The sequence below is a fragment of the Streptomyces sp. NPDC051109 genome (genome assembly GCF_044455885.1).
In the GTDB taxonomy this organism is placed as follows: Bacteria; Actinomycetota; Actinomycetes; order Streptomycetales; family Streptomycetaceae; genus Streptomyces.
The window spans coordinates 136,972-191,663 of record NZ_JBITFF010000002.1; the positions used below are offsets into that span (position 1 = coordinate 136,972).

General features: G+C 73.3%; 54 protein-coding genes and 1 pseudogene (2 of these 55 only partly in view). 26 read left to right on the forward strand and 29 right to left on the reverse strand.

Features of this window, described 5'->3' with window-relative positions; genetic code table 11:
* Both ACIBAD_RS03580 and ACIBAD_RS03585 read right to left on the reverse strand, forming a co-directional pair.
* On the reverse strand, window positions 1–239 hold the 5' end (the start) of the coding sequence (locus tag ACIBAD_RS03580) for a hypothetical protein (RefSeq protein WP_398904163.1). Its footprint begins 490 nt before the window's first position; 239 of the gene's 729 nt are visible here — the first part of the coding sequence; it begins with the start codon at window positions 237–239; its stop codon lies off the left edge, out of view.
* A gap of 266 nt (window positions 240–505) precedes the next feature.
* Window positions 506–1,342: a class I SAM-dependent methyltransferase gene (locus ACIBAD_RS03585; RefSeq protein WP_398904165.1), complete on the reverse strand. Its 837-nt coding sequence runs from the start codon at window positions 1,340–1,342 to the stop codon at window positions 506–508.
* A gap of 107 nt (window positions 1,343–1,449) precedes the next feature.
* On the opposite strand from ACIBAD_RS03585, the gene ACIBAD_RS03590 reads away from it, so the two are divergent.
* Window positions 1,450–1,800, forward strand: a complete 351-nt coding sequence (locus ACIBAD_RS03590; RefSeq protein WP_398904167.1) for a transposase — start codon at window positions 1,450–1,452, stop codon at window positions 1,798–1,800.
* An 84-nt stretch (window positions 1,801–1,884) separates the two neighbouring features.
* Window positions 1,885–2,412: a hypothetical protein gene (locus ACIBAD_RS03595; protein WP_398904169.1), complete on the forward strand. Its 528-nt coding sequence runs from the start codon at window positions 1,885–1,887 to the stop codon at window positions 2,410–2,412.
* A 212-nt stretch (window positions 2,413–2,624) separates the two neighbouring features.
* On the opposite strand, the gene ACIBAD_RS03600 is transcribed toward ACIBAD_RS03595, so the two are convergent.
* Window positions 2,625–3,029 (reverse strand): DUF6193 family natural product biosynthesis protein, encoded by a 405-nt coding sequence (locus tag ACIBAD_RS03600; RefSeq protein WP_398904171.1) that lies wholly within the window; start codon window positions 3,027–3,029, stop codon window positions 2,625–2,627.
* Window positions 3,030–3,331: 302 nt separating this feature from the next.
* On the opposite strand from ACIBAD_RS03600, the gene ACIBAD_RS03605 reads away from it, so the two are divergent.
* Window positions 3,332–4,378 (forward strand): LacI family DNA-binding transcriptional regulator, encoded by a 1,047-nt coding sequence (locus ACIBAD_RS03605; protein ID WP_398904173.1) that lies wholly within the window; start codon window positions 3,332–3,334, stop codon window positions 4,376–4,378.
* Here the strand turns inward: ACIBAD_RS03605 and ACIBAD_RS03610 are convergent.
* Genes ACIBAD_RS03610 through ACIBAD_RS03620 form a run of 3 tightly spaced genes read right to left on the reverse strand, consistent with a single transcriptional unit; the run spans window position 4,362 to window position 7,977 of the window.
* Complete coding sequence (locus ACIBAD_RS03610) at window positions 4,362–5,072, reverse strand: sulfite exporter TauE/SafE family protein (RefSeq protein WP_398904175.1); 711 nt, start codon at window positions 5,070–5,072, stop codon at window positions 4,362–4,364. The two genes, ACIBAD_RS03605 and ACIBAD_RS03610, sit on opposite strands and share 17 nt — an antisense overlap.
* Window positions 5,069–6,484, reverse strand: coding sequence for an amidohydrolase family protein (locus tag ACIBAD_RS03615; RefSeq protein WP_398904177.1), 1,416 nt, complete (start codon window positions 6,482–6,484; stop codon window positions 5,069–5,071). Before ACIBAD_RS03615 ends, ACIBAD_RS03610 begins: the two co-directional genes overlap by 4 nt.
* Complete coding sequence (locus ACIBAD_RS03620) at window positions 6,481–7,977, reverse strand: uracil-xanthine permease family protein (RefSeq protein ID WP_398904179.1); 1,497 nt, start codon at window positions 7,975–7,977, stop codon at window positions 6,481–6,483. The genes ACIBAD_RS03615 and ACIBAD_RS03620 overlap by 4 nt, the downstream gene beginning before the upstream one ends.
* A gap of 203 nt (window positions 7,978–8,180) precedes the next feature.
* Here ACIBAD_RS03620 and ACIBAD_RS03625 point away from each other — a divergent pair, with 203 nt between their 5' ends.
* Both ACIBAD_RS03625 and ACIBAD_RS03630 read left to right on the forward strand, forming a co-directional pair.
* The gene (locus tag ACIBAD_RS03625; RefSeq protein ID WP_398904181.1) at window positions 8,181–10,343 is read left to right on the forward strand and encodes a DUF4139 domain-containing protein; all 2,163 of its coding nucleotides are present in this window, start codon (window positions 8,181–8,183) and stop codon (window positions 10,341–10,343) included.
* Window positions 10,344–10,350: 7 nt separating this feature from the next.
* On the forward strand, window positions 10,351–11,910 hold the full coding sequence (locus ACIBAD_RS03630) for a mucoidy inhibitor MuiA family protein (protein ID WP_398904183.1): 1,560 nt from the start codon (window positions 10,351–10,353) through the stop codon (window positions 11,908–11,910).
* Between the two features lie 95 nt (window positions 11,911–12,005).
* Here the strand turns inward: ACIBAD_RS03630 and ACIBAD_RS03635 are convergent, their stop codons facing one another.
* The 3 genes from ACIBAD_RS03635 to ACIBAD_RS03645 all read right to left on the reverse strand — a co-directional run bounded on the left by ACIBAD_RS03635 (window position 12,006) and on the right by ACIBAD_RS03645 (window position 18,542).
* Entirely contained in the window at window positions 12,006–14,441 is a 2,436-nt protein-coding gene (locus tag ACIBAD_RS03635; protein WP_398904185.1) for a SpoIIE family protein phosphatase, read from the reverse strand.
* Between the two features lie 91 nt (window positions 14,442–14,532).
* On the reverse strand, window positions 14,533–18,003 hold the full coding sequence (locus ACIBAD_RS03640) for a HAMP domain-containing protein (protein WP_134068814.1): 3,471 nt from the start codon (window positions 18,001–18,003) through the stop codon (window positions 14,533–14,535).
* A 191-nt stretch (window positions 18,004–18,194) separates the two neighbouring features.
* Window positions 18,195–18,542 carry an STAS domain-containing protein gene (locus ACIBAD_RS03645; RefSeq protein WP_134068815.1) on the reverse strand — a complete coding sequence of 116 codons (348 nt, stop codon included), beginning with the start codon at window positions 18,540–18,542 and terminating at the stop codon, window positions 18,195–18,197.
* 221 nt (window positions 18,543–18,763) lie between these two features.
* Between ACIBAD_RS03645 and ACIBAD_RS03650 the strand changes: the two genes are divergently transcribed.
* From ACIBAD_RS03650 to ACIBAD_RS03680, 7 genes are all read left to right on the forward strand, one after another.
* Window positions 18,764–19,699, forward strand: a complete 936-nt coding sequence (locus ACIBAD_RS03650) for a SigB/SigF/SigG family RNA polymerase sigma factor (RefSeq protein ID WP_134068816.1) — start codon at window positions 18,764–18,766, stop codon at window positions 19,697–19,699.
* 8 nt (window positions 19,700–19,707) lie between these two features.
* Window positions 19,708–20,145, forward strand: a complete 438-nt coding sequence (locus ACIBAD_RS03655; RefSeq protein ID WP_134068817.1) for an STAS domain-containing protein — start codon at window positions 19,708–19,710, stop codon at window positions 20,143–20,145.
* Entirely contained in the window at window positions 20,142–21,092 is a 951-nt protein-coding gene (locus ACIBAD_RS03660) for a sensor histidine kinase (RefSeq protein ID WP_134068818.1), read from the forward strand. The genes ACIBAD_RS03655 and ACIBAD_RS03660 overlap by 4 nt, the downstream gene beginning before the upstream one ends.
* A gap of 98 nt (window positions 21,093–21,190) precedes the next feature.
* Window positions 21,191–21,655 carry an ATP-binding protein gene (locus ACIBAD_RS03665; RefSeq protein ID WP_134068819.1) on the forward strand — a complete coding sequence of 155 codons (465 nt, stop codon included), beginning with the start codon at window positions 21,191–21,193 and terminating at the stop codon, window positions 21,653–21,655.
* Window positions 21,656–21,764: 109 nt separating this feature from the next.
* On the forward strand, window positions 21,765–21,887 hold the full coding sequence (locus tag ACIBAD_RS03670; RefSeq protein ID WP_398904189.1) for a hypothetical protein: 123 nt from the start codon (window positions 21,765–21,767) through the stop codon (window positions 21,885–21,887).
* Window positions 21,888–21,973: 86 nt separating this feature from the next.
* Window positions 21,974–23,344: an NAD(P)/FAD-dependent oxidoreductase gene (locus tag ACIBAD_RS03675; RefSeq protein WP_398904760.1), complete on the forward strand. Its 1,371-nt coding sequence runs from the start codon at window positions 21,974–21,976 to the stop codon at window positions 23,342–23,344.
* A gap of 52 nt (window positions 23,345–23,396) precedes the next feature.
* Window positions 23,397–24,059, forward strand: a complete 663-nt coding sequence (locus ACIBAD_RS03680) for a DUF4230 domain-containing protein (RefSeq protein ID WP_134068820.1) — start codon at window positions 23,397–23,399, stop codon at window positions 24,057–24,059.
* Here ACIBAD_RS03680 and ACIBAD_RS03685 read toward each other — a convergent pair.
* On the reverse strand, window positions 24,050–25,105 hold the full coding sequence (locus ACIBAD_RS03685) for a mechanosensitive ion channel family protein (protein ID WP_398904192.1): 1,056 nt from the start codon (window positions 25,103–25,105) through the stop codon (window positions 24,050–24,052). The genes ACIBAD_RS03680 and ACIBAD_RS03685 overlap by 10 nt on opposite strands.
* A 256-nt stretch (window positions 25,106–25,361) precedes the next feature.
* The gene (locus ACIBAD_RS03690) at window positions 25,362–25,916 is read right to left on the reverse strand and encodes a hemerythrin domain-containing protein (protein WP_398904194.1); all 555 of its coding nucleotides are present in this window, start codon (window positions 25,914–25,916) and stop codon (window positions 25,362–25,364) included.
* A 208-nt stretch (window positions 25,917–26,124) separates the two neighbouring features.
* Between ACIBAD_RS03690 and ACIBAD_RS03695 the strand changes: the two genes are divergently transcribed.
* From ACIBAD_RS03695 to ACIBAD_RS03705, 3 genes are all read left to right on the forward strand, one after another.
* Complete coding sequence (locus ACIBAD_RS03695) at window positions 26,125–26,574, forward strand: SRPBCC family protein (protein ID WP_134068822.1); 450 nt, start codon at window positions 26,125–26,127, stop codon at window positions 26,572–26,574.
* A gap of 4 nt (window positions 26,575–26,578) precedes the next feature.
* Window positions 26,579–27,403, forward strand: a complete 825-nt coding sequence (locus ACIBAD_RS03700) for a DUF1206 domain-containing protein (protein WP_398904196.1) — start codon at window positions 26,579–26,581, stop codon at window positions 27,401–27,403.
* A gap of 197 nt (window positions 27,404–27,600) precedes the next feature.
* A complete protein-coding gene (locus ACIBAD_RS03705; protein ID WP_398904198.1) occupies window positions 27,601–28,209 on the forward strand; it encodes a LuxR C-terminal-related transcriptional regulator in 609 nt (202 codons plus the stop codon).
* 39 nt (window positions 28,210–28,248) lie between these two features.
* On the opposite strand, the gene ACIBAD_RS03710 is transcribed toward ACIBAD_RS03705, so the two are convergent.
* From ACIBAD_RS03710 to ACIBAD_RS03730, 5 genes are all read right to left on the reverse strand, one after another.
* Window positions 28,249–30,036: an ATP-binding cassette domain-containing protein gene (locus ACIBAD_RS03710; RefSeq protein ID WP_398904201.1), complete on the reverse strand. Its 1,788-nt coding sequence runs from the start codon at window positions 30,034–30,036 to the stop codon at window positions 28,249–28,251.
* On the reverse strand, window positions 30,033–31,853 hold the full coding sequence (locus ACIBAD_RS03715) for an ABC transporter ATP-binding protein (RefSeq protein WP_398904203.1): 1,821 nt from the start codon (window positions 31,851–31,853) through the stop codon (window positions 30,033–30,035). Before ACIBAD_RS03715 ends, ACIBAD_RS03710 begins: the two co-directional genes overlap by 4 nt.
* Before the next feature lie 68 nt (window positions 31,854–31,921).
* A complete protein-coding gene (locus ACIBAD_RS03720) occupies window positions 31,922–32,053 on the reverse strand; it encodes a SapB/AmfS family lanthipeptide (RefSeq protein ID WP_398904205.1) in 132 nt (43 codons plus the stop codon).
* Window positions 32,050–34,725, reverse strand: a complete 2,676-nt coding sequence (gene lanKC, locus ACIBAD_RS03725) for a class III lanthionine synthetase LanKC (protein WP_398904208.1) — start codon at window positions 34,723–34,725, stop codon at window positions 32,050–32,052. The genes ACIBAD_RS03720 and lanKC overlap by 4 nt, the downstream gene beginning before the upstream one ends.
* 112 nt (window positions 34,726–34,837) lie before the next feature.
* Window positions 34,838–35,296 carry a VanZ family protein gene (locus tag ACIBAD_RS03730; protein ID WP_134068827.1) on the reverse strand — a complete coding sequence of 153 codons (459 nt, stop codon included), beginning with the start codon at window positions 35,294–35,296 and terminating at the stop codon, window positions 34,838–34,840.
* A 254-nt stretch (window positions 35,297–35,550) separates the two neighbouring features.
* Between ACIBAD_RS03730 and ACIBAD_RS03735 the strand changes: the two genes are divergently transcribed.
* Entirely contained in the window at window positions 35,551–36,441 is an 891-nt protein-coding gene (locus ACIBAD_RS03735) for a YihY/virulence factor BrkB family protein (protein ID WP_398904211.1), read from the forward strand.
* A 92-nt stretch (window positions 36,442–36,533) separates the two neighbouring features.
* Here ACIBAD_RS03735 and ACIBAD_RS03740 read toward each other — a convergent pair whose 3' ends face one another.
* The 3 genes from ACIBAD_RS03740 to ACIBAD_RS03750 form a co-directional block, all read right to left on the reverse strand.
* Window positions 36,534–36,689 (reverse strand): DUF6131 family protein, encoded by a 156-nt coding sequence (locus tag ACIBAD_RS03740; RefSeq protein WP_398904213.1) that lies wholly within the window; start codon window positions 36,687–36,689, stop codon window positions 36,534–36,536.
* Window positions 36,690–36,890: 201 nt separating this feature from the next.
* The gene (locus ACIBAD_RS03745; RefSeq protein ID WP_134068829.1) at window positions 36,891–37,607 is read right to left on the reverse strand and encodes a hypothetical protein; all 717 of its coding nucleotides are present in this window, start codon (window positions 37,605–37,607) and stop codon (window positions 36,891–36,893) included.
* Between the two features lie 14 nt (window positions 37,608–37,621).
* Entirely contained in the window at window positions 37,622–38,743 is a 1,122-nt protein-coding gene (locus ACIBAD_RS03750; RefSeq protein WP_398904215.1) for a glutamate--cysteine ligase, read from the reverse strand.
* A gap of 163 nt (window positions 38,744–38,906) precedes the next feature.
* Here ACIBAD_RS03750 and ACIBAD_RS03755 point away from each other — a divergent pair, with 163 nt between their 5' ends.
* Together ACIBAD_RS03755 and ACIBAD_RS03760 are read left to right on the forward strand one after the other, a co-directional pair.
* A complete protein-coding gene (locus tag ACIBAD_RS03755) occupies window positions 38,907–39,272 on the forward strand; it encodes a TraR/DksA family transcriptional regulator (protein WP_398904217.1) in 366 nt (121 codons plus the stop codon).
* A 195-nt stretch (window positions 39,273–39,467) separates the two neighbouring features.
* The gene (locus tag ACIBAD_RS03760) at window positions 39,468–39,734 is read left to right on the forward strand and encodes a protealysin inhibitor emfourin (RefSeq protein ID WP_134068832.1); all 267 of its coding nucleotides are present in this window, start codon (window positions 39,468–39,470) and stop codon (window positions 39,732–39,734) included.
* 92 nt (window positions 39,735–39,826) lie between these two features.
* Here ACIBAD_RS03760 and ACIBAD_RS03765 read toward each other — a convergent pair whose 3' ends face one another.
* From ACIBAD_RS03765 to ACIBAD_RS03785, 5 genes are all read right to left on the reverse strand, one after another.
* Entirely contained in the window at window positions 39,827–40,711 is an 885-nt protein-coding gene (locus ACIBAD_RS03765; RefSeq protein ID WP_398904219.1) for a patatin-like phospholipase family protein, read from the reverse strand.
* A gap of 89 nt (window positions 40,712–40,800) precedes the next feature.
* Entirely contained in the window at window positions 40,801–41,067 is a 267-nt protein-coding gene (locus ACIBAD_RS03770; RefSeq protein ID WP_134068834.1) for a DUF4235 domain-containing protein, read from the reverse strand.
* A gap of 232 nt (window positions 41,068–41,299) precedes the next feature.
* Window positions 41,300–41,494 (reverse strand): hypothetical protein, encoded by a 195-nt coding sequence (locus ACIBAD_RS03775; RefSeq protein ID WP_134068835.1) that lies wholly within the window; start codon window positions 41,492–41,494, stop codon window positions 41,300–41,302.
* A gap of 55 nt (window positions 41,495–41,549) precedes the next feature.
* Window positions 41,550–41,918, reverse strand: a complete 369-nt coding sequence (locus tag ACIBAD_RS03780; RefSeq protein WP_134068836.1) for a PRC-barrel domain-containing protein — start codon at window positions 41,916–41,918, stop codon at window positions 41,550–41,552.
* Window positions 41,919–42,066: 148 nt separating this feature from the next.
* Window positions 42,067–42,765, reverse strand: coding sequence for a ribonuclease H (locus tag ACIBAD_RS03785; RefSeq protein ID WP_134068837.1), 699 nt, complete (start codon window positions 42,763–42,765; stop codon window positions 42,067–42,069).
* A gap of 126 nt (window positions 42,766–42,891) precedes the next feature.
* Between ACIBAD_RS03785 and ACIBAD_RS03790 the strand changes: the two genes are divergently transcribed.
* The 4 genes from ACIBAD_RS03790 to ACIBAD_RS03805 all read left to right on the forward strand — a co-directional run bounded on the left by ACIBAD_RS03790 (window position 42,892) and on the right by ACIBAD_RS03805 (window position 47,427).
* On the forward strand, window positions 42,892–44,271 hold the full coding sequence (locus tag ACIBAD_RS03790; RefSeq protein ID WP_134068838.1) for a pyridoxal-dependent decarboxylase: 1,380 nt from the start codon (window positions 42,892–42,894) through the stop codon (window positions 44,269–44,271).
* Window positions 44,272–44,372: 101 nt separating this feature from the next.
* Window positions 44,373–45,593 (forward strand): hypothetical protein, encoded by a 1,221-nt coding sequence (locus tag ACIBAD_RS03795; RefSeq protein ID WP_398904225.1) that lies wholly within the window; start codon window positions 44,373–44,375, stop codon window positions 45,591–45,593.
* A gap of 258 nt (window positions 45,594–45,851) precedes the next feature.
* Window positions 45,852–47,156: a ferredoxin reductase family protein gene (locus ACIBAD_RS03800; protein ID WP_134068840.1), complete on the forward strand. Its 1,305-nt coding sequence runs from the start codon at window positions 45,852–45,854 to the stop codon at window positions 47,154–47,156.
* 16 nt (window positions 47,157–47,172) lie between these two features.
* Window positions 47,173–47,427, forward strand: a complete 255-nt coding sequence (locus ACIBAD_RS03805; RefSeq protein ID WP_134068841.1) for a hypothetical protein — start codon at window positions 47,173–47,175, stop codon at window positions 47,425–47,427.
* A gap of 223 nt (window positions 47,428–47,650) precedes the next feature.
* Here ACIBAD_RS03805 and ACIBAD_RS03810 read toward each other — a convergent pair whose 3' ends face one another.
* Window positions 47,651–48,517 carry a hypothetical protein gene (locus ACIBAD_RS03810; protein WP_134068842.1) on the reverse strand — a complete coding sequence of 289 codons (867 nt, stop codon included), beginning with the start codon at window positions 48,515–48,517 and terminating at the stop codon, window positions 47,651–47,653.
* Window positions 48,514–48,864, reverse strand: coding sequence for a PadR family transcriptional regulator (locus ACIBAD_RS03815; RefSeq protein WP_398904227.1), 351 nt, complete (start codon window positions 48,862–48,864; stop codon window positions 48,514–48,516). The genes ACIBAD_RS03810 and ACIBAD_RS03815 overlap by 4 nt, the downstream gene beginning before the upstream one ends.
* A 122-nt stretch (window positions 48,865–48,986) precedes the next feature.
* On the opposite strand from ACIBAD_RS03815, the gene ACIBAD_RS03820 reads away from it, so the two are divergent.
* From ACIBAD_RS03820 to ACIBAD_RS03835, 4 genes and pseudogenes are all read left to right on the forward strand, one after another.
* Window positions 48,987–49,823, forward strand: a complete 837-nt coding sequence (locus ACIBAD_RS03820; protein ID WP_398904762.1) for a MerR family transcriptional regulator — start codon at window positions 48,987–48,989, stop codon at window positions 49,821–49,823.
* On the forward strand, window positions 49,786–51,030 hold the full coding sequence (locus ACIBAD_RS03825; protein ID WP_398904229.1) for a glycosyltransferase: 1,245 nt from the start codon (window positions 49,786–49,788) through the stop codon (window positions 51,028–51,030). Before ACIBAD_RS03820 ends, ACIBAD_RS03825 begins: the two co-directional genes overlap by 38 nt.
* 480 nt (window positions 51,031–51,510) lie before the next feature.
* Window positions 51,511–52,239 carry a hypothetical protein gene (locus ACIBAD_RS03830; protein WP_398904231.1) on the forward strand — a complete coding sequence of 243 codons (729 nt, stop codon included), beginning with the start codon at window positions 51,511–51,513 and terminating at the stop codon, window positions 52,237–52,239.
* A 12-nt stretch (window positions 52,240–52,251) separates the two neighbouring features.
* Window positions 52,252–52,396 (forward strand): annotated as a pseudogene (locus ACIBAD_RS03835) (N-acetyltransferase); the annotation flags it as partial.
* A 93-nt stretch (window positions 52,397–52,489) separates the two neighbouring features.
* On the opposite strand, the gene ACIBAD_RS03840 reads toward ACIBAD_RS03835, so the two are convergent.
* The 3 genes from ACIBAD_RS03840 to ACIBAD_RS03850 all read right to left on the reverse strand — a co-directional run.
* Window positions 52,490–52,936, reverse strand: a complete 447-nt coding sequence (locus tag ACIBAD_RS03840; RefSeq protein ID WP_398904233.1) for a hypothetical protein — start codon at window positions 52,934–52,936, stop codon at window positions 52,490–52,492.
* 110 nt (window positions 52,937–53,046) lie between these two features.
* Window positions 53,047–53,787, reverse strand: coding sequence for a class I SAM-dependent methyltransferase (locus ACIBAD_RS03845; RefSeq protein WP_398904235.1), 741 nt, complete (start codon window positions 53,785–53,787; stop codon window positions 53,047–53,049).
* A 160-nt stretch (window positions 53,788–53,947) separates the two neighbouring features.
* Window positions 53,948–54,692, reverse strand: partial view of a WYL domain-containing protein gene (locus tag ACIBAD_RS03850; protein WP_134068848.1) — the 3' portion only. It continues 272 nt past the right edge of the window; 745 of the gene's 1,017 nt are visible here — the last part of the coding sequence; its start codon lies beyond the right edge, outside the window — the gene reads right to left on this strand; it ends in the stop codon at window positions 53,948–53,950.

Below are 54,692 nucleotides of genomic sequence, written 5' to 3' on the forward strand. Positions count from 1 at the left end.
GTGGTGGTCGTCGCGGTCTTCTTGCCGGCGCGCGGGGCGGGCACCGCAGTCGCGACGCCACCGAGAGCCTCGCGCATCCCGACGAGGAGTGCGTGGTCCTGCTCCAGACCGGCCAGGCGCTCCTGGAGGGAGGCGATCTCCTCGCGGATTCGTTCCTGCTCGGTGGTGTTCAGGTCGAGGTCGGCGGCGACCTTCTCCGCGTACTGGGACTTGAGGTTGGGAATCTCCTGCACGGACATGTGGGCTCCTTCGATGGACGGTGTTGGGTGCGGACTCTACTCAGCTGACCTGTGAGGTGTGTGAGTTTGAGCGGTACCGGGCCCAAACGAAGTGCCTGTGGTCACAGTTGCGCGACGGCACGGGTCAACCCGGTGGACCGCGAACACACGTCCTGGTGCGAGGACTTCCGCCGCCGTGGCGCCGGAGGAGCCGGTGTCGGGTCGGGGCGCTCTCCCCCGGGTCTGGGCCGTGTCTCTCGGATCACGCCGGGGGAAAGGCTTGCCCGCTACGGGCGGGTGGCGGTGACCAGGTAGTAGTCCAGGATCTGCTGCTCCCAGGCGGCCAGGAAGTTGCGGGGCCAGGTGCCCGGCGCCCAGAGGCGCGCGAGCCAGCGGTCCCAGCCGGGCCACACCTGCGGACCGATCGAGGCGACGCGTACGTCGACGAAACCGGCGTCCGCCAGCGCTTCGCCGAGCCGGGAAACGGGCCGGGCGATGTCCAGACCGCTGGCGAACGAGTCGAGCAGCCCCGCGAGCCGTTCCGCCGGCTCGGGTGCGCCCTCGACGCTGAAGAAGCTGGCGACCGCCACCCGCCCGCCGGGGCGCAGGACCCGCGCCGCCTCTCGGGCGAACGCGTCCAGGTCCGGGAAGTGCTGGGCCGCCTCGACGCTGTACAGGCAGTCGAACTCGGCATCGCCGAGCGGCAGGCCCTCCGCCGCCCCGAGCACGAAGCGCAGCCGGGGCGACCGGGCGCCGAGAAGACGGGAGTTCGCTTCGCGGGCCCGCCGGAGCTGCTGGGGGTGGATGTCCACCCCGGTCATGTCCGTGGGCCCGTACTCCTCCAGGGCGAGGGCGCACCCGAGGCCCAGACCGCAGCCGATCTCCACGGCCCGACCGCCCGCGGGGCGGACCGCGTCGAGGACGTGCCGGTAGAGGTCCTGCTCGCTGCGGATCCGGTCCCCCTGGGACAGCGGCTGTTCGAGATCGACCGCCTCCCAGTACCCGAAGTTGATGAACCCGCCGGCGAACACCGGCACGGCGCTGAGATCGGCCGGCCCGTACGTCTCCCACACCTCGGGCCGCACGACCGGAGCGGGCTGTTCTGCAGGGTTGCCCGACAACACCCCACCACCTCCTCGTGAGGGGGCGTTCCGCCCCGGAGTCTCCAGTGTGGCGCGTGGGCCCCCGCAGCGACAGAGGACCCGCCCGGCCGCCCCGGGGCGTGATGCGCGTGCGGTCTGCTGACGGCCAGCAGGTGTCGGCAGGTCTGAGTCCTGCGCGCCCGAGCGACCTGTCGGACGAGGCCTGGGAGCTGATCCGGCCGGTCACCGTGTCCTGGGAGATCGTGAACGCGATCCTCAACCAGGCCCGCACCGGCTGCCAGTGGCGCTACCTGCCCCACGGCCTGCCGCCGAAGAGCGCGGTGCACTACCACTTCGCACTGTGGCGCGACGACGGCTCCGCCGAGGCCATCCACGACCCGCTGCGCCGGCAGGTCCGCGAGATGCGCAGACGGCACGAGGACCCCACCGCCGTCGTCCTGGACTCACAGAGCGTACGGGCCTCGACGAACGCACCCTAGGACACCACCGGACCGGACCCCGGCGAGAAGAGCCCTGGTCGCGAGCGCGGCCTCGCCACCGACGGCCTCGGCCTGGTCATCGCCGTGGTGGTGGTCGCCGCCAGCGTGCACGAAAACACCGTCGGCATCGCACCGCTGGACAAGGTCGCCGCGAGCGCACCCACCGCGACCAAGGCGTGGGTCGACGCCGGCTTCGAGAACGCCGTTGTCGGCGCTGCACCGCAGGCTCGTGCGCGGCTACGGGACGAAGCCCGCCAGCTCGGCGGCGGTGATCCACTGGACGTCGGCGGCGCCCGACATCGGCTCGAACTGAAACTGATGACCCATCACGGAACACCCTGCCAAAAACACATATCGCTGCCGCGGAACGCTGATCACCACTACGGTCGCCATCCGGCCGGGGCTCTCTCCGCCACCATCGGCGTCGTGGTCGGGGGCATCGTCACGCGGCGTGCGCAGGACCGGCAGTGGCTCCGCGACCAACAGTTGGCCGCCTACCAGGAGCTGTTCAGCCACTACGCCAAGTCCACGATGGAGATTGGGCGGGCGCATGCCGACCGTCGGGCTGGGATTACGACTGGGGAGAGTGGAGTGCGGTCCTGGTGCGCGTGAGCCTTGTGGCCCCCAACGATGTGGCGACGGCGATTGACGAGTTCGGTCACGCCGTCGATGGCTTCCTGGAGCACGTAGCGAGGCGGACCGATCCACACTGAGGAATGGCCGGCTGCACCGGGCAGCGCCGCATCGCCTCTTTGAAGACCCGTCTTCAAAAGCCGCCCCGGGGAGCTGATCACTGCTTCCGCGAAGACCACGGGCCGCACCTGTCAGCTGTCCCGAGCCTTCTCGCAAGCGTCCAGTTCCACCGCATTGCCGAGGAACGCCGGGCCGCAGCCTGGCGGCAGCCGATCGGTGATCATCGCCACTGCGGCCTGCGCGCTGCCCGTCTCGGCGATCCGCGGGCTGCTTCTGCTCGGTCCCTCGACGTAGTACCGGCCGTCTCTCAGCGTGCCGATGTAAGGGATGTCCCAGGTGTGGCGGATCTCCGTGCACCTGCTGAAGTGCAGCTCCCACATCCCGGTCCACGGGAAGAGCTGCCGGAGCAGCGGTTCGGCATGCGCTACCCGCACCAGTTCGGCAAACGGCTTCAGCAGCGGTGATCCCTCCGGCCGGGAGGGTTCGCCGCGAGTGGTCAGGATCGCCTGCCAGGCCGAGTCAACGATGTCGGTCATACCGCGATTGTGCGGGGTCCGCGTCTCGGTGCCGGCCGCTCGCGTCGCCGCGCCGACCACGTGATCGCGGACACGGCCCACGGCTCTCGCGCATTCCGCGCCCGATCCGGGCAAGATCCCTCTGCGGACACCTCCTGGGCGCGGTACGGGTGCGGCGGCGGGCTCCGCCCGCCGAGGAGCGGCCCCGTGGCCGCGGGCGCGGCGGCCGGGCGGTCATTGGCCGACCCGGGAGGCGCTTTCGTCGTGCGGGTCGGCGAGGATGGCGGGGTCACCCGTCCGCAACACGTGAGGAGCCCGCGCAGATGCCCGCGTCCGGTCCCGGCCCCAAGCCTCCGACGATCGCCGATGTCGCCCGGGTCGCCGGGGTGTCGCGCACGACGGTCTCGCACGCCCTCAACGGGCTCGGCAAGGTCGACCCCCGCACCCGGGAACGGATCAAGCAGGTTGCCGCCGAGCTCGGGTACCGGCCCAATCTCCGCGCCCAGCGGCTGCGGCACGGGCAGGCCAAGGCCATCGCGCTCGCCTCCTCGATGCCCTTCGCCGTGGCCGGCGGGCCGTCCCGGCTCGGGTTCTACATGGAGATCGCCGCCGCCGCGGCGGAGAGCGCCCTGCTGCACGACTACGCCCTCGTCCTCGTGCCGCCCGTCCAGTCCGGTTCCGGGCTGCACTCCGTCGACATCGACGGAGCCATCGTCGTCGAGCCGGACGTGAACGACCCCGCGACGGCCCGGCTGCGGGAGCGCGGGCTGCCGTACGTCGCGCTCGGCAGGCCCGTCTCCCCGGACGAGCAGGCTCCGTACGTGGACCTGCACGGCGGGCTCGTCGCCGAGATGCTCCTCGCCCACCTGCAGGAGCAGGGCGCCGAGCGGCCCGCCCTGATCATCGGGTCCGGCGAACGGCACTCCTCCGTCGACGCGCGCGAAGCCTACGGGCGCATGGCGGCGGAGCACGGCTGGCCGCCGGTCGTGGCGACCGCCCCCGAGGCGGGCGGCGAGCAGGCCGGATACGAGCGCTGTGCGACCCTGCTCGCCGAACATCCCGGGACCGACGCCGTCTGCGCGCTGGTGGACGCCTTCGCGGTCGGTGCGGTCCGGGCGATCCGGGACAGCGGGCGGACCGTACCGGACGACGTCATGGTCGTCACCCGGTACGACGGACTGCGCGCCCGTACCTGTGACCCGCTGCTCACCGCCGTCGACCTGCACCTGGACCGGGCGGCAGCCGACGCGGTGGAGCTGCTGCTGGGACGGCTGCGGGGCGGGGCGGTGCCCGCCGTGTCGGTGGCGGCGGCGCCCGCGCCCCGGCTGGTCGTACGCGCGTCCTCGCTGCGGGTCACACCCCCAGCATGAGGACCACGCCGGAGACCAGGGCGAACAGCAGGACGAACAGGCGCATCCTGCGGGCGTCCAGGCGGTGGTGGACCACCCGGCTCAGCCACGCCCCGGCGGCGATCGCCGGAAGCAGCAGGACGGCCTGGCCCAGGTCCTGGACACGGCCCTGCCCGGTGGCGAACAGCAGGACCAGCGAGGCCGCTTCACCGATGAGGAAGCAGACGGCGACGGTGGCGCGCAGCTCCGCGGGCGGCCTGTGCTGGTAGACCAGGGCGAGCGGCGGTCCGCCCACGCCCGTCGCGGTCTCCGTCAGCCCCGTCACCGCTCCCGCCCCGACGTACGCGGCCCGGCCGGGGGTGAACGCCGGTGCGGCGAGGCTCACCACCGCCGCGAGGACGGTGGCGATGCCCACGAACAGGCCGAGGCTGCGGTCCGGGATCAGCCAGAGCAGTGCCAGCCCGCCGGGCGTCGCGGCGAGCCGGGCGACGGTGATCCAGCCGGCGCCCCGCAGATCCAGCGCGGCCCGCTCGCGCCAGGCGACGTACAGGTTCAGCGGGATCATCGACGCCAGGACGAACACCGGGAGCAGGCCCGGATCGAGGATCCCCGCCACGGGGGCGACGATCAGGGCGAAGCCGAGCCCGCTGCTGCCCTGGACGAACGCGGCGAGGGCCACGGTGAGGGCGAGCACCGTCAGCGTCGCGGGGTTCATCGTGCGGTGCTCCGCTCGCGGGCCGCCGAGGAGGTGGGGTGGACCCGCGTGATGGGGGCGCGTCCGACGGCGACGCGGGACAGTTCCGCCGCTCGCCGTACGAGTGCGGGACCGTCCCAATCGGTGGGCAGTCCGTGCCACAGGCGCATGCGGCCCGCGACGAACACGGCGGTGATCTGGTCGCGGTTCCCACGCCGTACCAGCTCCCACGGCAGGTCCCAGGACAGCGCGAGTTCGGGGTTGGTGACGTCGACGAGGAGGAAGTCGGCGGCCAGGCCCGCCGCGACGGTGCCGGTACGGGAGCCGAGGCCGACGGCGTCGGCGCCGCCGCGCGTGGCGTGTTCGAGCCAGGTCCACCCGGCGCCGCACGAGGAGTCGCCGGTGGCGAGGCCGTATGCGATGCGCTGCGCGAACTCGGCCGCGTCGGCGAGTCGGAACCCGTCGCCCCGGGTGCCGTCGGTGCCGAGCCCGAAGCGGATGCCGCGCTCGGCCATGGCGGTGGCCGGGGCGACGGCATTGCCCTTCCAGGCGCTGGCGACGGGGTTGTAGCTGACGGCGGTACCCGTGTCGGCGAGCAGGGTCATCTCGCGGGGTGTGAGCAGGGTGGCGTGTGCGGCGAGCAGCTGCGGGCCGAGCGCGCCGAGGTGGTGCAGGTGCTCCAGCGGGCGCATGCCGTGGCGCACCAGCGACCGTTCGACGCCGGCCAGGTGTTCGTTGACGTGGATCTGCACGGTGCCCCCGGCTTCCGCGGCGAGCCGTGCGGTGCCCCTGAGGGTGGCGTCGGTGGCCGCCTCGGGGACGGAGACGGCGAGGGAGGCGTGGACGAGCGGATCGCCGTCGTACCGGGCCAGGTGCTTGGCCGCGCCGTCGAGTACGGAGGGGTCGTCCGTCGCGGCGTCGTCGCACACGAGCCCCAGGACGCAGCGGATGCCGGCGTCGCGGGTGGCCGAGGCCACGACGTCGACGTCCACGCCGGTGCGGTTGCCGGCGTCGGCGACGGTGGTGAAACCGCCGCGCAGCGCTTCGAGCGCCGCCAGTTTCGCCGCGGTGTACGCCGACTCCTCGTCCAGGGCTCCCTCCAGCGGTACCCAGACCCGGCGGAATATCTCCGACGGCTCCCCGTAGGCGAGCGCGGAGCCGAAGCTCTGCGTGAGGTGGTGGTGGGCATCGACGAAGCCGGGCATCAGGAGGTGGCCGGGCAGCCGTACCGGGTCGAGCCCCGGATGGGTGCGCCCCAGCTCTTCCGCGGGGCCGACGGCCCGGAAGGTGCCGTCGGCGATGACGACCGCGGTGCCTTCGGCGGGGCCTTCGGGCAGCAGCACGGCGTCGGGTACGAGCAGGAGCGGGCCGGGGCCCTCCAGGAGGCCGCGGAGGTCGTGGAGATCGCTGCGGTCGTGGGTGAGCTGGTTCATCGGTCGCTTTCCGTACGGGCCGTGGCGAAGCGCGCGACGACGCCGGGCCTGATGTGATGGAAGAGGAAATGGAGCAGGGCGGCAACGGACGCGCCGACGGCGACGCCGCTCTCCAGGAGGATGCGGAGGTTCGGCGGGAAGCCCGCGTACACGCCGGGGATGAGGATGGGCAGCAGGCCGAGCGCGAGGGCGACGGCGCAGACGAGGGTGTTGGTGTGCTGGTCGAGGTCCGAGCGGCCGAGCATCTGCATGCCGAGCACCGTGATGACGGCGAAGACGACCATGGCGGTACCGCCGATGACCGCGGACGGGATGACGCTGATGGCCCGGGTCACGGGCGCGAGGAAGCCGATGACGATGAGGACGCCGCCGGCCGCGGCGGTGACGAAGCGGCTGCGCACGCCGGTGACGCGGACGATCCCGATGTTCTCGCCGCTCGTCACCATCAGCGGCAGACCGAGGAATCCGCCGGCGAGGGAGGTGAGCGCGTCGCCCCTGATGGTCTTGGGCACGGCGGTGCGCCGGTCGATCTCCCTGCCGACGGCCTCGGCGTTGACGACGGTCTGACCGGTGGCCTCCGCCATGGCGGCGAGGCTGTAGAGCATCAGCGGCAGCGCGGCGACGAGGTCGAACTGCGGTGAGCCGAACGGCAGCGGCTGAGGGGCGTTGAACAGGCCGCCGCCGGCGGCGCGGCCGAGGTCGACGGCGCCGAGGACCGCCGCCAGCGCGGTGCCGGCGACCAGGCCCAGCATGACGGCGAGCTGGCGCACGATGCCGGTGGACACCAGGTAGAAGACGACGGTGAACCCGATCGTGGCCATGCCGAGCCCGAGGTGCGCGGGGTCGGCGAATCCCGGCTCCCCGGGACGGCCGGTGACGAGGAGGGCGCCGACCTTCACCAGGTTGACGCCCACGATGACGATCATCGTTCCGATGACGAGGGTGGGGAAGAAGGCCAGCAGCCGCGAGAAGAGGGGAAGGGCGGCGAAGGAGAAGAGGGCGGTGAGGATGACCGCCCCGGTGGCCGTGCGCAGGCCGTGCTGCTCGGCGATGGCGAGGAAGAGGACGAGGGGCGCGCCGCCCGGGAGCATCACGAACGGGAGCCGTGGACCGAACTTCCAGGGCCCCAGCGACTGGATGAGGGAGCCGACGCCTGAGAGCACGAAGGCCGCGGAGAGCAGGTTGACGGTCAGGTGCGGGTCGAGGCGGAGGGTGGCGCTCATCAGGAAGATCGCCGAGATCGGTGTGGCCGCCATGACGAGGACGTGCTGGATGCCGAAGAGGAGGATCCGGCCGAGGGGGCGGGACTCGTCGACGGGGTGGACACCGTCAGGGCGGACGCCGTCGGGGCGGACGACGTCGGGGTGGACGACGTCAGGGTGGACGCCGTCGGGGCGGATGCGGGTGGCATCGGGTGCGGCGGTGTGGGGGCCGGCGGGCTGCGGCCCCGGGGACCGGTGGGCACCGGGGGTGGTGTGGCGGGGACTTGACACGTTCGAGCTCCGATCGGCGTTCGACACGCTTGAGTTCAGCCGCGATCCGGCCCTGGACGGGGAGCCAAATCGATTTGGCCAAATCGATTTGGCCGTCAGTATGTGAGGGTCCCGGACGGCCGTCAAGGGTTCCGGCAACCGACGCGCGGCGCTGGGGCGTAGGCTTCGCCGAGCAAGGGCGCGACGGGGGCGGGGCGGAGCACATGACGAACAAGACGGCACGGACCTGGGGTTCGACCCTCGACTCGGTCGTGGTGTACGCGCAGGGGGCGGTCTGCCGCCGCCTGGTCCGCGGCAGCATGCCGCCCGACGCCCGGCTGCGCGTGACGGGCCTGCCCCGCTCGCTGGACCCGGGATCCCTGCGGGCCCGCGTCCTGAACGCCCCCGGCGTGCGCGTCACCGAGGCCCGAGTGGAGGTCGGGGCCCAACCCCTCGGCGCCGGCACCCCCGACGCGTTGCGGCGCGAGCTCGTGCGGTTGCGCGAGGAGTGTGCGGCGGCCCAGGGCCGCCGGGAGCGCCAACTGCGCCTGATCGAGGAGGTCAGGGGCCTGCACCCGGTGCCGCCGGAGCGCAGGCGCGGGGACCCGCACCGCCGCACTCCGGTCGACGCGTGGCTGGAGCTCGCGGAGTTCGTCGACGCCCGGCTGACACGCCTGCACACACGTCTCGTCGAACTGGAGGAGGCCCGGCGCCTCGTCGAGCACGAGCTCTCCGTCGCCGTGGACAGGCTCGACCGCGCTTCCACCGACGCGCCGTCGGCGCACGTGGAGACCACGGTCTGCGCGGTGCTGACCCTCGACGGCACCACCGACGCGGAGCAGCCGGAGCGGGAACCCGAGCTGGAGCTGGAGCTGGAGCTGGAGTACGCGGTGCCCGGCGCCGTCTGGGTGCCGGCCTACCGTCTCACCCACCGCCAGGGCGAGGGCGCCGGCCGTCTCCTGCTGCGCGCCTCGGTCGCCCAGCGCACCGGCGAGGACTGGACCGGCGTACGCGTCGCCCTGGCCACCGCCGACCTCCGGCGCCGCACCGACCTGCCGAAGCTGCGCTCGCTCCGGATCGGGCGCCGTCAGCCCGCCCCCGCACCGTCCGGCTGGCGCGAGCCGCCGGCGGGGCTGGCGGACCTGTTCGCCGGATTCGAGGCGGCCGGCCCCCGTCCGGCCCCGGCTTCCGTACCCGCGGCCGGTGCACGTCCTGCCGTCGGAGCCGGATCCGCGCCGGCCGGTCCCGTTCCGCCACCGCCACCGCCGCCACCCGTCCCCGTACCGCTGTCGGCACCGCCGCCGGCCCCGCAGGGTTACGGCGCGCCGCCCGCCGCCTTCCCGGTGCCCGGCGCCGCGGACGGCGCCTCCGCCTTCGGCGCCGCCGTGCCCTCCCCCGCGCCGCCGACCCGCTCACGGGCCGCCGGACGGCCGGGCGGCGGCGGGGCGGCCTTCGCCGTGCCCGCCCCCGCCGCGATGGCGTCCGCCCCGATGGCTCCCGCGGCTCCCGGCGGGGCCCCTCCACCGCCGCCTCCCGCGCCGCCGACCGGGCCGCCGCGGCCGAGCGGCGCCGAACTCGACTACGCCGCCCTCGTCCTGTGCGGTCCCGAGGAGCCGGGCGGTCGCCGGGGGCGGCTGTTCCCGGACGCCCCCTCCGACCCGGTCGCGGCCGAACGCCGGCGCCGGGCCGAGGCGGTGGCCGCGCTGCCGCTGCCCGGACATGCCGTGCGTCCCCGCGAGTCGGCGGGCTCCTTCGACCACCGCTTCGATGCCGCCGCCCGCGCCGACATCCCCTCGGACGGCACCTGGCACACCGTCACCGTCGGCGAGATCCCGGTCGGTCTGCGCACCGAGTACCTCTGCGTGCCGTCCGTGGAGCAGACCGTCTACGCGACGCTGGTGCTCTCCAACGCCACCGACCAGGCCCTGCTGGCCGGCCCGGTGGAGGTCACCGTCGACGGCGAGTTCCTGCTGACCGCCGCCCTGCCCACGCTCGCCCCCGGCGGTGTCCGCCGGGTGGGGCTCGGGCCGGCCGAGGGCATCGCGGTCACCCGCCGTACCAACCTGCACGAGTCGACCGCGGGCCTGCGGGGCAACACCACCGTGCTCGACCACGGCGTCCACGTGGAGCTCGCCAACCGGCTCGCCGGGCCCGTCACGGTCGAGGTCCGCGAGCGCGTGCCGGTCACCACCGAACCGGACGTCCGGATCGAGGAACGGGCCGACTGGACGGCGCCCGAGGAGGGCGCGGGGCCCGAGCACCACGCACCGGGAACCCGCATCTGGCGGGTGGACCTGCCCGCCGGCGCCACCACCGCCCTCGACGGCGGCTACGAGATCCGCATCCCGGCCGGCAAGGGCCTGGTCGGCGGCAACCGCAGGAGCTGACACAGCCATGTCCACGGCCCCCAAGCCGATCGCCCTCCCCGTCACCGCCGTCACCTGCCTGGAGGACCGGGCCCACATCGAGCGCACCGCCGTGCTCGAACTCGGCGCCGGAGTCCAGCGGCTGCGTCTCGGTCCGGTCAGTGCGCTGGCCGTCGACCGTACCCTCCATGCCGAGCTGGCCGCCGAGCACCCGGCAACCGTCCTCGACGTACGGATGGTCCGCACCTGGACGCCCAGCAGACCGGTGGCGTCCGCCGACGACTCCGCCCTGCGCCGCCGCGTGCACGAACTGGAAGGCGAGCGGCACGCCCTGGAGCATCGGCGCGACCGGCTGTCCGCCCGCCTCGACGTGCTCGGCCGCCTCGCCGCCGATCTGCTGCGGGACATCGGTGAAGGCGCCGGCTCAGGAGAGGGCGACGGGCCACGCTGGGCCCGCGACCTGGACCGGGTGGACGGTGAGCGCGAGGAGTTCGGAGAACGACTCCGCGCCGCCGAGTCCCGGTTGGCCTCGCTCGACACCGAACTGGGTGAGCTGCGGCGGGCCATGGCCCGCTCCGAGACGGAACCCGCCGAGCTGGTCGGCCATGTCGACCTGACCGTGGACGCCTCGGCCGCCGGGCCCGTCCGGCTGCGCCTGAGCCACCTCACCCCGTGCGCGCTGTGGCGGCCCGCCTACCGGGCCGTGCTCGACGGCGACCGTCTGACACTGGAGAGCGATGCGGTGGTCTGGCAGCGCACCGGCGAGGACTGGTCCGACGTACGGCTGACGCTGTCGACGGCCCGGTCGGCGATGGCCACCGACCCGCCGAGGCTCGGCGAGGACCGGCTGACGCTGGGTGACCGCACCGCCGCCGAACGCCGCTCGGTCGACGTCGAGTTGCGCGAGGAGGCGATCGGGGACATCGGCCCGGCCCCGGTGCTCGGCCTGCCGGGGGTGGACGACGGCGGCGAGGCACGGGTGCTGGGCTCGCCCGCACCGGTCTCCGTACCGGGCGACGGGCGCGCCCACCGGGTGCCGCTGTCCGCGTTCACCGCGCCCGCGAGCAGCGAGTACGCCTGCTCGCCCGAGCTGTCCCCGCTGGTCACCCAGGCGGTGCGGTTCGGCAACGGGTCCGGGCACGCGCTGCTCGCCGGTCCCGTGGACCTGGTCCGCACCGGCGGGTTCAGCGGCCGCGGCACCCTGGACTTCACCGCTCCCGGTGCCCCGGTCGTACTGGCCTTCGGCAGCTGCGACGACCACAGCGTGGTCCGGGAAGCCGAGGAGTCGCGCGCCACCGCCGGAATCACCCAGCGGACGGTGGTCACCCGCACGGTCCGCCTGCACCTGTCCCGGTTCTCCGCGCCGGCGGAGCAGGGCGAACGGGTGGTCGTCGTACGGGAGCGGATCCCGGTCTCGGAGGTCTCGGCGGTGGAGGTGCGCCTGCGCAAGGAGGCGTGCTCCCCCGCGCCCGCCGAGGTCGACGCCGAGGGCATCGCGCGCTGGGACGTCGCGCTCCCGCCCGGCGGCCGCCGCACGGTCACCCTGGTCTACGAGCTGTCGGCGAGCGCCAAGGTCGCGGGGATCTGACGCAGCGCCCCGGACGAGGCCGGCGCCCGCCCCCGGCGGAGCGGTGGCCGCCGTCCTCGGCGCGGCGGCGTCCGCCGGCGGTCTCGCCGGCGGTGTCAGCCGACCTGGATTCCGATGACGCAGGTGTCGTCGTCCGTGTCGGAGCGGCTCTCGGCGAGGAGGCGGTCCAACTGGTCGTCCAGGTCGCCGACCCCGGAGGCCGCCGCGCGCACGAGGTGGCCCAGGGAGTCCTCCACCGAGGAGTCCCGCCGCTCCACCAGCCCGTCCGTGAACATCAGCAGGGTGTCGTCCGGTTCCAGCTGGACCTCCCGTTCGATGTAGGTGACGTCCGGTAGGGCTCCGAGGAGCAGGCCCTCGATGAGCGGGAAGGCTCGGGGCTCGCCGCCCCGGACGAGCACGGGCGGCAGGTGCCCGGCGCGTGCCCAGCGCATCACCCGGGTACGGGGGTCGAAGAGGCCGCAGACGGCGGTGGCCGTCACGTGCTTCGCCAGGTGGTGGGTCACGGTGTTGAGCCAGGACAGCAGCTGGGCGGGGCCCGCGCCGGTCACGGCGAGGCCCCGCAGGGCGTTGCGCAGGACGACCATGCCGGTGGCGGCCTCGATGCCGTGTCCGGCGACGTCTCCCACGGAGAGCATGATCAGCCCGGAGGGCAGGACCACGGTGTCGTACCAGTCGCCGCCGACGAGCGACTCGGACTCCGCGGGCCGGTAGCGGACGGCCACGCGCAGGCCCGGGGCTTCGACGGCCTGCGGGGTGGGCGGCATGATGGCGTGCTGGAGCTGAAGGGTGAGGCGGTTGCGTTCGGCGGACTCGGCCGCGGTGTGGGCGAGTTGGTCCCGGGTCGCGGCCAGGGCGACTTCGGTCCAGTGCTGGGCCGAGATGTCCTGGTAGGCGCCGCGGACGGCGTGCAGGCGCCGGTCGGCGTCGAGGACGGGCTCGGCGACGACGCGGATGTGGCGGGTGATCCCGTCGGACCTCTGCAGGCGGAGATCGACGGATGCGGGGCGGCGGTAGCTCAGCACGGCCCGCAGGAAGCGGCCCAGGGCGGCGGAGTCGTCGGGGTGGGTGTAGCCGGGCAGTTCCCGCAGCGGTACGGGCGGGGCGCCGGGCGGCAGTCCGTGCAGCGCGTACAGCTGGGCGTTCCAGGTGATCCCGCCGGTGACGAGGTTCTCCTCGAAGCCGCCGATCCGGCCCAGGCGCTGGGCGTGCTGCAGGAGGTCGGCCAGCCGTGCCGTCTCGTCCTCGATCCGCCAGATGAGCAGGACGGCCGCGCCGTGCCGGCTGACGCTGATGTCCGCGACCGAGGTCAGCGGGATCTGGTCGACCAGCGCGGTCAGGCTCATGCGTTCGGCCCTGAAGGGTTCGCCGGTCGCGTGCACGCGCTCGATGATGTCGAACAGCCCGTTCTCGCCGGCGGCCATCGGGTAGGCCTCCAGCAGCAGGGCGCCGTTCACGTCGGCGCGCTGCCGTCCGGCGGGGTCCACGAAGCGGCTGCTGGCGTGGCGGATGCGGAAGTCGGTCAGCCGGCCCTCCGGATCGAGCACGGGGGTGAGGATGACGGCGGGGTCGTGCAGTCCCTCGGCGAGGTCGGTCAGCTCCGAGACGTCCGGGAGTACCGCTTCGGGGAATGCGGGATCGCCCTGGGCCGAGGTGTCCATGGTGCGGGCGCAGAGTTCGGCGAGGGCCTCGACCTGGCGCTCGATCTGCGGGGGCTGCGGCGCCAGGGGTTGCGGCCAGCAGATTTCGAGGACGCCGTGGATACGGCCGCCCGTCCCGGCCGGGACGGCCATCCGTCCGCCGTCGGGCCAGTGCAGGTGCGCGATCGAGGGCAGCCCTTCGCGTTGCAGGCGGGCGAGGGTGACCAGTCGGCGCTCGTGCAGGGCGAGGCGGGCGACGGTGGAGACGCCCGGGGGGACGTGGCGCCAGCGTGCGGCTTCCCCGGGCGGGAATCCTGCGTACCCGGCGAGGGCAAGGGAGCCGTCGGGCGCCGCGGTCCACACGGCGACGGCGATCGCACCCAGGGGTTTGAGGGCGTTCGTCAGGAGGGATTCGGCGACTGCCTGGGTGTCGTCGGCGGCGGCCAGCACCCCGCTCTCGGCGGTGCGCAGCCGGACCGCCACCCTGGTGGCCGGCTTGGCCGTGCCGAGGGTGCCGGTCCGCTCGACGAACTCGGCGGCGACCTCGCTGACGTGGTCGCGGGCGGCCTGGTTGACGATGTCGGCGGCGAGGTCGAGCGGGGACAGCCCGGTCTCGCGGGACAGTTCGTCCAGCTGGCGTGCCGCTGCGGCGGGGGTGCAGCTCAGCTGTCCGATCAGGATGCCCTTGGCCAGTTCGACCAGGGCCCGGCCGTCCGCGGCCGCGTGCGCCGCCTGTACCTCGCCGCGCAGGCGTTCGACGGTGGCGACGAGGCGTCCGAAGGGGGTCGGGGCCTGGTGCGGGATCGTCGCGAGGCAAGGCTCCTCGGTGACCGTTACCGCTTCCGCTCCCGGTGCCCGCGCATCGCCGTGCCGCTGTGTGTCGGGGGTGCTCACGGTGCTTCCGGCTCCTTGCTGGGACGGTCCCGGTCGTGTCGGCCGGGCCGGCGGACGGCTGTGCTGGCGGAGGGGGTCTGCGGGGCGTCGGTCATCTCGTGAGCCAGTGCCGGACGCGGGCGATGAGGTCGTCGGCGTCGACGGGCTTGGTCACGTAGTCGCTGGCCCCCGCGGCGAGGCTCTTCTCCCGGTCGCCGGGCATGGCCTTGGCGGTGACCGCGATGATGGGGAGGCCGGCGTGGGCCGGCATCCGCCGGATCTCGGCGGTCGCCGCGTACCCGTCCAGTTCGGGCATCATCACGTCCATCAGGATGAGGTCGACGTCCTCGTTGCGGGTGAGCGTCTCGATGCCCTTGCGCCCGTCCTCCGCGTGGAGCACGCGGATGCCGTGCAGTTCGAGCACGCCGCTGAGGGCGTACAGGTTGCGCGCGTCGTCGTCGACGACGAGGACGGTGCGTCCGGCCAGGCCGTCGTCGAGCACGTGGGCCGGGGTCTGCGCCCCCTCCGCCCCCGATGGGACGAAGGGCAGTACGTCCCCCGGCTGGTCCGCGGACAGGTGCAGCACGATGCGTTCGCGGAGCTCGTCCAGACTGGACAGCAGTTCCAGGCGGCGCGACGCCGCCCGCTCCCGCAGCGCCGTCTCCTGGCCCGTGTTCAGACGGGGGTTGTTGTGCGCGAGGACCGGGAGGGAGGACAGCGCCGGGTCGCCGTCGAGGGCGTCGAGGAAGCGCAGGGCCTCGCCGTCGGGCAGGTCGAGTTCGAGGACGACGCAGTGGAAGGAAGCCGATGCGAGGGCGGCGGCGGCTTCCCGTGAGCTCGTGACGCCGACGACCTGGATGCCTCCGAGGTCCCCGGCCGGCCGGTGGCGGGGGGCGAAGTCCCGGTCGGCGCTCTCGGCGACGAGGGAGAGCAGGCCGCCCTGGCGTTCTTCGATCACCAGCAGGCGGCGGGCCTGCCGCTGCTGGGGCAGGACCGGTGTGCCCGCCTGGCCCGGTTCCGCGGACCCTGCGGCGCCGCCGTGCGGGGCGGGTGCCGGAACGTCGGGGAGGGAGTCCTTCTCGTACTCCGCGCCACTGACCGGCAGGTAGAGGGTGAAGGTGCTGCCCTGTCCCGGTGCGCTCTCCGCGGTGACGGCGCCGCCGAGGAGCTGGGCGATCTCGCGGCTGATGGAGAGGCCGAGGCCGGTGCCGCCGTACTTGCGGCTGGTCGTGCCGTCGGCCTGCTGGAAGGCGCCGAAGACGGACGCCAGCTGCTGCTCGGGGATGCCGATGCCGGTGTCGCGCACCCGGAAGGCCACCACGGGTCCGCGGCCGCGCAGCCCGGCGGGCACCTCGGGCACGGTCGCCTGTTCGATCCGGAGCTCGACGCCGCCGCGCTCGGTGAACTTGACGGCGTTGGACAGCAGGTTGCGCAGCACCTGGCGCAGCCGCGAGTCGTCGGTGTGCAGGACGTCCGGGGCGTCGGGGGCGGTGGTGACGGTGAAGTCGAGGCTCTTCTGCGTGGTCATGGGCCGGAAGGTGGCGTCGACGTATTCCAGCAGCTGCGGCAGGGAAACCGGCTCGGGGTTGACGTCCATCTTCCCCGCCTCGACCTTCGACAGGTCGAGGATGTCGTTGATCAGCTGGAGCAGGTCGGATCCCGCCGAGTGGATGACGCCCGCGTACTCGACCTGCTTCGGGCTGAGGTTGCGGGTGGGGTTCTGGGCGAGCAGCTGGGCGAGGATGAGGAGGCTGTTGAGCGGTGTGCGCAGCTCGTGGCTCATGTTGGCGAGGAACTCGGACTTGTACTTGGAGGCGAGCGACAACTGCTGGGCCCGGTCCTCCAGTTCCTGCCGCGCCTGTTCGATCTCCAGGTTCTTGGCCTCGATGTCGCGGTTCTGGCTGGCGAGGAGGGCCGCCTTCTCCTCCAGCTCGGCGTTGGAGCGCTGGAGTTCCTCCTGCTGGACCTGTAGTTCCGCCGAACGCGCCTGGAGTTCGCGGGTCAGCCGCTGGGACTCCCCGAGGAGCTCGTCGGTACGGGCGTTGGCGACGATCGTGTTGACGTTGACGCCGATGGTCTCCATCAACTGGCTGAGGAAGTCCCGGTGTACGGGGGTGAAGGCGGTGAAGGAGGCGAGCTCGATCACTCCGAGTACCTGCTCGTCCGCCGCGATCGGCAGGATGATCAGGCTGCCCGGGGTGGCGCGCCCCAGCCCCGAGGAAATGACGTAGTCGCCGGGGACCTCGTCCGTGGCGATGATCCGCTGACTGCGCGCGGCCTGTCCGACGAGGGACTCGCCGAGGGCGAAGCCGGTGGCCCCACCGGTGCCGGCGGGGCGGCCGTACGAACCGACCAGGGTCAGCACGGTGCCGCCGGGGCGGTCCTCGGCGAGGTAGAAGGCGCCGTACTGGGCGGCGACCAGGGGTGTCAGCTCGTCCATGACGAGTGCGGCGACGACGGAAAGGTCCCGGTGGCCCTGCATCAGGCCCGAGATCCGGGCCAGGTTGGACTTGAGCCAGTCCTGTTCCTGGTTGGCCCGGGTGGTCTCCCGCAGCGAACCGACCATCGAGTTGATGTTGTCCTTGAGCTCGGCGACCTCGCCCGAGGCGTCGACCGTGATCGAGCGGGTCAGGTCGCCCTCGGCGACCGCGCTGGCGACCTCGGCGATGGCCCGCACCTGGCGGGTGAGGTTCCCGGCCAAGCCGTTGACGTTCTGCGTCAGTCGCTTCCAGGTGCCGGAGACGCCCTCCACCTCGGCCTGGCCGCCGAGCCGGCCCTCGCTGCCCACCTCGCGGGCCACGCGCGTGACCTCGGCGGCGAAGGCGGAGAGCTGGTCGACCATCGTGTTGATGGTCTCCTTCAGCTCCAGGATCTCCCCGCGCGCGTCCACCCGGATCTTCTGCGTCAGGTCGCCCTGGGCCACCGCGGTGGTGACCTGGGCGATCGAACGGACCTGTGCGGTCAGGTTGTCGGCCATGACGTTGACCGATTCCGTGAGGTCCTTCCACGTACCGGAGACGCCCTTGACGTCGGCCTGGCCGCCGAGCCGGCCCTCGGTGCCCACCTCGCGGGCCACCCGTGTGACCTCCCCGGCGAAGGCGGAGAGCTGGTCGACCATCGTGTTGATGGTCTCCTTCAGCTCCAGGATCTCCCCGCGCGCGGTGACGGTGATCTTCTGGGAGAGGTCGCCCTTGGCCACGGCGGTCGCGACCTGGGCGATGGAGCGCACCTGGTCGGTGAGGTTTCCGGCCATGAAGTTGACCGAATCCGTGAGGTCCAACCAGGCACCGCCGACACCCGGTACGTCGGCCTGGCCGCCCAGCGTCCCCTCGGTGCCCACCTCGCGGGCCACCCGCGTCACTTCCGACGTGACCAGCGACAGCTGGTCGGCCATCCCGTTGAAGACCGTGGCGATCTCGCCGAGCAGTCCGTCCGACGTGTCGGGCAGCCGGGTACGGAAATCCCCGTCCCGTACGGCCGTCAGGCCGGCCAGCAGCCGGCGCAGTTCCGCTTCGCCGATCCCGTCCCCGCCCCGGGGCCCCGGCGAACCGCTCAGTGACTCCGGGCTCGTCCGCTCAGACATCCGTCAACCCCTCGCCACACGACTGGTCGGCGAAGGTTGACGCCGACCCGAAGGACCCTAAGGCACGACCGATCACCCTGAAGCCGCGCTTCCGCACACTGCCCCGGAACCCGCGGGTGCCCGAGCGGGCACGGGGTGGACGAACCGGTGCGGACGCCGGCCAGCCGACCGGCACGGGCGGGCCGCGCCGGTCATGCCCCGTCGACGGCGTCTTCGACGCTGGGGTACAGGGACAGGACCGTATCGGCGCCCGTCAGGGCGAACAGGCGGCTGAGCTGCTCCCCGGGGGCGGCGATGCGCAGGGTCGTCAGATGGTGCGTCCGCAGCAGCAGGTTCAGGAACGACGAGTCGCCGAAAGTGACGGAGCCCACGTCCAGCACCACCAGCCGGTACCGGTCCGCGGCGGCGGCGAGGGCCTCCTCCAGGGGGGCCAGCGTGTCCTGGTCGAGCTCGCCCTGCGCGGCCACCACCCACCCGGCCCCGGCCGGGTAGCCGTCCCCGACCACGCCTTCGCGGTGTGTGTCCCCTGCTCCGGTCATGTCCGCCTCCCCGGATCGCAACCTGTACGTCCTCCGCAAGGGAGTATGCCTGCCCATCGGGCGCAGGGAAGCGCCGGGACCCGCGGCGCACCGCAACCGGTGGCCCACACGGCCGCCGCACGGGGCGTCCGGAAGAAATTTTCGCGCAAGCCGTGTAAGAACGAAGAGCCGGGGCATGAGCGCCCGGGCAGCGGTCAGTCAATCGGGAGGGAACGGCCACCATGTCTCGCTCGGCCAGCGCCGTAGGCACCATTCAGGCAACAGACGTGCAGATCACGCCCTCTGCGCCCGCCGACAGGATCGTGGGAGTCCCACCGCAGGGAGTGCCCCTGCCCGAGGTGGAGAACCCCCGGGAGGTGGCGCCGGGCGACGCACGAGAGCTTTCGAGGCTGTTCTTCGGGAGGCTCCGCACCCTGGAGGAAGGCACGCGTGAGTACCAGTACGCCCGCAACACCCTGATCGAGATGAACCTCTCCCTCGTGCAGTTCGCGGCGCGGCGCTTCCGCGCCCGGGTGCTGGGCGGGGGTCTGGACATCGAGGACATCATCCAGGTGGGCACCATCGGCCTCATCAAGGCCATCGACCGCTACGACCCCGAGCGCGAGGTCGAGTTCTCCACGCTCGCGCTCCCGTACATCACCGGTGAGATCAAGCGCTACTTCCGCGACACCACCTGGGCCGTGCACGTACCGCGCCGCCTCCAGGAACTGCGTACGGAGCTCGCCAAGGCCCAGGAGGCCCTGACCGACGTCCTGGGGCGGGCCCCGACGGTCAAGGAGGTCGCCCACCACCTCGAACTGAGCGAGGAGGAGGTCATCGACGGGCTGGTCGCCGCGAACGGCTACACCAGCGGCTCCCTGGACACCACCGGCACCGACGGGGACGAGCCCGCGACCTCGACGAGCCGGACGACACGGCCGCTGGCGGACCGTCTCGGTGACGTCGACCCGGCCATGGAGCTCTTCGAGGAGTTCCACACCCTCGCCCCCCTGCTGGAGGAGCTGGACGAACGCGACCGGTTGATCCTGCAGTTGCGTTTCGGCCAGGAGAAGACCCAGGCCGAGATCGGCGCCGAACTGGGCATCTCGCAGATGCAGGTCTCGCGCCTGCTGTCGCGGACGCTGGCGCGGCTGCGCGCCGGAATGCTCTCGGTGTAGGCGGCGACATGCCCCAGGCCCACCGGAACGACGGGTCCGTCCCGCCCGTCGGCGCGCACGCGCTGTACGACGACGTGGCGTGGGCGGACGCCGTCGTACGGTGCGCCGACGCCGCGGACGCCGGGACGGGTGCGCAGCGGTCGCTCACCGCCCGGCCGCTGCTCGACCGCCCCGGCGCCCTGCTGTGCGGCAGCTGCGACCTCGACACCCGGTCCGTCCTGTCCGCGGCGCTGGGCGTCGTCACGCGGATCCCCGGCCCGGTCGTCCATCTCGACCTCTCCGGTGTGGCCTTCCTCGATGCCGCCGCCGTCGCCGCCCTGGTGCGGGCGAACGCCACCGTCACGGGACAGGGCCGTCGTCTGTTGCTCCACCACCCGCCATACTCGCTCCGTAAGGTAGTGGAGATGTTCCCGGACGAATGTGCCGCGCTGGAGGTCGCAGCATGACGAACGTATCTGCGCCCACGGCACCAGGGGACTTCGTCCACCCCGCCCTCTTCTACCAGGGCGGGGCGGAGTACCTGGCAGGAGTGGGCGGGTTCGTACGGGCCGCCCTCGCGGCCGACGAGCCGGTGCTCGTGGCCGTGCCCGGCCCTCGGCTGGACGCCCTGCGCGAGAGCCTCGGCCTCGGTTCGGCCGAGGTCACCTGGACGGACATGACACAGCTGGGCCGCAATCCCGGCCGCATCCTGGCCGCGCTGCAGGATTTCGCCGACCGGCACGACGGACGGCCGGCCCGGATCGTGGGCGAGCCGATCTGGCCCGGCCGCTCGCAGGCGGAAGTGCTGGAGGCCACGCGTCACGAGGCCCTCATCAACACCGCCTTCGCGGGGCGGCGCGCCACCATCCTGTGCCCGTACGACGTCCTGGGCCTGCCGGCCGCGGTGGTGTCCGATGCCCGGCGTACCCATCCCACCGTGATCGCTGAGGGCAAGGACCTGCTCAGCCCGGAGTACGCCGACGCCTCGGTGGTCTGCGCCGACTGCGACGACCCGCTACCCGAGCCCGATGCGGCTGTGCCCCGGTTCGCGTACGCCTCCGGTGAGCTGGGCGAGGTACGCGCGTACACCGAGAGCTGGGCCCGCGGCACGGCCCTGAGCACGGCCCGGCGCGGCGACCTGGTCCTCGCGGTCAGCGAGGCGGCCGCCAACTCCGTCGCCCACGGCGGCGGGAGCGGCTCCCTGCGGCTGTGGAGCACTGCCGGTGGCGGTGTCGTCGCCGAGATCCGCGACGGCGGGAACCTGGCCGATCCGCTGCAGGGGCGCCGCCGCCCCTCCCTGGCATCGGTCGACGGAGGCCGCGGCCTGTGGATGATCCATCAGCTGTGCGACCTCGTCGAGATCCGCGCCTCGGACAGCGGCCTCACGTTGAGGATGCACATGGCATGTTCCTGAGGCCCGCGGGTCCCCTAAACTGTCACGCAGGCCTGGCGGGGCCGCAGGGGTCCCGCGATCAGAGAGACCAGAGTCAACGGTGGGGGTGAGGTACCGCAGTGGAAACCATCGGACCGGGAACCGGCGAGCCACTGCACGCCGGCCCCTCCGCCGTGGTGCAGCGCCGCCGCCTCGCCCTGTCCGGCGTCCCCGGCCACGTCGCCAAGGGCCGCGACTTCACGCGCCGGGCCTTGCGGGACTGGGGCTGGGACGGCACCGACACCTCCGAGGACGCCCTGCTCCTCGTGTCCGAGCTGCTGACTAATGCCTCACTGCACGCGGGGGGCTGCGTCGAACTCGTGGTCTCGGCCGGTGAGGTCCTGCGGGTCGAGGTCTTCGACGGCTCGACGGCACTGCCGCGCCGCCACCCGTCCCCGCAGCGCGGGCTCCCGGGCGGACACGGCCTCTACATAGTGGAGCGCCTCTCCGACCGCTGGGGCACCGAGACCCACGAGCACGGCAAGGCCGTCTGGGCCGAGATCGAGGCTGCTCGGCTGACCTCGGGCAGGCCCACCCGCCACTGAACCGGCCGGCCGCCGGCCGCCGGTCCCGCGCCGCCGTGTTCCCGTGTTCCCGTGTTCCCGTGTTCCCGTCCGGAAGCGTCATTCCGGGAGTCGGGGGCAGGCGCGGGGTATGACATCGAATGCGCTCACCTCCCTGGCCCTGACCCCGGCGCCCGGCCCTGCCTGGTTCCACCTGATCGTCATCGCCTTCGCCCTCCTCGTCCTCGTCCGCACCCTGGCCCGCCACCGGTAGGAACCACCTCTCCGGGGCACACGCGCAGGAGTCAGTGGACCCAGCAGGCCCGGGAAGGGAAGAACACCATGACATCCGTGGCAGCCGTGGCACGTCCGAGCATCCTGGTGGTGGGAGCCGGCTTCGCCGGCGTGGAGTGCGTACGCCGCCTGGAACGGCGCCTCTTGCCCGCCGAGGCGGAGATCACCCTCGTCGCCCCGTCCTCCTACCAGCTGTACCTGCCGCTGCTGCCGCAGGTCGCCGCCGGGGTGCTGACCCCGCAGTCGATCGCCGTGTCCCTGCGCCGAAGCCGCCGCCACCGTACCCGCATCGTTCCCGGGGGCGCCGTCGGCGTGGACACCGCGGCGAAGGTGTGCGTCGTACGGAAGATCTCGGGCGAGCTGACCGCGCTGCCCTACGACCACCTGGTCCTGGCCCCCGGCAGCATCACCCGCTCCTTCGACATCCCCGGTCTCGCCGAGCACGCCCGCGGCATGAAGACGCTCGCCGAGGCCGCCCACCTGCGCGACCACGTCATCGCACAGCTCGATCTCGCCGATGCCTGCGAGGACGAGGCGGAGCGGGCGTCCCGGCTGTGCTTCGTCGTCGTGGGCGGCGGCTACGCCGGCACCGAGACGGCGGCCTGCCTGCAGCGGCTCACCCACCACGCGGTCCGGCGCTACCCGCGCCTGGACCCGCGGCAGATCCGCTGGCACCTCGTCGACATCGCGCCGAAGCTGATGCCCGAACTCGGCGAGGCCCTCGGCGCATCCGCGCTGGACGTGCTGAGGAGGCGCGGCATCGAGGTGTCGCTCGGCGTGTCCGTCGCCAAGGCCGGCCCGGACGAGGTGACGCTCACCGACGGCCGTGTCCTGCGCAGCCGCACCCTGATCTGGACCGCCGGTGTGGCCGCCAGCCCGCTCATCGCCACCTTGGAGGCCGATACCGATCGCGGACGGCTCGTGGTCTCCCCCGACCTGACGGTGCCCGGCCGTCCCGGAGTCCTCGCCCTCGGCGACGCGGCCGCGGTCCCGGACCTCGCCGCGGACCGGGAAGGGGCCGTCTGCCCGCCCACCGCCCAGCACGCCCAGCGGCAGGGGCGCAGGGCCGCCGACAACCTCATCGCGGCCCTGCGCGACCGGCCGCTGCGGCCCTACCGGCACGAGGACCTGGGCCTCGTGGTGGACCTGGGCGGACGCGACGGAGTCTCCAGGCCGCTCGGCATCGAACTGCGCGGCCTGCCCGCGCAGGCGGTGGCGAGGGGCTACCACTGGGCGGCGCTGCGCACCCATGTGGCCAGGACGAGGGTGCTGACGAACTGGCTCCTCAACGCTGTCGCGGGCGACGACTTCGTGCGGACGGGCTTCCAGGCGTGGAGGCCGCCGACGCTGCGGGAGTTCGAGCACACCGACGCGTACCTGACGCCCGAACAGGTCCGGGAGCATTCGGCAGCGCTCCGCGCGGGGCGCCTGGCGTAGCGGGGGGGCCGGTTCGCGCGCTGGCGGGGCGTTCAGGGGGTATCCGCAGAGCATGGAAACCTCTTCGGATCGTCCGGGCGGCTCGCGGCGCCCGTGGTGGGGGCGTATCGCCGCCGTTCTGGTGGTGGTCGTGGTGCTGATCGTGCTCGTGGCGCGCTTCGGCCTGGTTCCGGGATTCGACAGCCTCTTCGGCGACGAGACCCGGGACCGCTCCGGCCCGGCTCTGCTGAAGTCGATCCAGGACATGGACCGGTACGAGGCTGCCGTCGGCAACTTCCAGGTGGTCGTGGACCTGGAGAAGGACGCGGCGTTCCTGCCGGACGCCATCCGCGGAACGCGCACCCTGTACGTGGGGGCCGGCACGGTCAGCGGATACGTCGACCTGGGCGGGCTGGGCGAGCGGAACGTCTCCGTGAACGGCGACCGCACCAAAGCCTCGATCCGGCTGCCGCACGCGGTCCTCGGCACGGCGGCACTCGACCCGAACCGCTCGTACGCGGTGTCGAAGCAGCGCGGCCTGCTGGACCGGATCGGCGATCTGTTCTCCGACAACCCGGCGGGTGAGCAGGCCGTGCAGAAACTCGCCGCCCAGCACATCGGCGAGGCCGCCCGTGACAGCGGCCTCGCCGAGCGCGCCGAGAAGAACACCACGGCGATGCTGGAGGGGCTCCTACGCTCCCTCGGCTTCCGTGAGGTGACGGTCGCCTACGGGTGAGGGGGCTCGGCATCACGCTCGGCCGCGAAGACCAGGCGGGGCAGGGCGTCCGGGTGCTTCTCCGAGAGCCAGGCGATCAGCTGTTCCCGTAGGGCGCAGCGCACCTTCCACAGGTCGTCGGCGTCCTTGGCCGTGACGATCGCGCGCACGACCATGGTGGAGGGGGTCGTCTCGGTGACGGCGACGTCCCAGCCGCGGCCGTCCCACTCCGGACAGTGGTGCAGGATCTCGTGCACCTTGTCGCGTATGAGGTCGACGGGAGCGCGGTGGTCACAGTGGAGGAAGACGGTGCCGGTCATCTGGACGCCGCCGCGGGACCAGTTCTCGAAGGGGCGGGTGGTGAAGTACGAGACGGGCATGGTGATGCGGCGCTCGTCCCAGGTCCGTACTGCGAGGAAGGTGAGGGTGATGTCCTCCACCACCCCCCACTCGCCGGCGACCACGACCGTGTCGCCGATGCGCACCATGTCGCCGAAGGCGATCTGGAATCCGGCGAAGAGGTTTCCGAGGGTGGACTGGGCCGCGACGCCGGCCACGATTCCGATGATGCCCGCGGAGGCGAGCACGGACGTGCCGAGCGCGCGGAAGCTCGGGAAGGTGAGGAGCATCGCCGCGACCGCGACGACGGCGACGACGGCGGTCACGACCCGTGTGATCAGGGTGACCTGGGTACGGACCCTGCGCAGCCTGGCGGGGTCTCGGGTGCCGGCCGCGTAGCGGGCGTAGCCGGACTCGACGGCGGCCGAGGCCACGCCCACGATCAGCCAGGCGCCGGCGCCGATCAGCGCGAGCGACAGGGCCCGGCCGACGACGGCCTCGTGCTCCTGCAGGGGCGGCCAGGCCGTCTGCCGGTGGGCTCCCCTGAGCAGGGCCGCGAACAGCACGATCTGCAGGGCCGGGCGGCAGCGGCGCAGCGCGTTCCACAAGGGTGTTTCCGGGTGGCGTGCGTCGGCTCGGCGCAGCAGGAGGTCGGCGGCCCATCCGGCCGCGGCGGTGAGGAGGAGCGAGCCTCCCAGGACGGTCAGCAAGCGAAGCACGTGGTTCATGTCTCCTCGGCGGGTGTAGGCGGCATGGACTTTCCCTCGCATGCCCAGACGGGGAGGAGCAACACACGGGACGGACGTAGGGGACGACACACGGGACCTCGCCCGCGGCAGCGACCGGCCGCAGCGTCGGCGTACGCGAAAGCCGCCGGTCCCGCCCGCTCTGGCGGGGCGGGGCGGGACCGGCGGCGGCTGGCGGCTGGCGGCTGGCGGCTGGCGGCTGGCGGCTGGCGGCTGGCGGCTGGCGGCTGGCGGCGGCTTACCTGCCGCGGCCGCTCAGGAAGTCCCGCGCCCGGTCGACCAGACCCGTGCCGGCGGACATCAGACGGTGGTGCGGCTGTGAGGGGATGGCGCCGGGGTGGGGACGGGTCGGCGCGAACCTCTTGGCCCGGCGCACCCTGTCGCCCAGCGTCTGCAGGGCCTCCGGTGAGCACGCCTGGCGGAGCCGGGGGAACAGGTTCTGCTCCTCGTCGTGCACGTGGGCGGTGACCTCGGCCTTCAGCACGGCGATCAGCTGGTCGAACTCCGGTCCCGCCGGGTCCAGCCCCTCAAGGTCCTTCAGCAGCTTCTCGACGCGCGCGTGGTCGGCGAGTTCCTTGTCCGCGATGAGGTCGCCGTCCGGGAAATGCTCCCGGACCGCCGGGTAGAGATGCTCCTCCTCCGCCACCGAGTGCCGGACCAGTTCGATGGTCAGCTGTTCGGCCGCCTTCTGCCGTTCGCCCGCCGGGGTGGTGTGCTCGATCCTGTCGAACAACCCGTCCACCTCGCGGTGGTCGACGGTCAGTTCGGCGATGATGTCCCCTGCGTGTCCCATGCCGTTGTTCCTTCCCGATCGGCCTGCCGGCGGTGCGCCGGTCGCTGCGCGCGTACCCGCGATGACGCAGCGCTAACGGGAAGGCCTCCGGCCCGCGGTGGCCGGCGCATGGCGCGCCGGGGGGCGGGTAGCCGGGCCCTGAAAGGTCTTCAGGCGGCGACCGGCACCCTCGTGGTGCCGGGGCGCCGACGATACGGAAGGGGTGCACGTGTCACACGTCGAGGAGTATGTCGAGGTCAACGTCCCCGTACGCACCGCCTACAACCAGTGGACGCAGTTCGAGGACTTCCCCGTCTTCATGGAAGGGGTCGAACGCATCTACCAGCGCACGGACACGCTGACCCACTGGGTGACGAACGTGAACGGTGTGCAGCGGGAGTTCGACGCGCAGATCACCGAGCAGCTCCCGGACCGGCGCGTCGCGTGGATGACGGTGGACGGCGAGCCTCGCCAGGCCGGCCTGGTCACGTTCCAGCCCATCGACGCGACCACCACCAAGGTCGTCCTGCACATGAACTGGGTGCCCGACGGCCTGGCCGAGACGGCCGCCGACAAGCTCGGCTTCGTCAAGCGCCAGGTGGCCGGCGACCTGAAGAGGTTCAAGCTGTTCATCGAGTCGCGCGGAGTCGAAACGGGCGCCTGGCGGGGCGAGGTCTGACGGGATGAGACGCGGGGGCGCAGGCAAGGGTGTGCGGGCCGCGGCCCGCGGCGGCGGGCTGCGAGAGGTCACGGCCCGCTGCGGCCTGCTGGCGCGCGGGGTGTTGTACGCACTGATAGGGCTGCTGGCCCTGCGCGTGGCCTTCGGCGACGCGGGGGGCGAGGAGGCCGACCGACAGGGCGCCCTCCGGGAGCTCGTGGGAAAGCCCTTCGGGGGCGTCCTCGTCTGGGCCGTCGGTATCGGGCTGGTCTGCATGGTGCTGTGGCGCCTGTCGGAGGCGGTGTTCGGCGCGGCCGGGCCGGACGGCGGCAAGCCCGTCAAGCGGCTGGCCTCGGCCGGCCGGACGGTCTTCTACGCCGCGGCTGCCTTCTCCGCCCTGTCGTTCGCGGCGGGCGGCGCGGGCCGCTCCGGAGACGAACAGTCGCGCGATGTGACGGCCAGGGCGCTGGACCTGCCCGCCGGCCAGTGGCTGGTGGGTGCGGCAGGGCTCGGGATCGCCGTGGCCGGCGTGGTCATCGCGGCGCAGGCGGCGCGGTGCCGCTTCCGCAGGCACCTCGCCCTGGGCGGGGTCCCTGAGTGGGGGCGCAGGGCAGTCGACTTCCTCGGGGTGACGGGCGGCCTGGCCCGGGGTCTCGTGTTCACGGCGGCCGGCGGGTTCGTGGCGTACGCCGCGGTGCGCTACGACCCGGCGCAGGCGAAGGGCGTCGACGACACCCTGAGGTCGTTCGCCGGGACCGTTGCGGGGCCGTGGCTCCTGGTCGCGGTCGCCGTCGGGCTGATGCTCTTCGGGGTGTTCTCCTGGGCGATGGCCCGGTGGCGCGAGGTGTGAGGCGGGCCGCCGTTCCGGCCGGGCTTGCAGCCCGGAACCGGCCACTCAAGGGCCTTACCCGCCGAAGGCGAGCAGAATCCGTGGGTATCTCGGCCAACTTGCCCGTACGCCCCTGAACGCCCCCCGCAGTGACGTTCCATCGGCCCTGTACGGGGCACCCGTGGTGCCGTTGGTCCGTCTACCGAGGAGCGCACACGATGACGAAGGTCCTCGTCCTGCACAGTGTCAGCCTGGTCAGGTCGGCTCTGGCCGCCCTGCTGAGATCCGAAGGGCGCTTCGAGGTCGCCTCGGCAGGCTGGCGGGCTGCGGCCCGCCAGACCGAGTCGTTACGACCAGACGTGACGGTCGTCGACCTCGACTGTCCGGGGGCGACGGCCGTCCTCGCCGACGACGGGCGCGCGGACCGCCGGGTCCTCGCGCCCCCGTCCCCCGTCCTGGTGCTCGCGTCGACCGGCGCGCCCGGGCTGCTGCACCGCGCCTTCCGGGCCGAGGCGCGCGGCTACGTCGACAAGGACGGCTCGCCGGGGCGGCTCGTACGGGCGGTCCGCAAGGTCGCCGCGGGAGAACGGTTCATCGACGCCTCGCTGGCCTCCGCGTTCATGGAGGCCGACCCCGTGCCGCTGAGCCCGCGGGAACTCAGCGTGCTGACCCGGGCCGCGGAGGGCGATTCGATCGCCGAAATCGCCTGCACGCTGCACCTGGCGAGCGGGACGGTACGCAACTACATGGCCGCGGCGACCCGCAAGACCGGCGCGCGCAATCTCATCGACGCCATCCGGATATCCCGGCGGGCCGGCTGGGTCTGAGCCGCGGCCGCCGCGGACGGACACGGGGGCCGTGTCGTGTCACTCGTCCGCGGCCAGGTTCCACCTCCCCACCAGCTCGCGGTACAGGGGCGACCTGGCGGGGAGTTCTTCATGTGTGCCGCAGACGGCGCGGGTCCCGTCGAGGACGAGGACCCTGTCGGCGCGGGCGGCGGACGAGACGCGGTGGGCCACGACGACGAGGGTGCCCGGGCGTTCGGCCAGGGCCCGTTCGAAACGCTCCTCGGCGGCCGGGTCCAGGTGGCAGGTGGCCTCGTCGAGCAGCAGCAGCGGCGCGGGCGAGAGATAGGCGGCGGCGAGCGCGAGCTGCTGGCTCTCGCCCCGGGACAGCAGCCGGGGGGACACCTCGCCGTCCAGGCCGCCGAGCCGCGCCACCAGGTCGTCCAGTCCGAGGGCGCGGACGGCGTTCCGCACTCGGGCGTCCGAAGGTCCAGCGGGGTCCTGGCCCGCGGCGAGATGGGTCAGGTTCTCCCGTACGGTGCCGGTGAACACGTAGGCCTGCTGCGGCAGCAGGGTCCGCCGCGGATCAGGTCCGCCGGCCCCCGGTTCCCGGCGGGCGGCCGCGCCGGCCACCAGGACCGATCCGGCGTCGGGCGACAGCATTCCGGCGAGCAGTGCGGTGAGCGTGGACTTGCCGATCCCGCTCGGTCCGACCACCGCGAGGTGCTCCCCCGGGGCCACCACCAGGTCGAGGCCGTCGAGTACGGGAGCCGCGCCGGGGCCGTACGCGAAGGTGACGCCTCGGAGCTCGGCCGCGGCGTCGGTCGGCGGACCGGTCGGCCCGGGCGGCTGCGGCTGCCGCTGCGGCTGCGGCTGCGCGGGGCTGTGGCCGTCCCCGTCCGGCGGCACCGGACCGCTGAACCGTTCGAGGACCACGAGCAGCCGGGTTCCGGCGGAACCCAGCGCGGTCATCAAGGAGTTGAGAGCGGGCAGCAGGGCCTGCACGAGGTAGGTGAGGCCGCCGGCCAGCGTACCGGCGGTGATCCCGCGGCCCAGCAGCCAGGGCGTCGCGAGGAGGAGCGCGATCACCGGCAGCCGGCCCGCGGTGCCCAGGGCCAGGGTGCGCAGAGCCGCCCAGCCCGCGAGGGTGCGCGCCAGCCGCTCCTGCGTGGCGATCAGGGGCTCCACCCGGGCCTCCGCGGCGGCCTGTCCCCCGCACGCGACGATGTCGCGCAGGCCCTCGGCCACCGCCCCCACCCGGTCGGCCAGCGCCTCGTCGGTGTCCAGGGACCTGCGCTGTACGGAGGCCAGGGGGCGGAGCGTGGCCAGGAAGGCGGCCACGCCCAGCACCAGCGGCGGCAGCACGACCAGCAGCAGCACGGGCGCCAGCGCGGCCATGCCGGCGATGGCTCCCACGGCGGTGAAGACGAACGAACGTGCCGTCAGGACCAGCCCGGCGAAGGAGTCACGGGCCATTTCCGTCTGCTGGGTCAGCCGGGACACGGCGCCCGAGTCGCCGGCGCCCGCCGGGTCGGCGACCGCGCGGTCCAGCGCCTGCCGCACCGCCCGCCGGACCAGGCCGTCGCGCAGCGGCTCGACGAGGTCCGCGAGCCCGGCGAACACCCCGCGCAAGGCGTACCCGCCGAGCAGTGCGCCGGCTCCGGCCGCGGCCAGCCAGCCGAGACCGGTGGCGGTGCGGCCGGCCAGGAAGCCGTCGTCGAGGGCGCGGGCGACGCCGTAGCCGCCGAGGAAGGTGTGCGCGGACTCCAGGAGCGACCATCCGGCCAGCCGTCCGACGGCCCGCTTGTGGCCGCGCAGGAACCTTCGGCCCTCGGGGGCCACCCGGCCCCGGGCTCCTCCCCCGGTCACCGCGCCGCCTCCCGCTCCGTGTCGTTCTCCGTGTCGTTCTCCGTGTCCTTCTCCGCTCCGCCGTCCGTGTGTTCTTCCGTGCCGGCGGCGAACACCGCCCGGTAGTCGGGGTCGCGTCGCCACAGCTCGCCGTGGGTGCCGGTCGCCCGTACCCGTCCGTCCTCCAGCCATATGACGAGGTCGGCGCGGACTGCGGACGAGAGGCGGTGCGCGACCACGATCCTGGTGCCGGGCCGGATCTCCCGGGCGAGGGCCCGCTCCACCTCGCGGGCCGTGACGGTGTCGAGGCTGGAGGTGGCGTCGTCCAGTACGAGGAGCCGGCCCGCGTGGCAGAACGCCCGGGCCAGCCCGAGGCGTTGGACCTCCCCGCCGGACATCGGGGCGTCGGCGAGGCGCGTGCCGTACCCGTGGGGAAGGCGCCGTACGAACGCGTCGGCTCCCGCGGCACGGGCCGCTGCGCGCACCGCTTCCGGGCCGGGGTCCGGGCCCGCGCCGAAGGCGATCGCACCGCCGACCGTGTCCCCGAGCAGCGCGGGCCGGTCGAAGGCGTAGCCGACTTCGCGGCGCAGTGCTGCGGCGGTCAGCTCCCGCAGGGGCACTCCGTCCAGCAGTACCCGGCCCGCGTCGGGGTCGGTGAGCCGGCCGGCCACGGCGGCGAACAGGGTCTTGCCGGCCCCCGAGCGGCCCACCACGGCCACCGTGGTACCTCCGGGGATGAGCAGGCTGATGTCGTGCAGGACCGTCGCTCCGCCGCGCACCACCCGGACGTCGCGCAGTTCGAGGGTGCCCGGGCCGTCTTCCGGCAGTTCCGCCCGGCCGTGGCCGAGTACGGGAAGGTCCAGGAGGGCGGCGGTCCGCCGGGCCGCGGACCGGCCGCGGACCACGGCCGCCAGTCCCCCGGTCACGGCGCCGATGCCGGCCGCGAGGCCGGCGTACCGTACGGCGGCGAGGAGTTCGCCCACCCCGATGGCCCCGGCCGACAGGCGGAGGCCGCCGACGGCGAGGACCGCGTACAGGAGCATCGGCATGAGGGCCGAGGACCGGGCCGTCGTGCCGCCGTAGACCTGCCACATCCGCCTGCCCTCGGTGCCCAGCTCGGGCAATCGGGCGAGGATCCGTGCGCGTTCGCGGTCCGCGGTGCCCGCGGCGGCGATCGTGCGCGCCCCGGCCAGTGCCTCGGTCAGGCGGCCGGCGGTCGCGAGCTGGACCTGCTGGTAGCGGGCGATGGTGGCGTGGGTGTCGCGGGCGAAGGCCCGCAGCAGGAGCACGAGGAACGGAACGCCGGCGAGGAAGACGAGTGCCGTCCACAGGTCGATGAGGAAGAGGGCGGCCACCGCGCCGATCGGCGGCAGCAGGGCGGCGACGGCGTGCGCGACGGCGGCGGGGACCTTCCCGGCCTCGGTGGCGTGCGCGGTCAGCCGCGCGGCGGTTTCGCCGGGTGCGTGGCGGGCGGCGTGGTGCGGGGCCGTCCGCAGCAGCCGGGACAGCCCGAGCCTGCGCAGGCGGGCGGTGGAGCGGCCGTCGACCTCGCCGGCCAGCCGGGCGGCGGCCGCGTCCAGCGCCACTTCGGCCGCGACGACCGCGGCGCACAGCAGTGTCCAGGCGGGGCCCGCCGGGGAGCGGCGGAGCAGCAGGTCGAGGGTGTGGCCGAGGACCGCGGGTTCGGCGAGCGCCGCGGCGGCGGCGCTGACGGTGCATCCGAGGACGGCGGCGCTGCGCCCGGCGCTGTGGCGGGCCGCTGCCAGGAGAGCCCGGTCGGCGGTGCGTGCCGCGGCCGCGGTCTGCGCCGTGCCGGCCGCCGCGTCGGGAGGGCTCATCGACGGATGCCTCCGGTGGTGTGGTGCGGGCCCGGGCGGCGAACCGCCCGGGCCCGAGGTGACCTATGTCAGTTACAGGTCGTGATGCTCAGGCTGCTGTCGCCGCAGAGGAGCAGGCTGGCCCGGCTGCCGCCGGTCAGCGCGCCCTCGGCGACGTCTTCCTTGGGGGTCTCCATCGACTGCAGGTCGAGAAGCGTCATGTCAGATTCCTCTTCTGTCGAGTGGTGCGATGGGTCACGGCCCCGGGCGGGACCGGCTCTGGGGCCGCCGCGCTCTTGCGCAGCGGCGGGAGGAACGGCAGGTGCGCGCGCCCGCCGGGCGCGGCGCTGCCGAGGGCGAGGAGAGCGCCGGCGGTGCCCGTGGCGAGATCCATGGACAGGCGCATCATCTGCTCGCCGGGGAAGGCCAGGTGCCCCTGGTACGGCACGGCGTGCCGGGCCAGTGCGTCGATCTGGCGGGCGATGTCGGCGGGTCCGGTGCCCGGGCCCGGCGTGGTGGTCCGGGCCAGGTGGAGGATCATCCCGGCGGCGCCGCGCAGCAGCCCGGGCTGGGCGTAGAAGGTCGCCTGCGCCGCCCGTACGATCTCGCGACGGGCCTGTTCGAAGCGCTCGTCGGGAGCGTGCTCCAGCCAGTCGTCGAGGACCATGCCGATGCCGACGCTGCCTTCGCCGAGGTACGGCATGGTGCGCCAGCCCTCGTTCACCTGGAGGGTGCCGAACGCGCTGGTGACGCAGCGGTCGAGGTCGCGGTGGAGCGCCCGGGCGGCCTGGAGCAGCAGTTCTTTGTCGCCGGTGCGCTCGTACAGCCGCAGGAAGAGCAGGGCGGGGCCGGCGTTCCCGTACATCAGTCCGGCGCGGGCGGGGCGCTGTTCGGGCCGGGCGAGCAGCTCGGCGCAGTGCAGGGCCGCGGTGTGCAGACCGCTCTCGCCGCTCGCGGTGCCGAGCGCGTCCAGGGCCAGGCCGATGCCGGCCAGTCCACCGTGCAGGTCGGGGCCCGCGCTCTGCCAGGGCTGGTGCAGCAGCCGCTCGGCGAGGGCGAGGGCGCGGTCCGGGTGTCCGAGCCGGTGCAGGGTCCAGGCCGTGCCGGCGAGGCCGTCGTAGAAGCCGAGCGGAGTACCGGACGCCGGATCCTGGGTCCGCGCCAGCAGCCATTCCTCGGCTTCGGGCCAGGGTTCGGCGCCGGTCTCGGCGAGGGCGTGGAGCACCCCGGCGACCCCGTAGCCGAAACCGGTGCCTCCGCCGGCGGTCGCGAACTGGGCGATGTCGCCCGGGAGGAAGCGGTCCTCGCGGTCCGGGGTGGCGCTCGCGCGCAGCGCCGCCGTCATCGAGGCGCGGGCGGCCGGCCAATCCCCGGGCTCGACGGGCAGGTACGGGCCGGCCGGTGCGGGCGGGCGGCCGGGCGGTGCGGGCGGGCGGCCGGGCGGTGCGGGCGGGCGGCCGGCCGCCGCGCCCTGCGGTGCCCCGGCCAGGATCTCTTCGACGGCCTCGTCGAGGAACCGCCGCGGTACGGGGAACTGCGCGGCGGCGACGGCGGCCAGATGGGCGGCCTTCGCCCGGTCCAGGACGAGCAGGCTGGTCAGCGGCAGGAACAGGGCGAGCCGCAGACAGGCGAGGGCGTAGCGGTCGACGGAGAACCCGCGCCGCTCCGCGGGGGCGACGAAGGCGGGATTGGCGACGGTCTGGCGCAGTCCCTCGTCGACGTGCGCGGCGGCCTCGAAGTCCAGCAGGGCCACGGAGGGTTCGCCGCTCTCGTCCTCCGCCACCATGATGTTGAAGAGGTGGAGGTCGTTGAAGACCACTCCGCGTGCGTGCACGGCGTCGACGGCCTCGGTGACGCGGCGGTGGATCTTCAGGGCCCACTCGGTGTACGAGGCGAGCTCCGCCGGGTCGGGGTCCGCCTCGATCAGCGGGTGGCGGCGGGCGAAGTAGGTGTTGAGCGGTTTGCCGGGGAGGTGCTGGAGCACCAGGAAGTGGTGGTCGCCGACCGTGAACGTGCCGCGCACCGCGGGGACGCAGTCCAGGCCCGACAGCCTTTCCAGTGCCGCCTGTTCGCGGTGCAGCCGGGTCACGGCGTCGGCGCCGTCCGCGGCGAGTCCGGCGTAGGGCCGGGCCTCCTTGAGGACCACGGACTCGCCGGTGCGGCTGTCCTTGCCGACGTAGACGCCGCCGCCGTTGGAGAAGTGCAGCGCCCGCTCCACCGTGAAGGGGACGCCGGTCAGGGTGGTCGCGGAGCGAGCCGCGAGGTGCGGCTCCAGGAAGTCGGGCAGTTCGAGCCACTCGGGCGGCTGGAACACCGGCCCGCGCCGATCCGGTACGAGCCGCCCGTCGGGGGTCTCGATCGCCGGGACCAGCTCGCCGTGCTCGCCGTAGCAGTGGCGCAGGGTGAAGCTGCCGTAGCGCAGGTGGACCGGGCCGGCGCCCCAGCGCAGGTCGCTGAGGATGTACGGGCCGGCCGCCCCGGCCAGCGCGGCGTCGAGGTCCTCCGCGATCCGGTGGCACTGCTGCTCGTCGGCCGGGTACACGGTGATGAACTTCCCGCTCGCCGCACGGTCGGCGTACTTGGCGTTGCGCAGGTGCAGCAGGTACCGGCTCGGTATGAACTTGAAGGCGATGCGTCGGGCGGTGCAGTACTCGTACACCGTCGTCAGCAGCGATTCGGCGTTGTCGAGCGTGGCCGAGACGTGGATCTTCCATCCCTGCGCGGGCAGTTCGGCGTCGGCGGGGCGCAGTGCGAGCCAGTCGCCGCTCCGGTGCGAGCGCCACCCCGACGGGACGGGGGCGAGCGCGGCCGGGTAGCTCTCACCGGCGCGCCGGTACGGCGCGTCGTAGAACCAGCGGTCGGCGTCGCAGAAGGCGGCGTACCCCTTGTTCACACCTGCTCCCTCGGTCGGCGGCAGGTCCGACGGTGTCACGCCCGCAGGAGGCGGCGACAGTCACGCCTGTCACCGCTGGGGTGTGCAGTACTCACGAGTCACCAGTTGCGCGTCAGGTGTCACGGGGCTCCGCCGTCCACCGGGTCCACCAGTGCCGGCGGCGCGGGTGGACGGCGCGCCCGAGCCGGCGGCCGATCAGCAGGTACCCGAGGAGCGCGCCTGCCGTGTTGAGGATGACGTCGTCGATGTCGAAGACGCGTCCGGTGACGAGCGCGCCCTGGACCAGCTCCACCAGCGTCATCAGACAGACCGTCACGGCGCCGACCCGCAGCAGCCCGCGCGCCGGCGGCAGCAGGACGGGCAGGAGCACGCCGAACGGCAGGCCGAGCAGCAGGTTCCCGCCCAGCTGGCGCACCGCCTCGATCGTCGACGTCCCGTCCAGGTAGGCGCTGATCGAGTGGCCGGGCCGGACGTTGCTGTGCACGAGGGCCGCCGAGGCGGCGGACGGTTCGAGCGTCAGCCGGGCCAGCACCACGCCGAACAGGACGGTCCCGGCGAACGCGGTCACCATGGCCGACGCCCGGACCGCCGGATGGGCCGGACGCCGGGGTCGCCTCCGGGGGGCGGCCGGCACGGGCCGTTCCGCCCGTCTGCGTTCCGCGTTCTCGCGTTCCGCCCGCTTCCGGTCCGCCCGCTTCTCCGTGCTGCGCCGTACGCGACTCCATGTCATGCGGGCGCGCTTACCCGGCGGGCCCCCCGGTACGCGGGCGCCACCGGCGCTCCCCCGCAACAGCCCTGCGCATACGGCCGGGCAGTGTCGGGCACGTGCTCAGCGTGACCGACATCCCCCGCACCGCATCCCGCCCGAGCAGTCCGCCCGCGGCCGCCCTCGCGGCGCGCACCCGCGCCGAGCTGCGGCGTACGGCCGTCCGCGTGTGGACGGACAACCTCGCCGACCACGCAGCCGCGCTCACCTATTACGCCGTCCTGGCGCTCCTGCCCGCGCTCGTCATCGCGGTCTCCCTCGTCGGGCTGCTGGGCAGGGTGACGAGGGATCGGCTGATCACCGAGCTCACCTCGTACGCACCGCCCCAATCGGCGCAGGTGCTGCGCGACGCGCTCGGCGGACTCGCGGCGGAGCAGTCGTCGATGTGGGCCCTGCTGATCAGCGGCGTGCTGAGCGCCCTGTGGTCGGCGTGCAGTTACCTGGCGGTGTTCCGCCGGGCGCTGCACACGATGCACCGGGTGCCCGACAGAAGGCCTCCGCTGCGCGCTGCCCACACGCTGCTCGTCAACGCGGCGGTGCTGCTGGTCCTGCTCGTCGTCGCGGCCGCGGGACTGGTCGTGTCCGGTCCGCCGGCCCGATGGGTGGCGCGGACCGCCGGCGGGAGCAGCCCGGAGGTCATCGCGCTCCTGCGCTGGCCCGTGCTGCTCGTGGCCGTCACCTTCCTGGTGCTGATCCTGTTCCGTACCGGCCCGGCCCAGAGCCGGGGCACACGCCGGGGCCTGCCCGGCGGCGTGCTGGCGGCCGTGCTCTGGCTGGCCGCCTCGGTGCTCTTCACGCTGTACACGCAGCTGGACACGTACGGCCGGCTCTACGGTTCGCTGGCCGGCATCGTGGTCTTCCTCGTCTGGCTCTGGATCGCCAACCTGGCCCTGCTCACCGGGGCCCAGTTCAACGCGGAGCGGGCCCGGGAAGAGGCCGCCCGACCGTAGGCCGGCTCCGGAGCCCCCGCCCGCGCTCCTCAATGGAGGCGGGCGGGCCCCCCGTGGGGGACCCGCCCGTGCCGTGTGCACCGCATGGTGCGTCACCAGTAATGGCGCCTGCCGCCGACCGCGTGTCCGACCGAGCCCAGGAGCCACAGCACCGCGCCGACCACGAGCAAGATGACCCCGAGGGTCCACAGGATGGAAATTCCGGTCAGAAATCCGATGAGTAGGAGAATCAGTCCCACGAGAATCATGATGCCCTCGTTCTCAGGTTGGGGGTTTCGGCGGAACGATTGGATCCGCCGTGGCGCCTCGAATGCCGTGTACCCCGGAAATCCGTCCCTATCAGTGCTGTGCTCCGCCTGCGTCGCCCGCACAGGACCGGTCATGTCCGGGGCTGGAGGGGCGACACGGCGGAACAGGGCCGGGAGCCCGTTTGCGGAAGACCGGACGGCTCAGTGCAGGATGCTCACCGCACGGGCGATGACGAGGAGCGAGGTCAGCAGCGCGGAGACGCTCTGAACGCTCATCAGAAGCTTGGCGCGCGTGGACAGCGGCATGGTGTCGGTCGGGCTGAAGGCGGTCGAGTTGGTGACGGACACGTACAGGTAGTCCGGCAGGCTGGGAACCCAGTCGGATGATCCGCTCGCTCCGTCCGCGACCTCCCCGACCGCGTCGTCGTTCTCGTCCTGGGAGAACCGGAAGTCCGCCAGCGGAAGCTGGTCACGGGGCAGCTGGGTACGGCTGACGGGACCGCCGCGGTCGAGTTCCCAGTAGGCCAGGCCGAAGGCGATGACATTGGTCAGCCAGACCTGCAGCGCCGCGACCAGCAGCGCGCGCCCGTCCTCGACCTGGGCGTTGAGCAGCTCGTGGACGAGGACGGCGAGGGCCGCGAGGTTGCTGGCCACGATGAGCAGGACGAGCGTGAGCGACAGGATCCGGAAGGTCTTGGTCTGGCGGGTCAGGCGTCGTGGGTTGATCGCGATCAGCGGCAGGAGCAGCAGTACCTCCAGTGCGGGCAGCACGTAGCGGGGCGCGATGAGCAGTTGCTGCGGCAGTGCCAGGTAGAGGGTGATCGCGGCGAGCGTCGCGACCACGGCAGGTGCCCGCGCCTCACCGCGCCGTTCGTGCCGCGGGTGCATGGCCGGCGCGTCGGATCGTCTTCGCGACATGGTGCGGACACTCCTCACGGTTCGCCCACGCCCCCGAGGGTGCGCCGGGCGCAGCGGAGCACCACGGCGGCCAGGTCGCCGCCCGTCCGCAGCAGTTCCCGTTGCACGCGGGCGCCGTTGCCGCGGGCCAGCAGCTCGGCCAGGCCTTCCTTGACGAAGCCGGCGTCCCCGTTGTCCTCCAGGGCATCGCGTACGTGGTCGTGCAACCCCCGGACGACGGCTTCGGCGGAGTCCTCGCGCAGGGTGGCCGGGTGGATCAGCGGCCCGTCGAGCCCGGAGCGGGCCGCACGCCAGGCGGCGAGCCGGAGCAGGCTCGTATCGGCCGCGGGCCACGGCTCACCCGCCCGCCAGTCCCGGGCCGCGGTGTCCACCAGGCCGCGTACCAAGGCGGCCAGCAGCACGGCGGTCGACGCGTCGAGGCAGACGTCCGCCACGCGGACCTCCACCGTCGGATACGAGGCGGCCAGCCGTGCGTCGAAGTAGATCATCCCCTCGTCCCGGATGGCTCCCGTGGCGACCATGGCCCGTACCCGCTCGTGGTAGCGCTCGGGCGTGCCGAAGACGTCCACGGGGCCCGCCGAGGGCCAGCGGTTCCAGACCCTGCTGCGGTAGCTGCCGTACGCGGTGTCCTCCCCCTGCCAGAACGGTGAGTTCGCGCTCAGCGCGGTGAGGACGGACAGCCAGGGACGGATCCGGTCGAGCACCGCCACGCCCTCCTCGTCGGAGTCCACCGCCACGTGCACGTGGCAGCCGCAGGTCAGCTGCTCCTGGGCGGGCAGGCCGAACTGCCGGGCGATCCACTGGTAGCGCTCGCCCACGCTCAGCGACGGCTCCACCGGCAGCGGGCAGGTGGCGAGGGCCGCCACCAGGACGCCGGCGGCCTCCGCATGCCGGGCGGCCTCGGCCCGCCACCGGCGGATCTCCTGGTCGAGGTCGTCCATCCGGGTCACCGGGCGGGTCGCGCACTCGACCTGTTCCTTGTGCAGTTCCTTCTCCAGCGGGATCTCTCCGCCGGCACCCGCCGCCCGGCCTCCGGAGCGCAGGGCCGATGCCAGCACCGCGCCGGCGGATGCCGCCGGCTGCCCGGTCCTCGGATCGACCAGCAACAGTTCTTCCTCGACGCCGACGCTGCGCATACGGGACCCTTCGCTTGCTCTCCGTGCCGTTCCCTCCGGCGTATGCCCGCTCGCGCGGCGGCCATCCGCAGTCTCGTCTCCCGGGGCTCCCCCGACACGGAATGCAGGGATCGACACCGGCGTTGCCGCACGTGTGGGCGACTCTTCGACTTCCGACGAGACCGTGTCCCTCCGTGAACGGCTGGAGGTCTCGCGCGCTTCCACGTGCGCGCAGATCGCGGCCCTGAAGCGCGACTTCGACGGCATCGTCGAGGCGAACGCCCTGGTGGCGGTCGACGACGAGCACGATCCGGAGGGGTCCAGCACCGCGTTCGAGCGAGCCCATGTCGCCGCCCTGCTGAGCCGGGCGGCCGAGCACCTGCAGGAGATCGACCGGGCGCTCGACCGTCTGGAGCGGGGCGAGTACGGGTGGTGCGAGGGCTGCGGCGAACGCATCGCGGCGGCCCGCCTTGAGGCGCGACCCGAAGCGAGCGCCTGCGTACGCTGCGCCGAGGCCCACCACCGCCACGGCCCCGGGGCCGCGTCGTAGGCCGCTCGGGCAGGATCCCCCGACCGCAGGGCGGTCCCGGCGATGGGCCGGTTTTCGGACATCTCCCTGCGGTGCCGTGCGCAGAGGGCACATCCGGGGCTTTCGGGGGCAGGCGAGAGGGTGCCCATCCCGTGCGCCGCCTGACCGGCCGGCCCGACAGGCTGTTGGCGGCGCTCGACTCAAGGAGGTTTCGCGATGCTGATCACCGTCACCCGAACAGGCGGGTTCGCGGGCAGGGAACGGACCGCTTCCCTCGACACGGAGTACCGCAGCGACCGCGCCGAGCTGGAGCGGCTGGCCGAGCGAGCCCTGAGCGGCGAGTGTCCCGCGGCCGGGGAGCCCGTGCCGGACGGGTTCAACTACGTCGTCCACGTCGACGGCAAGCTGGTGGAGTTAAGGGATCCGTACCTCACCGAGGAACAACGGCAGCTGATCTCCACCGTCCTGGGCGAGGGCGCCTGACCGTTCCGCCCGTACCGGGCTCGGCGGGTGCCGTACCGGGTCCGTGGCCCGGTACGGCACCCGCGTGCCGGCGCCGCCGCACCGCGTCCGGCTCAGATGTCCCCCGATGCCCCGGCCGGCACGGTCTGCCAGACGGGGCGGAGCCGCTCGGCAGCGGCTCCGGCCTGAGCAAGTCCCGCCCGGTACACCGGAGTCCACTTCGCCCGGTCGTCCCAGTCGGAGCCCAGCACCCGCACCGCGTCCGGGTCGGGACCGATCGCCACCACGTTCTGCGCCCCCACGACCGCCGGCTCCCGTTCGAACCGCTCACGAGGGAAACGATGCGCCAGCGGCTCGATGACGACCAGGGTCCGGGATCCGGCCGCGAGGTCCACGTTCGACCCCGACCGCAGCGCACCGTCCATGTAGCGCCGCCCCTGAACGGCGACAGGCGGCTCTGCTCCGGGGAACGCGCTACTGGCCGCCACGGCGCGTACGAGCGGTACGCCACTGGTCCGGTCCCATACCGCGGGCTCCCCCGTCCCCGCGTCCACGGCGGTGAGCAGCAGCCGCTGCTGCGGCCAGGCGTCCGCGCCGATCAGTGCGCCCCGCCCCGCGACCAGTGCGTGCTCGGCGTCGGGGTCGGCGTGGTCGAGCGCGATCCGTCCGACGCGCCGCCGGGCCTCCCCGGGGTCCAGTCCGGGCTCGCCGAGCACCGCGAACACGGAACCGGTCAGCGCACCGTCCACGGCGCGCGGAGCAGCCGCCGTCCCCGACGGACGCGCCCGGGTGGCGAGCCGGCCGAAGTCCTGACCGGTGGTCAACATGGCGCCCACGATCGCTCCGGCCGAGGTGCCGACGGTCAGGTCGGCCTCACCGAGATCCACCCCGGTGCGGAGCAGTCCGCCGATGAGCCCGGCCATCCAGGCCGTGCCGAGCACGCCTCCCGGCCCCAAGACGAGTGCCCGGTCCTGCGTGTACCTGGTCCCCTGGGTCATGGGTCCCGCTCCTGCCGTGAGGTGATGATCAAGGTCGTCTCACGGTAGGCCCTCAACTGAACTTGAGGTCAAGGGTCGCGTCAGGCGGCTCAGGCCGGCCAGGTACCCGACACGCGCCGTACTGCGACGGCCCCGGACCTCTCGACGGCCGCCTTGACGAGGGCGAAGATCGCGCCCTGGATCGCGGCGGCGAGCAGTATCTCGCGCCAGTGCCGTTCCTCGTCCGTGGCCTTCGGGGCGTCGTCTTCGTGCCCGGCGAGCTTCCACACCTCTTTGAAGACCGCCGAGGCCAGCAGACCGGCGCCGGCTCCGAGGGCCAGTCCGACCGGCTTGTAGGCGACTTTCGATGCCTTCACCGCACACCTCCGCTTTCCTGCGCTGCTTTCCTGCACTGGGCAACCCGGCGCGGGGGGGGGCGCCCCCCCGGGGGGGGGGGGGCGCCCCCCCCGGGGGGCGGCCCCCCCCCCGCCCCCGCCCCCCCCCCCCCCCCCCCCCCCCCCGGCCGGGGGCGCCCCCCCCCCCCCCCGGGGCCGCCCCCCCCCCCCGCCGGGGGGGGCCCCCCCCCCCCGGCCGGGGCCTGCCGCCAGTTCAGGCCCCGGAGCGGTCCCGCCCGCCCGCCCGTCGCTGGGCTTCGGGGCTCGGGGTCAGTGCGTCTCCTGCCTCGCGATCGTGCCCGCCCGGCATGACCGCTTCTTCGGCCTCCTCGCGGGCCTCGCGGTCGCCGCTCTCCCCCGGCGCCTTCGACGGCGGGGTCGTCACTTCGTGCTTCTTGTGCTCAGTCACCGTGCATGCTCCTTGCTTCGCGGACGGTGCCGCCCCCACGACGGCGCCCGCCGGATCACATCCGGCTGCCGCCGAACGGGCCGCCGATCCCGTAGTACGCGCCGATCTCCGTGTGGTAGCGCTCGTCCTGCAGGTGGTCGTCGCGGTGGAACTCGGGGGCGTTCTTGATCTGCTCCTTCGTCCGGTCGACGTAGATCTTCTCGTCGTCCACGTCGATGCGCGAGACGGTGCCGGCCGGGAGGAGGACCTCCTTGCCGAAGATCCACGGACCGGTGTCCACCACGATGTACGCGGAGTCGGCCTCGTCGGAGTGCTTGTCCACCTTGCCGATGCCGCCGTCGACGGCTTCGACCTTGAATCCGGTGAGGTCGACGCCCTGGGCACGGCCCGAGGTCTCGCGGTAGCCCCACACGTTCTCCGTCATGAAAATGCCCTCCATGGTGGTTGGATCGGACTCTCGTAACAGCGCGCCTGCCCCTCGTCCGTGATCTCACACCCGTCGATCCGGATCCCGCGCATCCGCGTCCGTGCCGCGTATGGCCCGCCTCCGCGTCCACCTGCGCCGGGCCGCTCTACGCCGGGGCGTCGTTCGGTACGGGGCTGCCGCAGCCCGGGTGGCCCCAGCGGGTGCCGAGCTTGGTGATCTGCTCACCGGCCGCGTACGACTTTCCGCAGGGGCAGCTGCCGGGGAACTTCGCCTTGATGGAGCCGCTCCGGCCGCGCGTGGGCTTCTTGGCTCCGGCCGCAGCCTTGGCACGGGGTGCGGAGGCGCGGGCGGGAGCGGGTACGGGGAGCGACTCGCTGCCGAGGGCCGTGCCGGCCGCCTGCTGGGTGGCGGCGGCGTCACTCGCGGCCTGGTCGGCGATCGCGTTCAGGAGGTCGCCGTCCTCGCGGTGGGCCGGAACGTAGCGGAATTCGACGTCCCGCTCGGCCAGCAGCGCGTCGATCCGCTCGACGAGCTCCCGGTTGGCGACAGGTTTGCCCGCCGCGGTCTTCCACCCGTTGCGCTTCCAGGCCGGGAGCCACTGGGTCACCGCCTTCATGGCGTACTGGGAGTCCATCCGGACCTCGACGGCCGTCCCGGGGGCCAGGGACTCCAGCAGTCGCTGGAGGGCCGTGAGCTCGCCCACGTTGTTGGTGGCCCGGCCCAGGGGCCCCGCCTCCCAACGCTCCGGGCGGCCCTGTGTGTCGGCGATGACCCACGCCCAGGCAGCAGGTCCGGGATTCCCCTTCGCCGCGCCGTCGCAGGCGGCAATGATGCGATCAGACATCCCCCGATCATGCACCACCGCCGCCCCGGCACGAATTCGCTGCGGGCCGCGTTCGTGGAAGCCGAGCACGGGCCGGGCTGCCGTGCCGATTGGCGGGGTGGCGGCGGCGGTCCCATAGTCCGAGGTATGGACGCGCGCGAAAAGGCGCTCCGACGGGCCTACGGCCATGCGGCCCGCTGGCTGGCGAGCCTGGACGACCGCCCGGTTCCCGCCCGCGCTTCGGTCGACGAGATCGCAGGCGCGCTGGGCGCCGAGCTGCCGGACGGTCCGAGCCCGCCGTCCGACGTCGTCGACCTGCTGGTCACGGCCTGTGAGCCGGGGCTGACCGCGTTTCCCAGCGGCCGCTTCTACGGATTCGTGGTCGGCGGCACCGAACCGGCCGCACTGGCCGTGGACTGGCTGGTCAGCGCGTGGGACCAGAACTCCGTGATGCGCGCCGTCTCGCCCGCGTACGCGGCCGCGGAGGATATTGCCGGCATGTGGCTGCTCGACCTGCTCGGCCTGCCGGGTGGCAGCGCCGTCGGCTTCACCACCGGCGCCACGATGGCGAACTTCACCTGTCTTGCCGCCGGGCGTGACGCGGTACTGCGCCGCGCGGGCCGGGACGTCGCCCGCGACGGGCTAGCAGGCGGACCGGCGGTCCGCGTCCTCGTCGGCGAGGACCGCCACATGGCCGTCGACCTGGCGCTGCGCTATCTCGGGCTGGGCGTGCCGGAGCCCGTGGCCGCGGACGGCCAGGGGCGCATCCGGCCGGAGGCCCTGCGGAGCGCACTGGCAGCCGGGGCAGCGGCGGCCGGCGGACGGAGTCCGACGATCGTGGTCCTCCAGGCCGGAGACATCCACTCCGGCGCGTTCGACCCCTTCGCCGAGGCGATCCGGACGGCTCGGGCGGCGGACGCGTGGGTGCATGTCGACGGCGCCTTCGGGCTGTGGGCGGCCGCCTCGCCGCGGTACGCCCATCTGGCGGCGGGCTGCGCGGACGCCGACTCCTGGGCGACGGACGCCCACAAGACCCTGAACGTCCCCTACGACTGCGGGCTCGCCATCGTGCGCGATCCGTCGGCGCTCCGGGCCGCCATGGGGCTGCGCGGCGACTACCTCATCCAGGACGAACGCGGCGACCCCATCGACAAGGTTCCCGAACTGTCCCGGCGCGGCAGGGCCTTCACCGTGTGGGCCGCGCTCAGGTCCCTCGGCCGGTCGGGCGTGGCCGACCTCGTCGAGAGGCTGTGCCGGCACGCCGGTGCCTTCGCCGCGGGCATCGCCGGGATCGACGGCGCGACGGTCCTCAACGACGTGGTGTTCACCCAGGTGTGCGCCGAGTTCGGCAGCGAGGAACGCACGGAACGGGTGCTCGCCCGGTTGCTGGCCGACGGTACGGCGTGGATCAGCGGCTCGACCTGGCGCGGCCGTCGCGTCATGCGGATCTCGGTGAGCAACTGGTCGACCACGGACGAGGACGTGGCGCGCACCCTCGGCGCGATCCGTCGCGCCTGCGCCGGCTGAGATCGCCGGCCGCCGGGCGGGGCGGGCCACACGGGGGATGCGGTGCGCGCCGGGCGGGGTTCCGGCGTCCGGCTCGCCAAGGGTTCGCCAGACTGATCGAGATGATCTCCACGAGGGAAGCCGCCGGGCCGTCCCGCCGAGACTGGCGGCGTGGACTGCTGCCGCCGCTCGTCGCGTGGCTGGTCACGAACCTGATCACCTGGGCGGTCGCGGCGGCGTCCGTCGCCGGCGACGGATCCGAAGTGGAGTACTGGTCCCCGCAGAGCCGTCGGCGCTGGGATTCCGAGCACTACCTGTCCATCGCCAAGACCGGCTACGAGATGTTCCGGTGCCGGGAGCGGTATCCGGACTTTCCCGATGTCGTGTGCGGAAATGTCGCCTGGTTCCCCGGTTACCCCATGGGAGTGCGCGCGCTTTCCGCCACAGGGCTCTCGTACGAGACATCAGCCGTCGTCATCGCCGAAGCGTCCCTGTTCGGCATGTTCGCGATGCTGTGGTGGCTGCTCGGCGCCCGGCCGACCTGGGCCACCGGGCTCACCCTCGCCATCGGCACCGTGTTCCCGGGCGGTGTCTACTTCCACGCGATGTTCCCGATCGCCACCGGCACGCTGGCATTGCTCGTGTGTGTCGCCGGGGTGAAACGCGGTTCCTGGGGCCTTGCCGCCGCCGGTGGCTTCCTCGCGACCGCCTGCCATCTCGTCGGCGCGGCCGCCGTCGGCATGCTGCTGCTCAGTGCGTTCTTCGCGTGGCGGGCAGACGCCCGGCCGGTGCGGTTCGCGAAGGCCGGGTCGTCTGCGGCGCTCGCCGCCTGCGGCGTGCTCTGGGCCAAGTGGCTGATGTGGCAGGCGACCGGCCGCTGGGACGCGTACGAGGTCATCCAGGCGTCCAGCTACGAGCAGGGCGGCCTGCGTCAGCCCTTCACCGAGATGAGGAACGCCTACGATTTCCCGTTCAAGGACTGGTACGCGCCCCAGGGGCACCTTCCGTGGCTGGTGGAGCACAGCCTCGCCGCGCACAGGACCCAGCTCTGGCTGAATGCCGTCTTCATCCTGCTCGTCGGGGCGACCGCCGCAGTTCGGCTCGTCCGGAACCGCCGACTCGCCGTCGAGGAGTGGGCCGCTCTGATCCTGACGGTGACGATCTTCCTGCTGCCGTTCTTCGCCGGCGCGGAAATGTCCTGGTACCGCAATCACGCACAGATGTTCGTAGGTCTCGTACTGGTCGGGCACATGTCCCGATGGATCCAGGTCCCGCTGCTGCTGCTCTGCTCGGTCCAGTACGCCCTTCTGGCATCGATGTTCTTCGCTGGGGTGCTGGTGTGAATCGCAAAGACTTCCCCAAGCCCGCGCCCGCAGGGAGTGGCGAGCATCTCCCGACCGGGCACACATATCGCAGATATACGGACACTCCAGGCACGGTTTTGCACGTGACGGACCTCATCCTGTGCGCATCATCATTGCTCGGCCCGATCCGGTTTGCGCATAGTTGCCGGTGCTACGCCCACGCAAACTGAGCGAAACGGACCTTGGCATGCCCTTCCCGCCCACTCCGCCGTGCGCTCCCGGCCCGGGGCGGCACAGATGAAGACCGCGTCCGAGCGGCTGCGCGCCGGCCTGGCCGCCGGCGCGGTCGTCGTCACCCTGTTGTGGGCCGCCCAGGTGCACCCCTCCGCCCGGCCCGACGAGCTCATCGGGGCCGCCGCGCACCTCACCGGCCTCCTCGCCGGCTACGGCATCCTCGTCATGCTGTTCCTGATGGCCCGCGTACCGGCCGTCGAGCACGGCGTCGGCGCCGACCGCCTCGCGCGCTGGCACGCCTTCGGCGGCCGCTGGGTACTGGTGCTGTGCGGCGCCCACGGCCTGTTCGCCCTCGTCGTGTACGCCCTGCGCACCGGGTCGGACCTGCTGACCGCGACCGGGGCCATGTTCCGCTACCCGGCCCTCATCGCCGCGTTCGCGGGCGCCGCCCTGCTGGCGGGTGCGGGCCTGTTCTCCGCCCGCGCCGTGCGCCGCCGGGTCTCGCACGAGGCGTGGCGCGGCATCCACCTGCTGACCTACCTCGCCGCCGCGCTGGGATTCGTCCACCAGCTGGCCGGACCCGACGTCTGCTGCACCGCCTTCACCGCCTGGTTCTGGGCCCTGCTGCACACCGTCGTCGGCGTACTGCTCGCCTGGTACCGCGGGATCGTCCCGGTCCGCCAGGCCCTGCGGCACGGACTGCGCGTCGCCGCCGTCGAACACGAAGGCCCCGGCGTGGTCTCCGTCACGATCCAGGGGGCCAGGCTCCGCGAACTGCGCGCCGAACCCGGCCAGTTCTTCCGCTGGCGGTTCCTGCGGGGCGGCCTGTGGCACACCGCCCTGCCGTTCTCGCTCTCCGCGCCCGCCCGCGACGACCGCCTCCGCATCACCGTGAAGGCGCTCGGCGGCCACTCCCGGCGCGTCCGCGGGCTGCGGCCCGGCACCAGGGTCCTGGCCACCGGCCCGTTCGGCGCACTCACCGAGCGGCGCCGCACCCGCCCCAAGGTCCTGCTGATCGCCGGCGGCATCGGCATCACTCCGATGCGCGCCCTCTTCGAGTCCCTGCCCGCGAGCCCCGGCGACCTCACCCTGCTCTACCGCGCGGGCGACGCCGGCCAGCTGGTCCTGCGCGATGAGCTGGAGTCCATCGCAGCGTCCCGCCAGGCCTCGCTGCACTACCTGGTGGGCCGGTCCGACGCCGCGTACGACCCGCTCGCGCCGCAGGCCCTGCGCGAGCTCGTACCCGACCTGTCCGACCGTGACGTCTACCTCTGCGGGCCGCCCGGCATGGCCGACGCGACGACCGCCTCGCTGATCAGGGCGGGCGTCCCGGCCGCTCGCATCCACTCCGAGTGCTTCACCTACTGAGGACGCCGATTCTCCGATGAACCAGTACTCCGCACCCCAGGAGCCCTCGCGTCTCCCGCCGCCCGCGCCGCCCTGCGGGCCTCAGCCGCAGCCGCGGGCCCGCCGGGCGGGCGCCCGGCACCGGAAGTCCTCGCCGTCCCGCCGGCTGGCCGCCGGGCTCGCCCTGGCCAGCGTCGCAGCGGCGACGCTCATCACGGTGACCGTCGACCCGGCCGCACCGCCCCCGGACGCGGCCCCGGGCACCACCCCGCACGCGCAGCTCGGGCGCTGAGCGGAGGCACCTGAGCGGGGGCAACTGAGCGGGGGCAACTGAGCGGGGGCTCCGAGCGGGGGCGCTCAGCCGTGCGGTCCTCCGTGCCGGTGCTGCCCGGACAGCCGGCTTTCCGGGTGCACCCCCACGGCAGTACGTTGTCGGGCCGCCGGTCACCGCCTGCCGGCCGCGCCGCCGGGGCTCCTGCCGTCGACGAGGTGTCGTGTGGGTCGGCCGCCCGGTGTCAGGCCGGCGTCGTCGAGCCGGCTCGTCGGCGGTGGATGGCCACTGCTGCGGATGCGGCCAGCAACAGGCCCACGGCGATGGGCAGGTACAGCGCGTGCACCGCACCGGTTGAAGTGGCCGGCGCGATCAAGGGCAGGCCCGCGAGGAAGACGGCGGGGGCCGTACGGAGGCGTGCGAACGCCCGGCGCCCGGCCAGCAGCAGCCCGCCGGCCACCGGTACGGCGGTCTGCAGCCACGTCAGCGGGTACGGCAGCGGCCACACCGTCGGCGCCGCGGTCAGCAGCAACGCCCCCGACGACACCGCGATCACCCCGGCCGCGGTCCGCACGCGCAGGGCCGGGCGCAGGTCGGGCGGACAGAGCAGCGCCACGAGCGCGAGAAGGAGGAGCGGCCCGGTGAGCAAGACGGCGAATTCGAGGCCCAGACCCAGCCGGAGCGCCTGCGACGCAAAGACGGCTGCGGTGCCCGCCGACGACGCCCAAGTGCCGACAGCCCAGCGGCCGGTCAGGGCCAGCACGGCACCGACGAGCGTCACGAGGCAAGCCGCCCCCGAGAGGGCCACAGGGCCGGTACCGTCGATCCGGTAGGCGAGGGGGAAAGAGGAGACCGTCAGCGTCGCCCAGGACATCGCGTTCGCACCGACGGCGACGACGGCGAACGGGGCCAGAGCCGCGAGGAAGCGCCCTGCGCGTCCCGCCGAGCCCAGGCCGAGCCGCATGCGCAGCGCGTGGCCGGCGACATCGAGGGCCTCGCGCGTCCGGGCCGCCCTGCCCGCCCCGTCCGTGGCCTCACGGTAGGCGTCGGCGATCTCGTCACCGAACTCCCGGCGGTACGCGGCCGGGTAGAGCCTCAGCAGCGCGCTCACGCGGTCACCACCGCACCGGATCCGCCGAGTTCCAGGCGCCGGGTCGCTTCCCGGGCCGTGCGCGCGATACGAGCCGCCTCGGCGGCCAGGACCTCGCGGCCGCGCGGAGCCAGGGTGTAGCTGCGCCGTCTGCGCCCGTCGACCACCTCGTCCTCGTGGACGGCGATGAGTTCCTGTTCGAGGAGCCGCTCAAGGGCCCCGTACAGCGTTCCGGTACGCATCTTCATGCGTCCTTCCGAGATCTTCTCGACCTCCTGGGCGATCGCGTAGCCGTGGCGTGGGGCATCGGCGATCGCGGTGAGGATGAGCAGCGTCGGCTCTCGCAGAGCTTGATCGTTCACAAGCATCACGATAGCTCGCCGTCCGACATATGTCGATGGACGACCTATGCAAAGGGCGTGGCCGGCTGCCGAGTTGACCCTCCCCCTACGTCAGGCTTGAGGCTGTGGACGAACGAAAGGGCAGGTCCATGGGCTACACCGTGGGTCAGGTCTCGGCCTTCGCCGGGGTGACCGTACGCACGCTGCACCACTACGACAAGGTCGGGTTGCTCTCGCCCGGCGACCGCAGCCGGGCCGGGTACCGCCGCTACGACGACTCCGACCTCGCGCGGCTCCAGCAGATCCTCTTCTACCGCGAACTGGGTTTTCCCCTGGACGAGATCGCCGAGCTCCTCGCGGACCCGCAAGCCGGCGCGCTGCACCACCTGCGGAACCGGCAGCGGCAGCTGGCGGAGGAGATCGCCCGGCTGCAGCGGCTGGCCGAGGTGGCCGAGCGGGCGGTCGAGGTGCAGCAGACCGGCGTGTCCCTGACGCCGGAGGAGCGCTTCGAGGTCTTCGGGGAGATCGCCTTCGACCTGAGCTACGCCACCGAAGCCCAGCTGAAGTGGCGGGATTCGAAGGGGCACCGGGAGGCGATGGCCCGGGCCGGCGCCCACACCAAGGAGGACTGGCGCCGGCTGATGGCCGAGGCCGCCGCCTGGCGGGCGGAGCTGCTCGCCTGCCATGACGACGGCGAACCCGCCGACTGCGACCGGGCCATGGACATCGCCGAGGAGCACCGGCTGCACGTCACCCGCTGGTTCACGCCGTGCCCGCCTGAGATGCACCGGCGGATCGCCGACGACTTCGCCGCCGACCCGCGCGCCTTCGCCCTCGTCGTGCCGCCGTCACAGCAGCGCCCGGGCCTGGCCGCGTACCTGGTCCAGGCGGTACACCCCAACGCGTCCCGCCGCATCCACATCCACGAACCACGCAGGGGGAACACCGATGAGAATCCTGATCGCCACGGCCGGATCGCGCGGTGACGTCGCGCCCTACACCGGGCTGGGGGCCGCCCTGTGCAGCGCCGGACACGAGGTCGCACTCGCCGCCACCGAGTCGTTCGCGCCCCTGGCGGAGGAGGCCGGGCTGGAGTTCCGGCCCCTGCCAGCGGACCCACGGGCCCATGGTGACGTACAAGGCAGACGCGAACTGCTGCGGGCAGCCGCCGCGTTCATCACGGATCTCGGCGAGGGGTTCGCCGGCGCCGTGGCCGAGGGCACGGATCTGCTCCTGCTGTCCACCACCACCGCCCCGCTGGGCTGGCACGTCACGGAAGCCACCGGGATACCGGGCATGGGCGTGTACCTGCAACCCACCACCCCCACCGGCGACTTCGCGCCGACCGTGATGGGAGCCCGCTCGTTCGGCCGATTCGGCAACCGCGCCGCCGGGCGGTTCGCCCTGCGCATGGCCGACCGGGTCTTCGAGCCTGCGGTGGCACGGCTGCGCGAACGCCTGGAGCTGCCGGCGCTGACCGCCGCGCGGATGCGCCGGCGCCAGGACGAGGCCGGCCGGCCCGTCCTGCACGGCTTCAGCACCGCGCTGGTACCGCGCCCCTCCGACTGGCCGGCCCACCTGACGGTGACCGGCTCCTGGTGGCCGTACGTCGACCCGGACCGCCGGCTTCCCGCGGACCTGGAGGACTTCCTGGCTGCGGGACCGCGCCCGGTCCTCGTCGGCTTCGGCAGCATGGCCGCCGGGGAAGGGGAACGCCTGAGCGAGATCGCCGTACGCGCCCTGCGCCGGGCCGGGCTGCGGGGGATACTGCAGTCGGGCAGCGCCGGGCTCTTCGCCGACGGGGACGACGTCCTGGCCATCGGCGACGTACCGCACTCCCTGTTGTTCCCGCGGCTGGCCGCCGTCGTCCACCACGCCGGAGCCGGTACCTCGGCGGCGGCGGTCCGCGCCGGGGTCCCGTCCGTCACGGTACCGGTCGCCGCGGACCAGCCCTTCTGGGCCGCTCGGCTCGCCGCGATCGGCGCGGCCCCCTCCCCGATCCCCTTCCGCACCCTGACCGTCGAAGGCCTCGCCCACGCGCTCACGACCGCGGTGCGGGAGCGGTCGTACACGAAGGCGGCCGCAGCGGCCGCGCAGCACATGTCGACGGAGGACGCGGCGGGCAGCGTCGTGACGGCAGTACGACGGCTGGCGGAAGGCTCAGCCCGGGTGCGCCCCCGCCCCGGTCGCTGACCGGGGTCCGGGCCGGCACGGGTCAGACCCGGTCGAGTCGGTCCGCCGCACCGGTGCCGCGGCCTGGTTCTCGATCCGGTCGTGGACCTCGCCGATCCGCCGGCCTGTTGCGTTGGGTGAGCCGGATGAAGTCGAGCAGCCGGACGTTCGCCGAGGGGCTCACCCCGGGACGACTACGATGCGTGGGTTCGACAGGGCAGGGCGGCGGGGGTGCGTGGCGTGAGCGGTTACGGCGAGGGCGGGTACGCCGGCAGCGGTCCGGCGGGCGGAGCGGGCAGTCCGCCGCCGGCCGGCTGGGCGGGCCAGGGCTCTCCGATCCCGCCGCAGGGAGCCCCGTATGCTCCGCCGCCGGGGTATCCGCACCCGCAGCAGCCCGGGTATCCGTATCCCCAGCAGGTCCCGGCGCACGGGTACCCGTACGGGTGGGGCCATCCGCAGCTTCCGCCGCCACGCGTCGGGCCCTCGCGGGGCCGGAAGATCTTGCGCGGCCTCTACAACCCGTTCTACGCCGCGCAGTCGGCCTTCCGCCCTTCGCGTCCCGGGATCGTGCACGATCCGGAGGTCCGCAAACTCCAGCTGTGGCGGACCGCGCTGGGGCTGGCGGCCTGGGTGGGCCTGATGGTCGCCTACAAGGCGGTCGTCAGCGCCGACGACGTCAAGGCCGTGGCGGACGACCGCCTCGACCAGAGCTGGTCGAGCGTCCTGGTGCTGGTCTGCACGTTCCCCGTGGTGGTGGGCGCGTTCATCGCGGCCGCGCGGGGCGGGTTGCGGCGCGTCTACCTGCGTCGTGCCCTGCGTTCACTCGGCGCGGTGCTGGCCATCATGGCCTCCATGGGCACGTCGGCTCTCGCGATGGCACCGGAGTCGGCGGGGTTCCGGGACGCCGTCGGGCTGCCGGGAAAGATCATCATTGGGGTGCTGTGCCTGTGGTCGATCGGTTTCGCCCTCTACGGCATCGGCCTGTCCCTCGTACACGTCTTCCGTACCGCTGACATCCACGAGGTGGTGCCACCGATCCTCGCCGGCGTCCTGGTGTGGGAGATGGCGCTCCTGGACGTGGTCACGGGTGCCTACCCCCAGGTCCCGGCGGGTGCCCGGGCGGTCTTCATCCTCGGCGCGCCCGTCACCGTCACGGCCCTGTCCTGGTGGGAGATGCACAGGCTGCGCCGCCACCACGGGCTGACGGTCCGCAGCGCGCTGGGGCGCTGACGGGCCGACCGGACGGTGCAGTCCCGCATCGTCCCGGTGGACACCGCCGGCCTCGCCTGCACCGGCGGGCCGGGTCCGCGTCATCGGCGCCCGCGAGCGCATCGGCCGCCGGCACGGGAGGTGGCGCGACGTCCTCCTGATCGAACGCCGCGGGCCAGGCAGGACTTCGCGGACAGCCCCTGGGGGGTGTCGTCCAAGTCCCGTCTGGCCAGCGGCCTTACCGCGGCGGCCGGTGATCTCGCCGGTGCGGTCACTTGGCCGCCAGGTCGCTCCTGATCAGTGAGACGGCGGCTTGCAGTCGGCTGATGCCCTTCTGTACCTCGCGGATGCCCTCCGAGGCCCGGGGCTCGTCCTTCCCGCCCGCCCCGGCGACGCACTCGTTGCCTCCGTGTTCGAAGGCGGTCAGGGCTTCCTTCCAGAAGCCCTGGGCGTTCTTGCTCGGGAGGGCGTCGAGCTTCTTGGCCTTCCCCACTTCGGTCAGCAGCTCCTGACAGGCGGGGCCCCACGTGTCCGTCGGGCGCATGCTCACGTCGTTGACCCGGGCCGAGGTGTCGGCCAGCCCCTTGATCCTGGCGTCGCCACCGGAGGACCACCAGTCCTTCAGTTCCTCCGCCGGGGTCGAGCTGCAGCCGGCGAGCAGCACGGCAGCGGCGACGGCGGTGGTCGCCACGGTGAGTATGCGGACGCGGAAATACATGGGCCCCCCTTGTTCGGTGGTGCCGATCTTGTCAGCAACCTCCGTGCCGGGTAAGGCAATGCCGGAATCGCGGCGACCCGGCCCCGCCCGGACGGGTGCCCTTGGTGGGGTCAGGCGCGGCAGCGGAGCATTTCCAGTGGGGGGTTGGTGTGGAAGTCCGCCCAGAACTCCGCGCCGAACGTGCGCATGCCGGCCTCCGAAACCGGGATCGGGACCCAGGTCAGGTCGGTGAACCCGGCTGCGCGCAGGCAGTCTTCGTAGACTGCGCGGCGCGGACGGTTCGCGAGGAAAGAGACCGGCGGATCGAGGAGCGCGGTGGTTCGGACCTGCGGTCCCGTCTCGCCCTCCTCGCCGGTCAGCTCGCTGAGGAAGCCGTACTTCTCCGGGGTCGGCCCGTCGAATCCGAAGTCGGGTGACTGGTTGAGCAGGAAGAGCTCGCCGCCCGGCTTCAGGTTCCGGTGCACGCCCCGGCACATGAGCTCCGTCGTGGCGATGTCCGACGCGTAGTTGAGCAGCTGGACCGCCAGCCCGATGTCGAACCGCTGCTCGAGGGACCGGAGTTCGGACACGTCGCCCACCTCGTAGCGCACGCCCAGCGGCTCGCGCTCCTCCAGTGCCTGCGCCACGGAGACCATCTCACCCGAGATGTCGATGCCGAGCACCTCCGTGGCGCCGCGCCGCTTGAACTCCCTGCTGTAGAAGCCGGTTCCGGAGGCCAGGTCGAGGACCGACTTGCCGGTCACGTCGCCGACCAGGGCCAGGAAGGCCGGCACCACCGCGTACTGCTCCAGCGGCAGTGCCTTGAAGCCCTCGTACGCCTCGCCGATCTCGTCGTACTGCTGCACGCCCATCGCGTGTCCTCCCCGTGTGTGGTCATGTCCTCGGCCGCGGGCGGCCCCTGCTCTCGGAACCCGCCGCTGCCTCTGATCGGCAGTCTCTCCACACCCGGGCAGGCCTCCGTACTGGCAGAACGCACGAAGATCCGGATGCCGTCCCGGTCGCCCGTACGGGTCAACTGTCAGCCGGCGTGCACGGGACGCACGCGGTGTCGTCTGGAACAGCGCAGCTGACAGGTTGGGACCGCAGGGCGCGGTCGGCCGTCACGCGGAGGTGGCGGACGACCTCCGGGGCTGCGTCGAGGGTGTAGTCGGCGTCCAGGGCCGCGAGGGTCTGCGCGATGCGCGTCAGGGAGTCGTCGGAGGCGTCGACGAGGCAGGTGTCTGCGGTAGCGGGGCGAATACGGGTGGCCAGGCCCCGGGTGTGGGCGCGTACCTGCTCGGCGGACGCCCGGACGGTGGCGACGGCCCGGTACCGGGTGGGGGCTGCCGCGAGCCGGTCGGCGACGAAGGCAGCGGGGTCCTCCCCGGGCACGGGGCGGGGAGGGACGCGGCGGCCGGTCGGGGTGGGATCGGATATGCGGTCGAGGCGGAAGACGCGCCAGTCGTCCTTGGCGAGGTCATGGGCGAGCAGGTACCAGAGGCTGCCCGAGGCGACGAGGTGACAGGGCTCCGCACGCCGGGAGGCGGTCGCGCCGTGGCGGGTGGTGTAGTCGAAGGTGAGGACCTCGCGGTCGCGGCATGCGACGGCGAGCGTGGCGAGGAGCGCCGGGTCGGCGCGCGGCCCGCGGTCCTCCCAGGTGATGCCGGCGACGGACCCCTGGAGTGCGGTGACCTGCCCGCGCAGTCGCCGGGGCAGGACCTGTTCGAGCTTGGCCAGAGCCCGCAGGGCCGTCTCCTCGATCCCGGTCAGTCCGCCC

What these genes read in the sequence shown, in the direction of transcription:
- ACIBAD_RS03630 (WP_398904183.1), top strand. Translation starts at nt 10,351, where the DNA reads ATGTCCACGGCCCCCAAGCCGATCGCCCTCCCCGTCACCGCCGTCACC.
- ACIBAD_RS03625 (WP_398904181.1), top strand. Translation starts at nt 8,181, where the DNA reads ATGACGAACAAGACGGCACGGACCTGGGGTTCGACCCTCGACTCGGTC.
- ACIBAD_RS03615 (WP_398904177.1), bottom strand. Translation starts at nt 6,484, where the DNA reads ATGAACCAGCTCACCCACGACCGCAGCGATCTCCACGACCTCCGCGGC.
- ACIBAD_RS03840 (WP_398904233.1), bottom strand. Translation starts at nt 52,936, where the DNA reads ATGTATTTCCGCGTCCGCATACTCACCGTGGCGACCACCGCCGTCGCC.
- ACIBAD_RS03785 (WP_134068837.1), bottom strand. Translation starts at nt 42,765, where the DNA reads ATGTCTGATCGCATCATTGCCGCCTGCGACGGCGCGGCGAAGGGGAAT.
- ACIBAD_RS03845 (WP_398904235.1), bottom strand. Translation starts at nt 53,787, where the DNA reads ATGGGCGTGCAGCAGTACGACGAGATCGGCGAGGCGTACGAGGGCTTC.
- ACIBAD_RS03700 (WP_398904196.1), top strand. Translation starts at nt 26,579, where the DNA reads ATGAGACGCGGGGGCGCAGGCAAGGGTGTGCGGGCCGCGGCCCGCGGC.
- ACIBAD_RS03805 (WP_134068841.1), top strand. Translation starts at nt 47,173, where the DNA reads ATGAACCAGTACTCCGCACCCCAGGAGCCCTCGCGTCTCCCGCCGCCC.
- ACIBAD_RS03650 (WP_134068816.1), top strand. Translation starts at nt 18,764, where the DNA reads ATGTCTCGCTCGGCCAGCGCCGTAGGCACCATTCAGGCAACAGACGTG.
- ACIBAD_RS03815 (WP_398904227.1), bottom strand. Translation starts at nt 48,864, where the DNA reads ATGCTTGTGAACGATCAAGCTCTGCGAGAGCCGACGCTGCTCATCCTC.
- ACIBAD_RS03765 (WP_398904219.1), bottom strand. Translation starts at nt 40,711, where the DNA reads ATGACCCAGGGGACCAGGTACACGCAGGACCGGGCACTCGTCTTGGGG.
- ACIBAD_RS03610 (WP_398904175.1), bottom strand. Translation starts at nt 5,072, where the DNA reads ATGAACCCCGCGACGCTGACGGTGCTCGCCCTCACCGTGGCCCTCGCC.
- ACIBAD_RS03660 (WP_134068818.1), top strand. Translation starts at nt 20,142, where the DNA reads ATGACGAACGTATCTGCGCCCACGGCACCAGGGGACTTCGTCCACCCC.
- ACIBAD_RS03600 (WP_398904171.1), bottom strand. Translation starts at nt 3,029, where the DNA reads ATGACCGACATCGTTGACTCGGCCTGGCAGGCGATCCTGACCACTCGC.
- ACIBAD_RS03730 (WP_134068827.1), bottom strand. Translation starts at nt 35,296, where the DNA reads ATGGTGACCGCGTTCGCCGGGACCGTCCTGTTCGGCGTGGTGCTGGCC.
- ACIBAD_RS03645 (WP_134068815.1), bottom strand. Translation starts at nt 18,542, where the DNA reads ATGACCGGAGCAGGGGACACACACCGCGAAGGCGTGGTCGGGGACGGC.
- ACIBAD_RS03720 (WP_398904205.1), bottom strand. Translation starts at nt 32,053, where the DNA reads ATGACGCTTCTCGACCTGCAGTCGATGGAGACCCCCAAGGAAGACGTC.
- ACIBAD_RS03820 (WP_398904762.1), top strand. Translation starts at nt 48,987, where the DNA reads ATGGGCTACACCGTGGGTCAGGTCTCGGCCTTCGCCGGGGTGACCGTA.
- ACIBAD_RS03685 (WP_398904192.1), bottom strand. Translation starts at nt 25,105, where the DNA reads ATGAACCACGTGCTTCGCTTGCTGACCGTCCTGGGAGGCTCGCTCCTC.
- ACIBAD_RS03670 (WP_398904189.1), top strand. Translation starts at nt 21,765, where the DNA reads ATGACATCGAATGCGCTCACCTCCCTGGCCCTGACCCCGGCGCCCGGC.
- ACIBAD_RS03655 (WP_134068817.1), top strand. Translation starts at nt 19,708, where the DNA reads ATGCCCCAGGCCCACCGGAACGACGGGTCCGTCCCGCCCGTCGGCGCG.
- ACIBAD_RS03800 (WP_134068840.1), top strand. Translation starts at nt 45,852, where the DNA reads ATGAAGACCGCGTCCGAGCGGCTGCGCGCCGGCCTGGCCGCCGGCGCG.
- ACIBAD_RS03795 (WP_398904225.1), top strand. Translation starts at nt 44,373, where the DNA reads ATGATCTCCACGAGGGAAGCCGCCGGGCCGTCCCGCCGAGACTGGCGG.
- ACIBAD_RS03745 (WP_134068829.1), bottom strand. Translation starts at nt 37,607, where the DNA reads ATGTCGCGAAGACGATCCGACGCGCCGGCCATGCACCCGCGGCACGAA.
- ACIBAD_RS03715 (WP_398904203.1), bottom strand. Translation starts at nt 31,853, where the DNA reads ATGAGCCCTCCCGACGCGGCGGCCGGCACGGCGCAGACCGCGGCCGCG.
- ACIBAD_RS03705 (WP_398904198.1), top strand. Translation starts at nt 27,601, where the DNA reads ATGACGAAGGTCCTCGTCCTGCACAGTGTCAGCCTGGTCAGGTCGGCT.
- ACIBAD_RS03690 (WP_398904194.1), bottom strand. Translation starts at nt 25,916, where the DNA reads ATGGGACACGCAGGGGACATCATCGCCGAACTGACCGTCGACCACCGC.
- ACIBAD_RS03760 (WP_134068832.1), top strand. Translation starts at nt 39,468, where the DNA reads ATGCTGATCACCGTCACCCGAACAGGCGGGTTCGCGGGCAGGGAACGG.
- ACIBAD_RS03680 (WP_134068820.1), top strand. Translation starts at nt 23,397, where the DNA reads ATGGAAACCTCTTCGGATCGTCCGGGCGGCTCGCGGCGCCCGTGGTGG.
- ACIBAD_RS03605 (WP_398904173.1), top strand. Translation starts at nt 3,332, where the DNA reads ATGCCCGCGTCCGGTCCCGGCCCCAAGCCTCCGACGATCGCCGATGTC.
- ACIBAD_RS03825 (WP_398904229.1), top strand. Translation starts at nt 49,786, where the DNA reads ATGAGAATCCTGATCGCCACGGCCGGATCGCGCGGTGACGTCGCGCCC.
- ACIBAD_RS03740 (WP_398904213.1), bottom strand. Translation starts at nt 36,689, where the DNA reads ATGATTCTCGTGGGACTGATTCTCCTACTCATCGGATTTCTGACCGGA.
- ACIBAD_RS03780 (WP_134068836.1), bottom strand. Translation starts at nt 41,918, where the DNA reads ATGACGGAGAACGTGTGGGGCTACCGCGAGACCTCGGGCCGTGCCCAG.
- ACIBAD_RS03750 (WP_398904215.1), bottom strand. Translation starts at nt 38,743, where the DNA reads ATGCGCAGCGTCGGCGTCGAGGAAGAACTGTTGCTGGTCGATCCGAGG.
- ACIBAD_RS03790 (WP_134068838.1), top strand. Translation starts at nt 42,892, where the DNA reads ATGGACGCGCGCGAAAAGGCGCTCCGACGGGCCTACGGCCATGCGGCC.
- ACIBAD_RS03640 (WP_134068814.1), bottom strand. Translation starts at nt 18,003, where the DNA reads ATGTCTGAGCGGACGAGCCCGGAGTCACTGAGCGGTTCGCCGGGGCCC.